Here is a 57,671-nt window from a genome sequence, read left to right on the forward strand (position 1 = left end):
GATGCCCTTCAAGTATCTCTACTCCTTTGTAGCTACATAATTGTATCAAAATTTCTCTGATACTCTGTTTGTATTGATTATATATCGCCTTTCGTCTATACTTTGGAGTGAACACTATATGATATTTACACATCCATTTTGTGTGAGCTAAGCTGTGTTCCTTATTTGCCATTAAAATCACCTTTCCTCTCGTTAATTTAGTAGCTTGAACAACTCTATTTTAACGAAAAGGTGATTTTTTTGTATAACTTCTGTCGCGCACCCGCATAGCGGGTGGTTTATTGTTTCGCATGGCTCATTTCTCTGCCGAGAAACTTGCCTTATGCTCAACAGGCTAAAGCCCATAAATAAAAAGAGGGCAATAAGATCGCCCTCTAAGCCGTCTGAATTTTACTTTTTGTAAATCTGATCAAAGATGGCACCATCCTCAAAGAACTTGCTATTGGCAGCATTCCATCCTCCAAAATCATCATCGATGTTGACCAGCTTGACATTCAGATTAAACGTGCCCGAAAACTCCTTCAGGAGGTCTTGGTTTGACGGGCGATAGAACCAAGCTCCCTCAATGCGCTGAGCTTCATCAGTATAGAGATATTCAAGGTAGGCTTCAGAAACCTCACGCGTGCCATGCTTATCAACATTTTCGTCAACTACCGCAACAGAGGGCTGTGCCAGAATGCTTATTGACGGAGTTACAATTTCGAATTCGTCCGGATGCTCCTTTTGAGAAAGGAAGGCCTCGTTTTCCCATGCGAGGAGAACATCACCCTGCTTATTTTCAACAAAGGTTGTTGTCGCACCGCGTGCGCCGGAATCCAAAACAGTTACATTAGCATACAAATCCTTTACAAACTGGGTTGTTTTCGTCTCATCACCATTATAAAGCCTGAGTGCAAAGGCCCATGCCGCAAGGAAATTCCATTTTGCACCGCCGGATGTTTTTGGAGAAGGGGTAATCACTTCCACACCCGGCTTAACGATATCGTCCCAATCCTTAATATTCCTTGGATTGCCCTTGCGGACAAGAAAAACTATTGTGGAGGTGTACGGGGAACTTTTCAGAGACAACCGGTCAACCCAGCCATCGTTAATTAATCCCGCCTTATGTATTTCATCAATGTCGCCCTCAAGTGCAAGAGTAACCACGTCTGCTTCGTTGCCTTCAATAACTGCGTTTGCCTGTTTACCTGACCCTGCATGTGACTGAGTGATAATTACTTCCTGTCCGGTTTTATTCTTCCAGTATTCTGCAAAGGCTTCATTGAACTCAACATAGAGTTCACGGGTAGGATCATAGGAAATATTCAGAATTTCGACCTTAGCCAGACGGTTTGCGGCTTTGTCATTGTTTATGCCTGTGTCAGAATTGGCAGTACTGCCGCTGTTTGAAGAGCAACCTGCCAGAATGCCGAGCATAAGCGTAAGGGCTAGCATAAGTGCAAATAATCTTTTCATGAAAAACCCTCTCTCATATAATAATTTTGTTTTTTGCAGATATAATATTCTTTTCTTATCATATTAAACATATAGGTTTAATATGATATAAGTATAATGGCAGATTTTCCATTTTTCAATACAGATTTACGCAATCGGTTGCGTAAGCCTGCAGCAAAAAGCAAAAAAAGCGTTTAGGCTTCATACTCCTCTGAGTATGTGCTTCTAAACGCTTTTAGCTTTGAATTTCTTAGATATATTCTACTTCCCTTAAAAGTCCTGAAACTTAATATTTTCATTTATTTCACTGAAAATGACTCCCAATGCGTGAGCTCCCGCATCAGGATATCCCAGGCTTCTTTCCCCTACTGTTCCTGCACGTCCCATCCTTGCTACAATGCCTTTTGTTTTCTCAGCTCCTTCAACAGCAGCCTGTGCGCCCTTCATAAAGGCCTCCTTAATAGTTTCCTTATTCCCGGCACATTTTGACATTGCTTCCGCACATGGTATCAATGCATCCATTAATGTTTTGTCTCCAATACCCGCACCCCTGCCAAAGGTTCTTTCTCCTGTTGCTTGTATTCCGGAAACTGCTGCCTGAAGCATCTCTGCCAGATCATCAATCGATGCCTCTTTCTTTTTGCCGATACTCCTGCCGGCAGCCCTGAAGGCAGAGCCCCATATAGGACCTGAAGCACCTCCGCAGTACTCCATTATGACCATTGAGCATGCCTCCAGAAAGCTTCCCATATCTTCGCATTTATTCTCCAGTATTTCCTTCCATTCGTTTCTTAACTGCTTAAAGCCTTTTGAAATACTCATGCCAAAATCACCGTCTCCGGCATATGAATCTAATTCGCAGAAGGGCACCTCATTTTTTATGACAATCTCACCCATCTTTTTTATTATGAATGTAAGATTATCCAAGGTAAGCTTATTATCAGCAATGCTGTCCGATGACGTATCAAAAATTGTGCCTCTTTCCGATTGTGTCTTTTCTTCCTGTTTCATCAATTCATCACCGCTGTTTGAAGGCTGTGCCGTTCCTGAAACTATAAATGCAGGAGCCTCACTCTTCTTGAAAAGCAGCTCTTCCAGCTCATCATCCAATTTCATAATTGAAACGGAGGCTCCGGCCATATCAATGCTGGTCATATAATTACCCACAAAGATTTTCACAGGTGTAATTCCCTCTTCTGCAAGTATTTTATTTACAGAATTATTTAAAAGATAGAGTTCTTGCAAAGGCGAGCCTCCAAAACCATTAATCAGCAATGCAAGCCTCGGAGAAGCACCGCTTTCTTTAAGCCTTAAATCTTTTAAAAGGGCCTTGACCATCTTTTCAGCCAAAGCATCGGCAGAAGTAATTTTTTCTCTTTTTATACCGGGTTCGCCATGTATACCAACACCGTATTCTATTTCGTCAGCTCCCAATTCAAATGTCGGTGTTCCTTTTGCAGGCACTGTGCATGAAGTAAGTGCAAAGCCTATACTGCGCACATTTGAAGCAGCCTTTTGTGCTATCCGTTTGACATCCTCAAGCTCCAAGCCCGATTCAGCGGCAGCTCCGGCAATTTTATGCACCAGCACTGTTCCTGCAACGCCTCGTCTTCCAACCGTATATAGGCTGTCCTCAACAGCGATATCGTCATCAACCCTTATATAGTCAACCTTTATACCATCTTCACCTGCTAAAAAAGCGGCATTTTTAAAATTCATCATATCTCCGCTATAGTTTTTAATTATCAGCAAGGTTCCCTTTTTGCCTGCTGTAGCCTTAATTGCCTGATATACCTGAATTTGCGACGGTGATGCAAAAACATCTCCACAAACTGCCGCATCCAGCATTCCCTTTCCCACAAATCCTGCATGTGAAGGTTCGTGTCCACTGCCGCCTCCGCTGATTAATGTAACCTTGCTGTCATTGATTTCTCTTTTTTTAATAATTTTATATTTGCCTAAAAATTCAAGCTCGGGATGTGCAAGTACAATCCCCTTGCACATTTCCTGTACAACTGTGTCCGGTGAGTTTATAATCTTTTTCATAGCTAAGCTCCTTTACTGCTTTTGAAGTCACTTCCAATTCTATCTGCAGTTTTTATAGCCGCGGCTACAGCCTCTGCTGAAACAAAAAACGGCATTGAATGTATTGATTCTTCAGGAATACAAGCCTTTTCGGCAACAAGCATCAGCTCTTCATCGGATATCTGTGAAACACCTATATCAGCCAGACATACCGGAAGCCCTACTTTTGAACAAAAGGTCAGTACTTCTTCTATTTCATTCTCCGGTGCATTTTCGAGTACCAATTGTGCCAATGTCCCAAATGCCACCTTCTCACCATGATAATACCTGTGTGTGCCTTCCAGTATGGTAAGTCCGTCATGAATCGCATGTGCCGCCGCCAAGCCGCCGCTTTCAAAGCCAAGACCTGAAAGCAGTATATTAGCCTCGACTATATTTTCCAGTGCCTGTGTAACGCACCTGTTTTCGCATGACAGCTTTGCCTTTAACCCGTCTTTCATTAAAGTCTGATAGCATAAAGCAGCCAATGCCATTGCAGTATTAGTCCCCTTTGCTTCCTTGCAGGCTTTTTCCCTGTATCCGCAGGGCAAGCCTGCATTGACATTTGAAAAGGAGCTTGCTGTCGCCCTTGCTTCAAAATAGGTTGAAAGTGCATCCCCCATGCCTGATACCAAAAATCTGACAGGTGCTTTTGCAATTACAGAAGTGTCCACCAGTACCACACTGGGACTTTGCTTGAAATAAGCATAATCATCAAATTTTCCCTCTTCTGTATACAAAACGGCGGAATGGCTTGTAGGTGCATCTGTGGCGGCGATTGTAGGCACAATTATCAGCGCTTCGCCTTCTGCTACACACTTTGCCGTATCAATTGCCTTTCCTCCTCCCAATCCAATCGTACAAGCGCAGGATTTTTCCTTTGCAAGCTCCTTCAAACGGCCAACCTCACGGCGTGAGCATTCGCCTCCGAAATCGCTTTCAACAAAATCAATTCCAAATTTCTCTTTTGTAATATCCAGCTTTTCTTTTATTCTGGAGATATCGTCCTTGTGTGCAATCAGCAGTGCCGATTTCCCGAAGGAGCTTACAAAGTACCCCAGATTTAAAAGCTCATCCTCTCCCTGAACATACTTGCATGGACTGATAAATGCTTTTCTCATTGTTAATCCTCCAATCGCTAATTTATTTAATTACTCAGCTCTCCCAGTTAAAAATTGCAGCTTTTAAGCTTATTGCCGCAAAAGTCAATTACTATCGCCAGAAAAACGATATTCTATCGTTGCGAAGGCTTGAACCGTAATTGACTTTAGTAAGGATATAAATAATTCAAGCAATTATTTCATCAACAAACCATTAATAAGCTTAAGCGCTGTAAACCTTTTTATGTGAAAACGCTGAATTAATTATTATTTAAGATATTTATGAGCTCTTCAATCTTTTGCTCGCTTATAAGACCCTTGCTGAAATACACCAGAGATCTAAGAACTGTATAATGAATCATTTTATCCCTGAAATCGCTTCCGTCATCCTCCATGCCGTTAAATATCATTTCAAAGGCTTCGGGATATTGTTCCTCCAGTTCCTTGAACAGTATTTTTCCGGCAGGATTTTCTTTTATATCCCCAATGGTGGAATTTTTATGATAAACCTTTTTTACCTTGTCTGCGGAATTTATTTTGACCCCGGCAGTCAGTCTTATATCTTCTGAAGAAGCACCAATCAGTATCTCAAATTCTCCCTCTTCAACTATAAATGCCTGTTCCCTTGTACAGAAATGTGAAAACGCGGAGCCTTCAATCTTTACGGTTACTTCCTTTTCCTCACCGGCTGCCAATTCCAGCTTTCCAAACTGCTTCAGCTCGCTTGCCTGTTTATTGAGTTCTCCTTCGGCGTTTCTTATATATATCTGATATATTTCTTTTCCTTGCCTGTCTCCGGAATTCTTTACCTTAAAATTAAGAAGGATATCCTCACCGGCATCAAAGACCTTTGCCTCCAGCCTTAAAGCGCTGTACTCAAAGCTTGTATATGACAAGCCGTGCCCAAAGCAGAATAAGGGGTTTATTTTTTTCCTTCCATAATATCTGTAGCCTGTAAAGACTGATTCCCTGTAATATACCTCGTCATCCTCACCGGGGAAATTCAGATATGACGGATTGTGCTCCAAAGCAACAGGAAAAGATTCCGCAAGCTTTCCGCACGGATTTGATATCCCCAGTAAAAGCTCACAAACAGCACCTGCCCCTGCCTGTCCCCATAAATAGCCTTCCATTACGGCTCCGGCATTGTCTATCCACGGCATGGCAACCGGAGCACCATTAGACAAGACCACAATTACATTCCGGTTAACCTTGCAAATTTCGTTTATCAAGCATATATGAGAAGCCGGCATATCCATATGCTTCCTGTCATACCCTTCTGATTCATAGTTTTCCGGAAGTCCGGCAAATATTACTGTCTTCTGTGCACCGGAAGCTATTTTTATGGCCTCCTTTATTAATTCCTCATCAGGAATATCACTATTCAAGCTATAGCCCGGGGCAAAAGGAATTTCACGGTTTAAAAGCTTACACATCTCATCATAAGCCGATTCCAACCGGGTAGGAATTACATGTGAGCTTCCTCCTCCTTCAAACCTTGACTGCTTTGCAAACATCCCGATAAAGGCTATGTCCTCGCTTTTTGATAATGGAAGCATATTCTGCTCATTTTTCAGCAATACTATACATTCTCCGGCTATTTTCCGCGCCCTTTTATGGTTTATATCCTTGATATCCGCGGATATCTTTTCAGCTTTATTTTCAACAGCCTTAAAAATCAATTCCAGCAATCTTCCTACCGATTTATCAACTGTTTCAATATCAAGCTCTGCTTCATTTACGGCATTTATAATCTTTTGAGTATTAACCATTCCGGAAGAAGGCATTTCAAGATCCAGTCCGGCCTTCAGGCATTCTACCCTGTCATTTACCGCACCCCAGTCGGAAACAACAATTCCGTCAAAGCCCCATTCATTTCTCAGAATATCTGTAAGAAGCCTCCTGCTTTCACAAACATATCCGCTGTTAACCCTATTGTAGGAACACATCACAGTCCATGGCTTCCCGATTTTTACCGCATACTCAAAGCTTTTCAGATATATTTCCCTGAGGGCACGTTCATCAATGACCGCATTGACAGAGAGCCTTCTATGCTCCTGATTATTGGCAATATAATGCTTCAAAGAGGTACCCACACCCTCCGCTTGTACTCCTTTAATTATATGACCTGCCATAACTCCGGACAGATAAGGATCCTCCGACAGATATTCAAAATTCCTGCCGCATACGGGAGATCTTTTAATATTGCAGCCCGGTCCCAAAACTATATTTACGCCTTCAAAGCCCGCTTCCTCCCCCATAGCCTTGCCAAAACTCTCCATCAGGTCTGTATCCCATGAGCAGGCAAGCAAGGATTCTGACGGAAAGCAGGTGCATGGCACAGTAGTGAGAGCTCCCTTGACCTCCTCCTGCTTGCGAAGGCCTGCAGGTCCGTCAGCCACCATGATTTCAGGTATTCCAAGCCTCTTTACCGGCTCAGTATGCCAAAAATCCTTCCCTGATAAAATATTTGCTTTTTCTTCCAATGTCATTTCAGATATTAAAGCGTTTATTTTTTCATTCATAATTCAGCAACCATTCCTTTTCAAACAAACCATGTTAATAGTATTAGCATTGTTAATAGTATTAACATTGTTAATATTGTATTGTTATCCTGCTTCCTGATTTTGACGCTTCCAATGCCGCAAATATGACCTTTAACGTTTTAACCGCATCACCCGCTGATATTGGTGATTTCATTCCATTTTCCACAGCATCCGAAAATGCATCGACTATCCCTGAACGTGTTTGCTCAGGCAGCTTGTATAATATTTTTTCCCCGTTTTTCTTAGTTACTTCAACTCCATATTCAGGCGTTGCTCCAATCTTGATTACTCCGTTCTCACAATAAATTACATTTGAATTGTCAACCGCTCCGTAATTAGACCATGAGGCAGTAACCGTGCCCACAATTCCGCGGCTTGTTTCCATCAGACATATTGCATTGTCATCCACACTTATAGGTTCACCGTCGGAAGTTTTCTTATCAAGTGCTCCCACAATTGCTGAAATTTTAACAAACTCATCCTCAAGCATCCATCTCATGAGGTCAATCTTATGAACTCCCAAGTCTCCCATTGCTCCTAAAATAGCCGCATTTTTATTAAAAAACCATGTGTTTTTTGTTTTATCTATTCCCCAATTTTCGGGACCGCTATGAGAAAATTCTGTTTTAAAAAAAATAACCTTGCCCAATTCTCCCGAGCTGATAATCTCTTTTGCTTTTTTATGTGCTAGGTCCATTCTCTGGTTCTGCGCTATCATTAACAGCTTGCCGGCCTCCGCAGCCGCCTTGTCCATTGCAATACCATCCTCGACAGTGGTAGCCAGCGGCTTCTCACACAGCACATGCTTACCCGCCTTGAGAGATTTTACAGTTACCTCGGCATGAGTGGCATTTGATGTGCATACTATAACTCCGTCAACATCATCATCCTTAAGCATATCCTCATAATTTTTATATACTTTTCCTCCGTATCTGCCTGCCAATTCCGCAGCTCTGTCCTCAAACAAGTCAAAAAATCCGGATATCTCTATATTAGGATTACTTTCACATTCAGGTGCATGACGGAAGCGTGTAATAGCCCCGCAGCCTATTATTCCTATTCTCATTTTCTTCGCCTCCATTTTAAGCAAATTTGTTTACATAACAACTACGCCTTTAATATAATCCCTTGGTTTATTGTTGAGTGTATTAAAGGCTTTTTGAATATCATCCAGCTTGTACTGATGGGTAACAATTTCAGACAGGTCAAATACTCCGGAATTCAGCATTTCAACAGCACGTCTTTCGTCCTCCGCCTGATTTAAGGAATAGCCCGGATGTGCAGCTATTAACTCACCTGACACTTTTATTAATTTTCTGAAATCAAAGCTTTCCGACCGTTCCTCATGTGAGCTCATAAGAATCAGCCTGCCTCTTCCTGAAGGCCTTAAAAGTTCCAATGCATTGTTTAATACTTCTGTACTCCCTGTTCCCTCAATAACAAAATCTGCCATATGTCCGCTTGTAATTTCTGAAATCCTTTTAACAGCATCCTCTTTTAAGGGATTTATTACATGTGTTGCTCCGAATTTTTTTGCCAGTGCAAGTTTACTGTCATCTATATCAATCGCTGCAAGACATTTCAAGAATCTGCTTCTCATTCCCTGCAGACACCAAAGTCCCATCGGCCCGCAGCCCATAATAATACCGGTATCACCGACCCGGATATTTGCAGCTGAAAGAACAGTTACTATGCATTTGAGGGGTTCACCCAGGGCATATCTTATATCAATATCAGGATCAACCTTATAGCAATTCTTATAATTTATTGCCGCATATTCCGCAAAGCCTTCGAGCCTTTCCGGCAGTACAGTCACTATATCTCCTATACAGAAGCCGTTTGTCCCCCTGCCGGTTTCAACTACGATACCTGCCCATTCATGACCCAATGTCTGAGGGCAATTTCCGAGAATACCTCTGAAATGATTCAGCTCCCAATTGCATAGCCCGCAGACCTGAACCTTTACAAGCAATTCCCCGTATCCAAGGCTTACTTCTCTCTGCTGTATCTCGATTTTATACGGCTCAACCAATATAGCTGTTTTGACTTTCATAATATCAGCTCCCCGGCCTACCGTTCAATTTCAGCCTTAGTTCTCATTAAGCCCTCGGTTACAGGCTCCTTTGGAAAATACTCATACCCTGCATACCCGCTGAAGCTTGTCTCGTCTATCTCTTCAAATATTCTTCTATAGTCCAGCTCTCCATAATAAAGCTCATTTCTTCCCGGGTTGCCTGCTGCATGGAAGTGACCTATTTTAGATATATTCGGTATTATCCTCCTCAGTAAATCACCCTCCATTATTTGCTGATGATATATATCATAAAGAAGCTTTACATTAGGGCTGTCAACTTCGTCAATAATCTGGAAGCCTTCATCTGAACTCCATAAATAGTAGCCCTGATGATCTACTCTTGTATTAAGCGGCTCCATAATAAGTGTCATATCACTCTCTTCAAGTATAGGCACACATGCCTTCAAGCCTTCAACTAATGCTTTATGCTGCTCCTCACGGCTTTTCCCGGTATCGTTCCCGACTTGAGTAATAAGCATTTTACAGCCGAGTTTCTTTGCTGCCGCTATTGATTCTCTTAGCCCTTGTATATATTCCTCTCTCTGACCGGGATCAACAAGGCTGATAAATTTTGTACAGCATGCCGTAAGCTCCATTCCAAGTCTGTCCTTCAGCTCTGCCAATCTGTCAATATCCTTATCCCACCAGCACCAAATTTCAAACTTATTATAACCGCAGCTCTTTATTTCCTCTAATCCGCTGTATATGTCCTTTCCAAAATATAGCGCATCAACACAAACCGAAATCTTCATTTTTAAAGCACCTCACTTTATATTTTTCCCGCTCTGCTCAGGATGCCAAACCGCCAAGCATGCTCTCTTTGTGTATTTAATATGTTATCAGAACCTGAATTGCCTTCTCAGGATGCTTGTCCACTATTTCATAAGCTGATGCCACTTCATCATAGGGTATTTTATGTGTAATCAGATTATCCAGCTTCAGACTTTCAAGAATTTTAAGGCAGGACTCGGTTCTTCTCTTATCGTCCCAAAGGTTTTTTATTGCAGGGTCTATATTGTTTGTCTGAGATTGCTTGATTCCAATCCTGTTATGATGAAATTCCTCGGACAAGTCCAATCCTTTTATCATTCCCTGATACCAGCTGAGTGCAACAACGCTGGTTTCAGGTGCGGCAATTCTGACGGCTTCATTCAGTGCCGCGGAATTCCCTGTAACCTCTATTACTACATCAGCACCCTTATTGCTGGTCAGCTTACGGATTTCTTTAGCTATATCAGAATGCTCCTTAGGGTTAAAAACCTTGTCACAGCAATTTTCAAGAGCTGCATTCAGTCTGGTTTCAAACATATCTATACCATATACCTTAAATGCGCCGCTCATTTTTGCCATTTGTGCCACAAGCTGTCCCAGCACTCCAAGTCCCATTACTACAACAGTATCTCCAAGCTTTATATGACTGTCCAGAATTCCGTTAAAGGTTGTCACCAGATTTGTAAAGAACACTCCATATTCAGGCTTAACACCTGCCGGTAATACTATCACATCTGTTTCCGCCTTAACCACTTCAGACTGGTGAGGTGCAGAGGAGCAAACTATATCTCCTGCCTTTACATTTTTAACACCTGAGCCAACCTCTATTACCTCTCCTACATTTGCATACCCCATGTACCATACTCCGGGATCACAGCTTCTTATAGGATACTGCCATATTTCGGTATTATCGGCATCTTCAAACAATCTTGTGTCCGGATCATACTTTCTTCTGAAAAATGGTGCCAACCCTCTGTATACACTCATTTCAGTTCCATGACTCAGTCCGGAGCAAATAGTCTTAATCCTGACTTCATTCTCTTTCATTTCAAGCTCCGGTGCACTTTGTACTGTTAGCTGTCTTGGCCCGCTATAAACCATAATTTTCATATATAATTCCCCATTTCTGTAACGATATCAATTTTTTAGCCTTCCAGTTTTATATCAACGTCTTATATTCACACAAAATCAAAATTATTCTGTTCCTGTAAGCCTCCCTGCTATAGTCGATAGGAGGCTTACACAGAACATTAATAGTTATCTTTCTTCAATAAACCTATTTCATAAGATTTTCAAATTCCTTAATTGACTTGTCAATCGATTGCTGTATATCCTTGCCAGCTATGACCTCAGTACACAATGTAGGCAATGGTCCGTTAGGCCATGCATCAATCTGGCTCCACTGTGCAATAGGCATATCTCCGGCAACCGCTCTGTCAGACTGATTGACAAATGCGCTGAGCCATGCATCCTGTGAGAAATAGCTGTCACTCATAACAGCCTTGCTTGAGTTTAGAAGCGACAGAGTTTTTGATGCTTTAAGCTGATTTTCAGTATTACAGAAGTATTTAACCCATTGCTTTGATGCATCCGCATCCTTTGTTGTCTTGAAAACAGCTATAGGAGCTGAAAATGCTATTGAAGATGCTCCTTCACCGCTCTTGCTCGGCATAACTGCTGATGCAAACTTGTCCTTGAGCTGTGGTGCCTGCTGCTCTATGTTATTTTTTGTTTCTGCGGTAACACCGAATACCATTGCCACCTTTCCTGCCATAAATTCTGCAACAGGGTCATATGAAGGGTCAACCATATTAGGCACTGCAATTTTGTATTTTTCATTTACATCTCTCAAGAAGGTCAAAGAATCTATACCTGCCTGTGTGTTAAATGTCGGGCTCTTAAATTCCGCATCCATAAGGCTGCCGCCTGCCCCGCCAAGGAGTGAAAACCATGTCTGGTCAAATCTGGCCATCATATTGAACCATGCCAGTCCTGCTCTTGTAATATTACCCTTTGCATCTGTCTTTGTAAGCTTTTTGCCTACACTTACCAATTCATCCCATGTCTTTGGAGCAGAAGTAATTCCTGCTTCTTTGAAATATTCGGTATTATAAAGAAGTACTCTTGTGTCAAAACGCCACGGAATACCATACCAGTGTCCATTTTGATAAGCTTCATCCTTACCTGCCTGGAACCATGAATCTTCTCCCATTTCTTTAGCCACATCATCAATTTCCATCGGGCCATATTTATCTCCGCCCATCTGTATCAGAGATGCAGTAAAGAAAATATCTGCAACATCCGGTGCCTCACCGCCTGTGCATGCCAGAGTAAGCTTGTTTAATGCCTGTCCCCAGTCAACAATTGAGTATTTTACCTTAATGCCTGTTTTGGATTCGAAGTCTGCTGTCATTTCCTTGAGCAGTGTCTCCTGTGCTGCAGGATCAGAGCCGTATTTCTGTATCCAGAAAGAAATCTCTCTTGGCTCATTTGAGTTAGTGCTTCCGGCTGAAGAAGTATTCTGTGCCTGAGTGCTGTCGGATGATTGCTGTCCCGAGCCACATGCGGTGAAAACAGCCACCATCATTGTAACTGCAAGTATTACTCCAATTAGTCTGACTACTTTTTTCATTTTTTCTTCCTCCTCAAACTTATATTATTTTATCCCTTAACCGCACCGGCGGTTAATCCACTTATTAAGTACTTCTGCAAAAATGCAAACAGTATTATTGCAGGCAGGGTTATCAATACTGATGTAGTCATTGTAAGAGCCATATTTGAATTTCCTCCGAATTGGCCGATATAGTCATATATTCCTATTGATGCCGGTTTCAAGTCATTATTTGATAATATTACGCTTGCCCACATGAACTCATTCCATGCCAGTATAAATGAAAATATAGCTGTGGCAACTATTCCCGGTAAGGAAATAGGAAGTGCAATTCTGAAAAATATCCCGAATCTTGTACAGCCGTCAATAGTAGCACTTTCTTCCAACGACACAGGTATCGCCGATGTAAAATAGCTTTTTATCATCAAGGTGCAAAACGGTATCCCCCACATTGAATATGCAATTATCAGTCCTGCATAGGTATTTGTCAGATTTAAATTGAACATAATAAAATAAAAGGATATAAAAGGCAGTACTCCCGGTATCAGCTGCGACAAAAGCATAAGCACAACCGACGATTTCTGGAGCCTTCGGTTTGAAAACCTGCTTATACTGTATCCGCATAGGGTGGCCAGCGCTACACATATTATCGTTGTCATTACAGAGACAAACAACGAATTTGACATATATTTAAGCAAAGGAAGTGTTGACCATACGTCAATATAATTCTGAATATTAAGTACTTTAGGAAAATATGTCGGCGGTGACAGCATAACCTCATTGCTTGGCTTTATTGATGTGATAACCATCCAATAAAACGGAAGCAAGACAAAAACAGAGGTAACTGCCATTACGGCATAATGCTTCAATGCGGGCTTGATTTTTTTAGATGACATTTTTTATTCACACACTCCTCTCGTTAAGCGCTATAATCTGCTCTTATAGAGCGCTTTATATAGTAAAGTGACGGTATTAATACAATAACAAGCATTATTACACTAAAGGCTGCGGCATATCCATATTTGAAGTTAGTAAAGGCCTCACTGTATACCCGCACCGCCAGAACCTCCGTAAGATTCAAGGGACCGCCTTTTGTTACCAGATAGCTGATATTGAAATTATTAAACTGCCAGATACCTTCCAAAAGAATTGAAGTCTCAACTACAGGCAGCAGCGAAGGAAGCGTAATTTTGGTAAATTGCTGCCATTTGCTTGCACCATCGACATTTGCCGCTTCATACAGCTCAGAGGGTATAGTTTGCAAGCCGGCTAAAAACATTACCATCATAAACGGAAATATACTCCATATATTGATAATAATCACCATAATCATAGGCAGTGAGATAAACCCAAAATAAACCTCGGTCTGTCCCAAAAAATTTATCGGCTTGTCAATAAGGTTAATGTCCATAAGAAATCTGTTTATCGGACTGAAGGACTCACTCAGCAATAGCCTCCACACCGTTGCGGTCACAAGCGGAGGGGTAACCCATGGTGCTAAAAATATTGCACGGAAAAAGGTTTTTCCCCTGTAGCCCTTATTAAGCTCAATTGCCACAATAATTGCCAATATTGCACCAAAAATCAAAGAAAATACCGTAAAGAAAAGTGTGTTAATTATGATTTTAATTGTTGCAGGATCACTAAGTGCCTTTACATAATTGCCAAGACCTATGAAAGGTCTGTCAGGCTTCAGCAATTGAATGTCGAAAAAAGACATTCTTATAGAATCCAGACTTGGGTATATGTGGACAAATGCTATTCCTAACAATGCCGGAAGCAGCATTATCAGAGGAGTATATTTGTCCAGTTGACGAGACAGCTTCATACTGATACCTCCATTATAGAAAAATATTAAATTTGTATCTGCGATATCTATTTTAAAGATTTTTAACAGAATTTCTTTCAATTATTCTGGGGCTAATTGAAATGCATCTTGCATTATGATATGTGCTGTTTTTCTTGCCGATAAGCATTTCTACGGCTTCCGCAGCCATATCCTCTATGGGAAGGCGTATGGAAGTCAATGCCGGTGACAAATATTCTGAAATAGTGTCATCATGTCCGACTATAGAAACATCCTCAGGAATACGTATACCCTTTTCATACATATACTGCAGAACTCCGACTGCAAGTATATCAGCCGCAACCATTAGCGCAGACGGGTATTCCTTCTCTTCAAATATTTTTTGTGCAATCTGATATCCATAATCAGAAATATATTCTTCAACAAAAAATGTGTGCTCTCTTGCATATGCTTCAAGCCGGTTTTTTTCCATGGCCATGAGATAACCGGAATATCTTTCCTTTTCAACATTAAAAACCTGTTTCTTGCCTATATATGCAATCTCCGTATGTCCCTTTCCTATTAAATAACTTGTACCATTGAAGGTTCCTTCAGTATTATTTACAAGAACCTTATCAACTCCGAAATATTCTGCCGGCCTTTCTATCATAACAACAGGCTTCTCCAAATTATCCATATATTCTTTAATATCAGCCGGAACATCATCTTGTATAAAGGAACTGAAAATTATGCCATCAACATTTCTTTTTATAAGACTATCCACTAAATACGGTATCTCTGAAAGATCTTCTCCCGAATTCAACGTAAGTACTTGAAAGCCCTTATTTCGTGCAGCTTCATTCACATTTCTTGACAGCAGCTGAAAAAACATATTGGAAGAGCTGTGTGGTACTACAAGGCCAATTACACCTTCCTTAAAATTTTTTCTGGAATATAGATTTTTCTGTGCAATGTAGCCCAGCTGGTCTATCACTTCCTGCACACTTTTTCTCACACTTTCCGATACATAACCGTTTCCTCTGACAACTCTGGCCACTGTAGTTATAGATACATTTGCTTTTTGTGCCACATTCATCATTGTAACTTTCATGTTTCACCTCTGCCTTTACTTGTTTTTTACCACATTTTAGTCTAATCAAGTGAGTTTCAAGTAAATCAACCAACAACTTTACGTCCAAAAAATAACATGCAATTTTTTATTTTTTTAACACACTTCTTATGTGATTATTATATATATTTCATAAATTAATGTCAATAAATATACACTATTTATATATAAAATGTCGAAAAAAGAATATTTTTATGGTTTTCATATGGTTTTTCCGTATGTTAATTTTATTATTTTTTCATACATTTTTCATATGTTTGTTAAATATTTCTCACACTTTTTTACCATTAAGACAAAAAGCAAAGCACCTGTAAAACCCCCAGCTATGCTAAAGCAGTCATGTTTATGCCTTATTAATTAATATCCGGATAATAAAAAAAACAGACCTAAGCCTGTTTTTCTTATCTGAATATTTCACATCTTATTGAACAGCCTTCGAACCTCAAAATTCTCAAGCCATCCTTTTTTGTACTTAATAGATATATAACCCAGAACACTTGTAGCCAAAGCTCCCAGCGCATCAACTATCAAGTCCTTCATTGTGTCTGCCAGAGCCATTCTTCCCGCCATAGGTGTTCCGTCTTCAAAAGCAGATTTCTGCATATTCAGCCCCAGAAGCTTGTCAAAGGAAAATTCGTATATCTCCCATAAAGCTCCTATAGCCAAAGCAAATGAAAAAGCGAAAACAGCAACAAAAACAGGAGAGAGATTTATTTTTACTTTTTCGGAATCATTCAGAAGCTTTACAATTGAAAAACCCAGAGCACCTATCATCGCGCCGCTGAAAGTATGCAAAACAGTATCCCAGTGCGGCACCTTATAATAAAAGCTCCTTACCTCTCCAAGATAAATTGCAGCATATAAAAAAATCACAAATAAAATATGCATAAACCCCGGAACATATATTTTCAATTTCCGTTCTATCATTGATGGCAGAAACATTATGACTATTCCCATAATACATTGAATCAGCATCAATACATAATCACTTCTGAGCTTTTCATGTGCAACTGCCGTAACCGCTCCTGACGGAGCTAATATTACATTCACCAGCGAAAAGACCGTTGACCCAACCAATGTAATAAACACAAACCAAAATAATACCTTTTCCCAACTAAATTTTTTTCCGATAGCTTTCATTTTTATCCACATCGGCATATTCCCCTTTATATAAAGCTAACTATATATTATTTTAAAAATAGTATATAAATTACACATTAACAGCGCCCTCTGACAACGATTTAAAAAATAGTATATACGAAACCGCCAAGCTATGCAAATTAAAAACAGATTAAAAGCAACCCGTTGTTTTAGTCAATTTTATAATTTATTGTTAATAAGCAGCGGCACGCACTGGTATACCTGTGAAAATTCGCTTGTCCCAGCTCTTTAGGGCAAGCCGGCTCTTCATGTAAATAACTCCTATATCCCAAGAAATCGCCTATTCAGTGAATAAGCGATTTCTTGATTAAAGAACATATAATATATTTTAGAGAGAGGCTAATTTAACTAACCTGCCAGCTCACCGGCAGAAACATTTTCCTTTCCGTAATATACCTTCATATACATTTCCTTCATTTCACTCATTAAAGGATATCTGGGATTTGCACCGGTGCACTGGTCATCAAAGGCCTGCTCAACCATTTCATCCAGTGTTGCAAGGAACTTTTCCTCATCTATGCCCGCATCCTTAATGGTCTTTGGAATCCCTATCTTAGCCTTTAGCTCGTCAATCTTTACAAGTAATTTATTAAATTTGTCCTCATCATTAATACCGTTGATGCCTACAAAAGAAGCAATTTCTGCATATCTCTTCAGCACCTCCGGATACTTGTACTGTGAGAAGGTACCCATTTTAGCAGGAGCCTCGGCAACATTAAACTTCATAACCTCATTTATAAGAAGTGCATTGGCAACTCCATGAGGAAGGTGATGGAAAGCACCTAGCTTATGTGCCATTGAATGGCAAATACCCAAAAACGCATTTGCAAATGCCATACCGGCTATTGTAGAAGCATTAGCCATCTTTTCTCTTGCGGCAGGATCCTTTGCACCGTTTTCATACGCCGAAGGAAGATAATCAAATATACTCTTTGCGGCTTGCAATGCAAGGCCATTTGTATAATCCGAGGAAAGCATGGAACCATAAGCTTCAATAGCATGTGTCAACGCATCTATTCCTGAAGCCGATGTCAGACTCTTAGGCATATGCATCATCAGGTCTACATCAACAATTGCCATATTCGGCATAAGTGCATAATCAGCAAGAGGATACTTAACTCCTGTATTTTCATCTGTAATAACCGCAAACGGTGTTACCTCAGAGCCTGTGCCTGCTGATGTTGGAACAGCAGCAAAGTATGCCTTTTCACCCATCTTGGGGAATGTATAAACTCTTTTTCTTATATCCATAAATCTCATGGCAAGATCCTGGAAATCAACCTCAGGATGTTCATACAAGGTCCACATAATTTTCCCTGCATCCATTGCGGAACCGCCGCCGACAGCTATAATAACATCAGGCTTGAATTCCATCATTGCCTGTGCTCCAAGCTTTGCACAAGCCAGTGTCGGATCGGGAGCCACATCAAAGAATGTGAAATGGCTGATATTCATTTCATCCAACAGGTTTGTAACCGCCTTTGTATAACCGTTACTGTACAGGAAGGAATCCGTTACGATAAAGGCTCTCTTTTTATTCATTACATCCCTAAGCTCTCTCAATGCAACGCCCAAGCATCCCTTTTTGAAATAGACCTTTTCCGGTGCTCTGAACCATAACATATTTTCACGCCTCTCTGCAACAGTCTTAATATTTATCAGGTGCTTAACTCCTACATTTTCCGAAACAGAATTGCCTCCCCATGAACCGCATCCCAATGTCAGTGACGGCGCCAATTTAAAGTTGTAAAGATCGCCTATTCCTCCTTGTGCAGATGGAGTATTAATAAGAATTCTGCAGGTTTTCATAGCAGCAGTAAATTTATTGACCTTTTCCTTGCCGCTTACAACATTTACATATAAAGAGGAGGTGTGTCCGAAGCCGCCGTCCGCAACAAGTCTCTCAGCCTTTGAAATTGCTTCGTCAAAGGTTTTTGCCCTGTACATTGCGAGAACAGGAGAGAGCTTTTCATGAGCAAATGCCTCTGACAGTTCAACAGATTCAACTTCTCCGACTAATACCTTTGTATCCTCCGGGACATCGAAGCCTGCCAGCTTGGCAATAGTATGAGCTGACTGGCCTACTATTTTTGCATTTAAAGCACCGTTTATAAGAATGACCTCTCTTACCTTCTGAGTCTCATCCTTATTCAGCATATATGCTCCGCGATGAATAAATTCTTTCTTTGCCTCGTTATAAACCTTGTCTAACACAATAACGGACTGTTCTGATGCACAAATCATACCGTTATCAAAGGTTTTAGAAATAATAATTGAGCTTACTGCTGTTTTTATATCTGCGCTGTCATCTATAATAGCAGGTGTATTACCGGGGCCTACTCCAATTGCAGGCTTTCCTGATGAATAAGCTGCTTTTACCATTCCGGGTCCGCCTGTTGCAAGAATTATGTCTGCTTCCTTCATGACAATTCCGGAAAGCTCTATTGAAGGCTCATCAATCCAGCCTATAATTCCTTTAGGTGCTCCTGCTTCCACTGCCGCATCAAGGATAATTTTTGCAGCTTCTATGGTTGATTTCTTTGCTCTTGGATGTGGCGAGAAAATAATACCGTTTCTTGTTTTCAAAGCTAGCAATGCCTTAAAAATCGCGGTAGAGGTCGGGTTTGTTGTAGGTACTACAGCTGCTACGACACCTAAAGGCTCGGCAATTTTAGTTATCCCGAAGGCTTCATCCTTTTCAAGAACACCGCAGGTTTGAGTATCCTTGTAAGCATTATATATATACTCCGATGCATAATGGTTTTTTATCACCTTATCTTCTATAATTCCCATTCCGGTTTCTTCATATGCCATTTTAGCAAGTGGGATTCTCTTTTTATTGGCAGCCAATGCAGCAGCAAGAAATATTTTATCTACCTGCTCCTGTGTATATTCTGCAAATACTTTTTGCGCCTGCTTTATCTCAGTTAGTTTTTCTTGCAAACTCTCTACATTATTTACCACTAAATTTTTCTTTGACATAGTAATCGCCCTCCGTTTTGGATTCTAAAATTCATGTAGCTAACCATCTATACAGATATCGTTATTTTTTTAACAATATCGTTTAAAAATATAAGCCTTGCAAAAAATGAGTCTACAAATAGCTTATTTTTCATTTTTCTGTTGTGTTAATTATTTAACAACTATCACAAATATATTTTACATCCTTGTTAAATAATTGTCAATACATATGCTAAAATTTATTTTTCTCTCCTATTATAGATATGGTATTTTTATACAAGTCAATTACTATCGGCTAAATAAGCATTGCAGCTCTTCTGCTTACATCGCCTCTATTATTTTATGGCGCGAAGGTTTCAACCTCGATAGAGCTTATGACAGCTTTAAAAAACAAAAGAACTGCAATACGGCACAAATTATGCCTGCTGATGCAGTTCTTCCGGTCTGTATTTGTTATTGTCTCATTGCTGCCGGTCTCAAATCTTATAATTTATTTTCACGAATATCAGTATATTTCCAGATATGGCTCCAGCTCCTTGAATAGCTTGCCGTAATCCACATCGTCAGGAACTACCAACGTTAACGGTTCATTCAGCTTAAGAATAAACATTCCTAAAATAGATTTTGCATCCGCCATTCCACTTTTTCCATGTATCCATATGTCAAAAGCATATTTTGTCACAATTGCATTGACCTTCTCAATGTCCTCGATATTTTTGATTTTAATCGGTTTAACCATAATTCAGCATTCTCCTTTTGCATTAGCTTACCAAACCTACGTTCAAGACCTGCTTAAAAGCTTAATTTTCCTGAAAAGACGATATAAATATCGTCACAAGGCTTGACCCGCAATTGACTTCAATTTTCCATCGATACACCGAACACCTGCTATTTTTAAATGGAAAATTTGAATTCGTCTAAAATAATTTAAATATAGCTGTACTATTAGGATTATGCTCTTTTTTTATAAAATTATGTACTTTCATTGCACTAAATTTATAATGCGGGCATCTGTGTAAACCGGCCAAACAAACACTATCCTAAAAATGCACATGAAAAGATAAGAAATATGCACTGATTAAGTTCACAAACCGCACCGAGCATATCTCCTGTTGCTCCGCCAATTTTCCTGCTGAATGCTTTTATAAGCAAGAAAGCACTTACAGGAGGCAGCGCTAATGCAATCCACATTTTGAAGTCAAGGGTCAATAAGCTAATAATAACATATATCAGTAAGCCAAAAATTAATTCTTTTATGCCGCAAAAGTCAATAAATGACTTTCCCAGACCTTCCTCCTTACGTGCATAGGTAGAAACCGCAGAACTTACAAGCGACCCTGCTCTTCCTGTCATCGGCATTAATATTATTATCCGGAAAAAATATGTATCGCTTACCTGAGACAGCGCAGCATAATCTAAAAGCAGAACACTGACTATCACAAGCACCGCATTTGTTCCGACTCTGCTGTCTCTCATTATCTCCAGAATACGTTCCCTGGTTCTGTTAGAAAAAAGTCCGTCAAAGGTATCTCCCAAGCCATCCAGATGAAGTCCCCCCGTAATTGCAATATAAAGAACCAAAATGACAGCAGCAGTCATAGACCTTGAAAATATATGCAGCAATACGAAGGAAGCGGTCCCTAATAAAGCCCCTATAACTAACCCGACTAACGGAGCAAAAACCAATCCCTTTCCGTAATCCTCAGCACTTGCCCCAAGCCTTAAATTAATTGGTATTCTTGTGAAAAACTGCAGCATAAGTACAATTCTTTTAATTGCTGCTTTCAAAACTTTGTTCCACCTCTCTGTATATTCTGGGCCTTTCTCGCAAATATTCATGTTTTTCTGCCAAAAGCGGGCTAAAGCCGTTTGGCTTCCACAGTCAAACGGCAATTCATAAAACTATTTTATTTTCATAGGTATTCCGGAAACACAAAAGTAAACCTCGTCAGCCGCTCTTGCAAGCATCTGATTCACTCTGCCTGAAATATCCCTGAAATCCCTTCCCATAACAGCTGCAGGCACAACGCCAAGTCCCGTTTCATTAGTTACAAGAATAAACAAGGCTTCTGTCATTTTTGACAGGCTTATAATTCTTTCAATCTGATGCTGAATCAAATCCTCGATTTCCTCAACCTTATCTCTTGTCAGACTGTCCCAATCACAGGCCTCTTCCAGCATAAGATTTGTAATCATTATAGTAATGCAGTCCAAAAGTACTGTATCCTTATCCTGCAAAACATTTAAGATTGCCGTATCCAAATTCTTATATTCCTCAAGAGTATCCCACTCAGAAGGTCTTCGTGCCTTATGCTTGGCTATTCTCTGCTTCATTTCTTCATCAATGGGCTTTGAGGTTGCCACATAAAGCACCTTCCGACCCCATTCTTTTGCTTTTTCTTCCGCAAATGTGCTCTTGCCGCTGCGGGCACCGCCAGTTATCAATATCAGCTTTGACATTCTATACTTCTAAACCTCATCCTTTATAATATTTTAATTAAATAGAGCCCTCATGTGGAACCCCTGATAAAATATGAACTATACCTTGCTTAAAATAATTTTTTGATAGAAGCTCTCTCCATCAAAATCATTTTCAATTCCAAATATATCAGCTATAGTACTGGCAATATCGGAAAAGGTCTTTCTTGTCCCTAAGTCTATATCCTGCTTAATGCTGTGTCCGAAAAGCAAAACCGGAACATGTTCTCTTGAATGGTCTGTACTGTCAGTAGTGGGATCGCAGCCGTGGTCAGCTGTAATAATCAATAAATCGTCCTCTCTCATTGAGGAAATAATCTCAGGAAGGCGTTTGTCAAACTCCTCAAGAGCCTGCTTATAGCCTTCGGCATTATTTCTGTGTCCATAAAGCATATCGAAATCCACCAGATTAGTAAAAATAATGCCTTTATTTTGTTTTTTCATATATTTCAGTGTAACGTCCACGCCATTCATATTATTTTTGGTATGCTCTGCTTCAGTAATTCCTTTTTTAGAAAATATGTCTTCAATTTTTCCTACAGCTATGACATCCAACCCCTTTTGCTTAACCTTGTCTAAAATAGTATCAGCTATAGGTTCAGCGGCAAAATCCCGTCTGTTGGCAGTACGTGTGAAATTACCGGGTTGCCCTATAAATGGTCTGGCTATTACCCGTCCAACCATATTCTCCCCTTGAAGCATATCTCTGGCAATCTGGCATATTCTGTACAGCTCTTCAATAGGAACAACCTCTTCATGTGCAGCTATCTGAAAAACACTGTCAGCAGAGGTGTAAACTATAAGCTTGCCTGTTTTCACATGCTCCTCGCCAAATTCCTTTATTATCTCTGTTCCCGACGCAGCACAATTGGCAAGCACTCCCCGTCCTGTCAGCTTCTCAAATCTATCCAGTATATCATTAGAAAAACCGTCAGGGTATGTGGGAAACGGATAATCAAGATGTAATCCTGCTATTTCCCAATGTCCTGTTATTGTATCCTTTCCTTTGGATACCTCTGCCATTCTTCCATAGCAGCCTTCAACCTTTTCGGGCACAGACAGGTAGTTGATACCTTCTATCTTTCCAATTCCGAGTCTGCTCATATTGGGTATATTAATGGCTCCGCATGCCTTTACAATGTTTCCGACAGTATTGCTTCCAATATCTCCATATTCACCTGCATCGGGAAGCTCGCCTACGCCTACGCTATCCAACACTATTAAAATAACTCTATTTATGGTTTCCATAATTTTGCTTCTCCTTATCTTTATTTATAATTAAAATGTATTTAAATTAAAATACATTACATATTACAATTTAACACAATTACTAATCAAATAAAAGGGACAGTTATTTTGTAAATGTACTTGCATACATAAACAAAAACTGTCCCCTGTATTATAATTTAGAAAAATACTATCTGCTCTCTTCCAGCCACTTTTGTATTTGTTCCAATATAGAGCCGCCATAGTCAAGGCCTTGATTTCCATTGTTTTTCCCGTTGTTGTTCCATTTTGGCGGATTTCCTCCATTTCCGCTGCTGCCATTTCCGCTGTTATTCCAGCTTGGCGGATTTCCCGAATTGCCTGCACTGTCATTGGCATTACCATTGCTGCCGGAATTAGTATTATTGTTACTTCCGCTGTCATTCCCGTTTTGCGTATTTCCTGAATTCTCTGTATTGCCATTAGCGTTACCGCTGCTGCTGCCGGAATTCGTATTATTGGTATTTCCGCTGTCATTCCCATTTTGTGTATTCTCCGAATTTTCTGTATTGCCACCGGCATTGCCGCTGCCGTCAGAATTTGTATTATTTGAACTTCCGCTTGGCGTATTCCCCGAATTTCCTGCATTGCCATTAGCGTTACCGCTGCTGCCGGAATTTATATCGTCTTTGCCATTCTCATTATTGCTGGCCTCTGCGGAGTCATAACTGTTTAAAGCCTCTTTCTCCTTAAGCTCTTTCTCTCGCTTTTCTGATTTTTCAACAACCTCTTCGAGAGTTGTGCCCTCTCTTTTCAACACCTCACTTATATTCTCTTTCAGCTGGGCATTGTTTACTATTTCTGCCAATTCAAACGGACTTAAATCCTTAGTGTCCAATTCCCCCACAACAGGTAAATTTTCTTCTGTATATTCGGCGGTACTTGCCTTATGGTTCATTTCAACATATACCTTTAAAGTCTCATCTTTTGATGTTGCAAAAGCCACAGTCCCACCTAAAACAGTTAATTCTGTCTCATTGGTTCTGTTTTCGGACGCCGCAATACCGACAACAAAGGTAGTCCCTCTTACACCCATTACGGCATTTGGCGTCCTGACATTATATGTGGAATTCTGAGTTAATTTTTTCTTTATATCATTGTATATTTTGCCGCTTGTAAGGCTGATATTTATGTTTCCGTTTGTGTCAGTACCATTTATATTGCTTATAGTAATAATGGTAGATGAATCCATCTTAACCACCTTATCGCTGTCAATTTCGATATATGCAATGGAATCTGCGCCCGTTTTGACAGTATCTCCCTCTTTAAGCCTCATTCCTTTATATACTTTTATACTTGTCCTTCCCCTTGTTACGGTAACTGTGCCGGTATAATCATAAATCTTTGCAGTCCTTCCCTCCGCCGCCAATGCAGGTACCAGCTGAATTGAAGTTACAATAAAAAGTATCGCCATAATCATGGATACCAGCTTTATAGAATGACTTCTCATAATCCGCCCCCTTGATGAACAAAGTTAACGTAAAGTATATTACCGAATAGTTAATTTTTAACAGATCTCTTTGCACTATTCTGAACTTAAAGCAACACTATATATATAATTTGTTTTTACGATAGTAACCGATAGCGCTCGACAAAGCACGTGTACATATATTGACATAATTTGCATTTATAATTACAGTTTAATCCCATTTCCAACTTGTGTCAATATTTATCAGTCTTATTTTTGAATTAAAGGTATCACTTACATAAACCTTATCACCATTTACCAGAACGTCCGACGGCTCATTAAAGGATGAAGCCCTCGAAATGCCTGAAAAGTACGCTGCCTCACCATTGCCTGCCAAGGTAATGACAGAAGTGCTTGTTATTGCTCTTATCCTATGATTTCCGGTATCCGCAACAAAAATTATCCCATTATCATTAACATCAATTCCTCCCGGAAAATTGAATCTTGCCTGTGTCCTTATTCCATCCGCATACCCGCCTTCTATGCAGTCAGTCCCTTCCAGCAAGCTGTCTCCTGCTCCCGCTATTGTTGACACAATCCCCTTTTCAATTTTTCTGATTCTCTGATTGCCGCTGTCAGATACATACAGGACTCCATTTTTATCCAAGGCCAACCCCACAGGCTTGTTAAACAACGCATTTTCCGCCGGTCCATCCTTTAACCCGGATTTTGACTGCATCCCGGCAAACGTGGTTACCTCGCTTTTTTGCATGTCAATATATCTTATACAATTGTTTTGAGTATCCGCGACATAAATATTCCATGCTTCATCAAAAACAAGGTCTGACGGCTTATTAAACATTGCTGCTTCAAGCTTTCCATCCCTGTATCCCGCTAATATCCCATTATTTAATGCTGCAACCTTTCCATTTGAAATAAGTCTGATAGAATTATTCTCAGTATCGGACACAAGGACCTCTCCCTTGGCATTCACAGCTGCAAACAAGGGTTTGTTAAAAAGCGCCTCATCCTTCCTTCCGTTAATATATCCGCCTATTGGTATCCCGTACAGGTCAATGCTGCTTGTCTGCTTCCCAGCAATTGTTTCAACCTTTTGATCTGAAATTCTTCGTATCAAATTATTATAGGAGTCCACAACGATTATCCCCTTATTTTTGTCTCTGCATAAGCCTACGGGTCTGAAAAAGTCAGTCTTTAAAACCTCCCCTTCTATATATCCGCTTTTAGCTGCCGCTAAATCAGTAACACTGTTTGAGGAAATAAAGCCTTTTTGAATCAGCTTACACACTATGACAATAGCTTCAGCAGCTGTAATCTCATTTTTGGGCATAAATTTTTTGTTTTTATAGCCAACCACAATACCCTGCTCCTGAAATGCCGATATATATGTATATGCATCAGAGGCTATATCCTGCCCGTCAATAAAGGAAACCTTACTGTAGGATTTGAGCCTGCATATTTTTCCGGCTGCAGTTACCGCTTCCTCACGTGTTATGCTGTTTTTTACGCCAGTATTATTAAAGGCCATCTGCCGGTAAAGCATATCTGCAGTTTCCTCGCTGACAGAACATGTTAAAAGTCTAAAATAATCTTCCTCGGAAATAGGCTTATCAAGAGCATTTAAGATTGAGCCCTGCTTTATGTAATCATTCAGCCTTTGTTCCTGTTTAGCTTCACTGATAAATTCTCTTGCCCACTGCTGAGCTTCCTTTGTCCCTGAAGCAATTCCCGTTTGGCATACCATAATTCCTGCAACAGCCAGTGAAATAATTCTACTCCTTTTATGTCCCCTCATATTCGTTGCCCTCCTTTTGAAAAATATTATACTAATCTCCACTTCGCCGATACAGCAGGCAAAATAAACAGTAATGAACCCTGCCGTTAATAATTCGTAAGAAATCTGAATACACAGGCAAAAGCTATATATATAACAGCCTTGAGCACAGCCTGCCTTGGAGAATACTTGAAATATTTAGTTTCAGCCAGATAAAAGGCGGTGGCAGCTATAGCAGATACTGCTGCTCCCGTTAATACATTAAAAAATGAAAGCACAGCAATTAGAACTATGAAAAAATCAAAAATCCGTTCATATTTAAGAAAAAAATTACATTGCGGCCTTTTTTCACATATATCACACAATATATTTTTTGTTATAACTGTAGATACATAAGTAATAATTATCAGATAATTACACATTCCAATATATTTTAATTTTATTACAGGCTCTTCAAGCATGTCTTTAAAGAATAGGTAGCAAATGATTATTACCAACAGATGAAGCATCTGATCTGCTATATTATGTATTGATTCATGCTTGCAGTACTTTTTAGTTTTCATTTTGGCATAATCAATGGCAAAATGGATTATCGAAATTGTTATTGCAGCCATCTCCCCAATCAGTCCATAATTGCCAAGAAATACAGCACTCGCAAAAAAAACTATAATCCCATGAGTAACAATTCCCCTTGCGGATTTTGCCTTTTTCTTTGCAATATTTGAGGTCTGCAATACATAGTCACCCATAAGGTGTGCAAAAATTAACAACATTAAAAAGTCTGTATTCTGCATTTGATTACCGCCTAAATATGTATTTTTAAGCCTTATTCACCAGCTTTAATTCCTTTTCCGCCTCTTCATCTTCCAGCCCGTCAAGCTGGTATACAGATACCGCCTCTCTTTTCCCTTTCAGAGGTATTACTCCTATGGAAGTAACCTTTGCATGGGTTTTCACTGCCTCATACACGCTTTCACTTATCAATATTTGTCCCGGCTCAGCATTACTTTCAAGTCTTTGAGCCGTATTTACCGTATCTCCAATGGCTGTATACTCCATTCTGAAGGAAGCTCCTATATTTCCCACAACTGCGGTACCATAATTAATACCGATACCGAAGGTTACCGCTGTTCCATATTGGGCTAAGCTTTCCTCGCTGAGAGCCTTGGCTCCCTTCATCATCTCCAGTGCTGCGCAGACAGCACTTAACACAGGATGCTCAATGTCAAGAGGCGCATTAAATACCGCCATAGTTGCATCTCCGATAAACTTATCCACTGTGCCTCCGAATTTAAAAATGGCAGTGGCGGTTAAATTTAAGTAATCATTAAGGACTTCCACAACCTGCTCCGGTTTTAACCGTTCCGACATAGTTGAAAACCCTCGGATATCTACAAAAAGAACTGCTATATCCCGTCTGACACCTCCCAGCTTGAGCTCATCTAAACCATCCTTCACAAGCGTTTCAACGACCTGAGGCGCGACATATTTTTTGAAGCTGTCAGTTATTCTTTTGCGTCTTGATATTTCAAGTATATAATTCCAAATCAAGCAAACAGAATATAGTAAAATCACTGCAAATAAATTGTAAATTATACTGATAATAATTCCATTTTTATAAAACAAAAGCGGTACAACGGCTCCCGAAAACAATGCTGCTAAAAATACCAGCGTTGCCAATTTTATATTTATTCTTCTGAAGCATATATACAGCAAAATTATCAAAGCAAGCAGAGCGGCAGTCTGTACAGCTCTGCCTGCTTCATGCTTAAATCTGTTATCTATCAGGCATTGAACGATATTCGCATGGATATCGGCTCCAAATAATTGATTATTATCAATCGGTGTAAAATAACCATCCTGCATCCCTGTACTATATGGGCCGACGATAACGATACCATCCTTAAATTCACTTGGCGGTATCTCTCCTGACAGCACCCGGGATAATGAATACCCTCCGAAATCCCCCGACGCATATTCAATATTCCACTGATTCCTGTAATCAAGCCTCGGCTCAGTTTTTAATGATATGTTATTTTTTCCGGCATACAGCTTATATATCTCATATGCAAAGCTGAAGTAATCCTTACCTTCATAGGATACTTCATGCAGGGATTTTCGTACCTTATTGTCCGACAGATCAGGAATGGTGTTAATAAAACCCTGTTTCGTGACATCCTTAAGCTCATCATAAGGCTGCTCTATTTTATCAACCACAAAAAAATCAAAGGAACCCGAATCGTTAATTTCCTTTCCAAAAACAACCTCGCTGGCGGCAACAACATTCCCGGCATCCTTTGCCGCCTGTGCCAGATATTGATCTCCCTGCCTGTCATCTTCCTTGTTTCCGAAGTACATAATGTCTATGCCTATGACAGCAGGTGCATTTTCAGGATCTGCATTAAGTGTATTTATCAAGTCCCCCATAATGCCTCTTGACCATGTTCCCCATGGTCCGATCTCATCAAGGGTCTCATTGTCAATGCCAATCACATATATATCCTGACTCCGCGCAGGGGAATGTACAGTGTACAAATAATCCTGCAAAGCTCTGTCTATAGCCCTTGCGCTATCAAAAAAGGATAAAAAGCCTATGATTATTATCAACGCAAACAATATCCACGTACGTTTTAAAAAGCCGAAAAGTCTATTCATTTTAACCCCTTGTATATTTGCTGTATTCAGTTCTGACCTTCAAAACACCTTACAAATGCATCAACAACTCTTTTATCATATTGAGTACCGGCACCTCTTATCAATTCGGCGACAGCCGCCTCCTCCGGGAACTCTTTCCTGTATGGCCTGTTGCTTGTCATTGCGTCAAAGGTATCAGCAACAGCAATTATTCTTGCAAACAATGGAATTTCCTCCCCCTTCAGGCTTTCACAATAGCCCTTTCCGTCATACCTTTCATGATGATACTTAACACCGTAAACTATATCCGGATTGGTTTTGCTTATTTGTTCCAGAATCTTTGCCCCCTTAATAACATGCGTTTTCATTTCTTCAAACTCTTCCTTTGTTAATTTCTGCTTACTGTTTAATATACTGTCCCTTATCCCTATTTTTCCAACATCATGCAGTACTGCGGCATAACGAAGGCTTACCAGCTCCTCAAATTCCAGTCCAAGCTCCTTCCCAATCATTACAGAATACTCCGCCACCCTCGTGCAATGTCCCTGTGTATATTCATCCCGCGCATCTATGGCATTTGCGATAGTTTGTATGGAATCATTAAACAGCTCCTGCATATAGCTGTAAACCCTTGCTTTTTCAAGATTTGGAGCAATCTGCTTATCAATGAGCATCTCCATGGTTTCCTCATCGGCTTTGCTGAAATATCTTCCGTTTTGTTTATTTATCATCTGCAAAACTGCAACCAATTTGCCGTCAAATATTATTGGCATCGTCAGAAAAGATTTCTCATTAAGACCGAAATTCTTTGCAACCTCTCGATTTCTGAAACGCTTATCCTTATCCACATCCCTTATATTCAAGGTTTTTTTGTATGTAGCAACCCAACCTGCAATAAAGCTGTCATCTATTTTAAACCTCAGTTCTTTTAGCAAAGAACCCTTTTCTCCAAGAGCAACACCGAAATATAATTCTTTTGTTTCATCATTAACAAAGTAAAGTGAACAAGCTTCTGCCTGCACCTGCTGCTTTGCAACCTCCATAATTCTTTGAATAAGCTTTTGTTGAGCTCCCGATGACATATTTATGCCTGCCAGGCTTACAAGCTCCATTTTATTTAATTTTTTCCTGTACCTCCAGATTACAGCTAGTAAAATTATAATAATTATTGCAAAGAAAGCATATATTAAATTTCCGGCATTATTTCCAGTAAATATGTCCATATTTATACCTCTTCCCTGCAGAATTTGCCCAATCCAAACTGCGGAAAACAGCCCGCTTAAAAGCTTAATTCACCCGAAAAGCGACCCATATTGCTTTCGATATTTTATCGCATAAAGGCTTGAACAGTAATTAACTTTATTTAACCGCCGTATATGTCGAATTATACTTATATATATCTTCGTCTTTAGTAATTATATATATTATAATATAAATTCTACCATATTCTGATATTCCTATACAATATTCTTAATATTATCATCACTAATTATAATATTTCAGAAATATTAATTTTTAAGTATATTTATACCAGTAATATCCTAATTTATGATATAGTATTAGTGGTCTTTAGTTTAAATCTGCTTCTATTTTAATTATAAAGGATTTTGTGCTGAGATTAAGTTTTGATAAAAATCAAATACTATTCCAAAAGCAATTTTTTTAGCTTTGAATTATGCGCGCACCCCTGCGAAGCAGAGGTTCTCCACTGAGTTCCTTAATAAAATTTTGTGCCGATACTCGGCGTGGAGGTTAAAATGAAATCTAACAAAAGTATTTTCAAGCATACATTGATAGTATTAAGCATCATTTGCTGCTTATTGATTGCAGCAGTTTCCATAATGTATGCTTTCAGTAATCCTGACTTAGCGACTTCCTACAGGACGGATACTGCTGAAAATTATGCAGGCAAAGATGTAGGCACTCCTTCTTCAAATACTTCTGCCGCCGATTCCTCCTATGCCTGTGACTCAAGCGGCAATTCACCCGACTCATCAGGACAAGCGGCAAATACAGCTGTCAATGACACGGCATCCCCCTCAAGGGAGGTTCCGGCTGCATCTGTTACAATATCAGCAGTAGGAGATATAATGGCTCACCAATCAAACCTGAATAATGCCTATAATCCCAAGACAGGAACTTATGATTTTAACGGCTTTTTGGAGTATGTAACTCCTTACCTGAAAAATTCAGATTTAACAATAGGTAATTTTGAAACTGTAACCGCAGGAGCTGAGTCAGGGTACACAAGCTTTCCCAAATTCAACACCCCTGATGCTATATTGACTGCTTTGTCAAATTCAGGCTTTGACGTTTTATCTACTGCAAATAATCATTGCCTTGACAGAGGTATAAACGGCTTAACCAGAACTATTAAAAAAATCAGCGGAAACAAAATGATAAATGTAGGCAGCTCTGCTGACGGAAAGAATAAGTATATAACAAAGGAAATAAACGGAATAAAAGTCAGTATTCTTGCTTATACCTATGGCTTTAACGGTAATGATGCAAAGCTCAGTTCAAAACAAAAAAGTACATATTTATGCCCATTAAACGAAGTCCACATTAAAAATGATATAGCTGCTGTAAAAGCCAAGGGAACTGATGCCGTAATTGTTGTTATTCATTGGGGTACTGAATACCAAAGAAAGCCCAGCACCTCTCAAACCTCACTTTCCAGAAAAATGTTGTCTTGGGGCGCCGATATAATACTGGGTTCCCATCCTCATGTTATTCAGAAATCAGAAATAGTAAGGGTAAATGATAAAAATAAATTCGTAATATATTCAACAGGTAATTTCATTTCAGGCTACAGGCGAACAGACAGAAATGACAGACCAAATAAAATATACACCGAAGACGGTGTTATTGTCAGCCTTAAAATCGAAAAAGATCCAAAGGGAGGCATAATATTAAAAAACGCAGATTATATACCGACCTGGGTTGAAAAAAACTACATAAACAACAGGCCTGTATTCAAAATAATCCCAATACCTGATGCAAATATTGACGAACCTTATATTACCGATAAGAACAGAGAGCTTGTAAAACAGTCCTATAAAAACACCATGGGTATAATGGCAGAATTGAAATAATCCTTTGACTATGGCAAGCCCTGTTAAGGAACCCTTCCTTTGCAGGACTTGCTTAAAGTCAATTACTATCGGCTAAAAAACCGATTCCATCGGCCGATAGTTTGGGTTCAACCGTAATTGACTTTATAAGCCTTGTCAAAAACCTACTGTTTATTTGTAATTTTGCTTACATTCTTTATGATTATGGATATGGAACCATCCGGATTATTTGTAAACTCAATCATATCACTATTATCATAATAACTGAGCGGAAAATTTATTTCTATTCCCGTATCTGTTTTTATTTTGTGCGTTTTAAATTTTCTCTCAGCTATTTTTTGAGGAATCTGAATTGCCTCTTCTGTGAGGCCTGCTTTCTGTATCTCCTGAATATATTCCTTACGGACCTCCAGATTTGTTTCAAACATATCCTCTGCAATCTTTTCAACACTTACCTTATTATTGTCCTCAATATTTTGAGAAACAACATTTTTAAGCTTTGCAACCTTATCGAAGTCCTCATCATAGTATTTTTTATTTATTTTCTTCGTAACCTTGTCAATAATTTTCATTTTTTCATTATCAGATAAATCAGTTGTACAATCCAAAAAATACTTTGACAGATAATATTCCTTAACGCCGTTAATTTCATATGCTTTCTCTATAAGCTTTATCCCGCCGGTTTCCAGATTTATGAGGACTGCTTCATCCAGCTTTTGCCCCTCTGCCGGAAGTAAAGTCTTATGCCTGATAATAGAATTTGTATTTCCCTCTTCCATTTTATTTACCAGGTGCGTAAAACCTGTCTTGTAATTTAACTTTAATATGCCATAGTATTTTTCATCATTTATAGTGAGCAAGCAGCATATTAAATCTCCTGAAATAATATCCACATTTTTAAGCATTATATCAAAAATCATATTGGCAATTTCCTTGCTTGCCGATGCAAAATTATTTTTATCAGTGCCCACTGCCTGACACAAATCTCTCGCAGTATTCATGTCCCCGGTAAACATCGCCTTCTTCAAATTCGGGTCATCCAATATTTTATTAATATGCTTCTCTAAAAACTCTGAAATATCTCCATCTATATAAAGTCCATTATTTGACAGCACCGGAAAACTTATGGAGGTGTCTAAAATATGTAAAACAGCAGTTTTAATTTGAATGTCGTATTCCATCTGAAAGGCTCTCCTCTTTTTTAGAAATTTGTAGGAAAGTCAATTACTATCGTCGCGAAGGCTTTGACCTTAATTGACTTTAGTACTATTATAGCAAAATAATCTGATAAATATATATATTATTATATGATTTACCCGGTGCTCAAACCTATTCTTAAAACTAAATTTAATTTTTTCCGGCTCAATCAAATAAAATAAGCAGGGCATGGACATAAGCTGTGAATACAAGTATACTTATAAATTGAATAATATTATGTGAAATTCAATTTAATCATTATTGATTTGGGAGGGAAGAACAATGATGTTCGGTAGGTTTTCATCACAAATTTTTTCACTAAAGGCCAGCCTTGCATTCCAAAAGGGCAATATTCAGGAAACAATTGATTTGCTGGGCAAGGCATACAAAACAGGCAAGGCTAAAGCATCCGTGGTTTCAACCTATGGATATATGCTTTTAAAATACGGAAAGCTTGAAGAAGCCATAAAAATATTTACAGAGCAGCTCTCTTCTTCAACTCTTTCAGATACAGACAGATTTAATGTCCAGTCAAATTATGCTCTTGCGCTATGGAAAAACGGGCAGCTTGACGATGCGATTTCCTTGCTTGAAAAAGTAATAGCCAAATTTAAAAACACAAATATTTACGGCAGTCTGGGATACCTATACAACCTCAAAGGAAATCTTGAGAAAGCGTTAAGCTTCAACCTTGAGGCATATGACTACAACAGCACCAACGGAATAATACTGGACAACTTAGGTGAAACCTATTATCTTCTTGATGATTTTGAAAATGCTCAAAGGGTATTTAAGGAGCTCATGACTCTGAACCCAAAATTCCCCGAAGCCTATTATGATTATGCTCTTGTATATGAGAAAACCGGAGACAAGGAAAAATGTATAGAATATCTGAAAAAAGCCATGCAGTACAAGCCAAATTACCTGTCTGCCATTACTGCGGAGGATATAGAAGATAGGCTGAAAAAAATGGAGTAGGCCATGCCTTCTCCATTTTGATTACACTAAAATGAAAACGCCAAAAATGACTCAAGTATTTTTCTTTGTCCTTTTTCATTAGGATGAATTCCATCTGCACAAAAATGAGAACTGTAGTTATTGCTGATTAGAAAGCTCTCTCTTACATTTAAAAGCCTGCAGTTATTCTGGCGTGCTATCCACTCCGCAGCATTGTTATAGGCTTCCTGCCAGCGATATATTTTTGCCACATCACCAAGCCAATGCAGTATATTTTCTTTGTTGAGTCCTCTGGAAATCCAGTTAAAATAACGTTCAGGCTCCAATGGAGGCAGATTCATCATTATAGGCGTAATACCTTTTTTCTTGAACATATCTATCATATTTTGCAGGGAACACTTAAAATTGTCTATTGTGGTTTTTGGCTGATGCAAGGCATCCGGCTTTTTTGCTATCTCACACCAATTAAAATCGCAATCATTTCCTCCAAATTCAATAATAACTATATCATTTTTACTCAACTGCTGCCTGTCAATGGATGCTGTTATCCTGTCAAGTGCCCGTGTGGAGGTCATTCCGAAATGAGCATTATTTCTTACAGTACACCCTGTTATCTCGGCAAAGCTATTTATACAATTATTTTCCATAACCTTATACTTTCCTTTTTGCTCGTCTAAAATAACTCCTTTTAATATGGAGTCACCCCATATTGTAATGTTTTTATCGGCTAACTGCATTATATCACCTTCCGTATAATCTATTTTTTACAGTATCTATTGTTATATACACTATTTAAAATCAATTGCTCCACAAATCAAACCGAGCCATGTCACCAGTTCTTTAGCCAATAATAATTGACTCCTGAACCTGCACTTATTTTCCTGCCTCTTAAAGCTTATTATTGCCATATCTGCTTTTCATTATTATTTAATATGTAATTATTCTATCAATTACAACATAGCATCATCTAGTTTCTATAACTATATTATATATTGTAGCTGTATTTGTCAAGTAGTTTAGCTAATTATATTGTAATTGGAATTGATTATGTTATAATTTATGTAAAAGCAGGTTTCACGGCTTTGTTTACAGGTGTACTTTTTAATTTTATATATAACACCTTGTCCAAAGTATCAATCAGGAGGTATTAATTGAGTACTGATAATTTGAATTCTACAAAACAGGAGCTAAATGATTTTTCCGGTATTCTGAGTTCTTATAAGACAGAAGTCTGGTCAAGCTTTCCCGGCATAGATTTATATATGGATCAGGTCGTTACCTATCTGGAGAAGCTTCTGAATACTTTTAATGATGATGATAAAAACAAGGTTATTACATCCAGCATGGTAAATAACTACGTAAAAGAAGGCTATCTTAAACGGCCGGTAAATAAAAAATATGACAGGGTTCATTTAGTTTCACTTTATATTATGTCAATGCTGAAGCCTATTTTGCCTATCTCTCTTATTGCCGGTTCTCTTCAGAATTTTGAAAATGAGCAAAAATATCGGATATTTTTTGAAGAATTCACCACAATGCAGGATGAAGCCTTCAACAACGTATCCCATAAGCTTGCGGCTGCCTTGAACCAGATAACTGATGATAAGGATTATGAAACAGCTCTTAGACTTTTTGCATTACAGCTTACCAGTGAGGCAAATGCACACAGAATAGCCGCAGAAAAAATTCTTGAGACACTGAATAAAAATAATAATTCTGCAAAAATATCCGATAAGGAGAAAAATAAATAACAGGCTAAGCACTTAAAATTTTGATTAAAGACATGCACTAATGACCTTTCAGGTAAATATACTGCCTAGTGAGGTGATTCATTGGTGCATTTTCTTTCATTGCTTTTACTATGTTTAGCTCCGAATCTCGACAACATGGCAATAGGTCTGGCTTACGGCGCCAGAAAAATAAGTGTCCCACCAAAATCAAATCTTGCTATAGCACTATTTTCAGGGTTTGCTATTTTTATTTCCAGTCTTTGCGGGAGTCTGCTTGCCAATTATATTCCCAGTTATCTGGGCAATATTATTGGAGGCTCTATTGTGAGTATCATGGGTATTTATACAATACTCAGCTATTTGCATACCGAAATAAAAAAAAAGAGGGTTCTTGAAAACAGCCATATATATATGGGCAGCATAAGAGCAGTAATGAGCGATCCGGTTATTGCAGATAAGGACTACTCCGGGGATATTTCACTGAAAGAATCTATTTTGCTGGGCATCGCACTCGCTCTGAATTGTTTGGGAACAGGCTTCGGAGCCGGCATGGCAGGAGTAAATATATATATTCTGACAGCGGCTGTAATAGTTTTCAGCTTTTTTACAATTTCCTTCGGTGCCTTTATAGGCAGACGTTATGCCGCGCAGCTGCTTGGTGACAGGGCAACACTCCTCTCAGGCTTAATACTGCTATCTGTAGGCACTTACCAAATTTTTCTTTAATACTCCGAGCTATTTTTAGTTTTTCGTAGCAAATTACAGGCTATAAAATAAAAATTGCATTACTGGTTATAAATGTATATAAATTTTATTGACAACAGCTGAATATAATGTTACCATTTATTTAATTAAATATCTGCCCTTTAAACCGTTGAAGTGGAGATAACGATGCAACGTGCACTTACAGAGAGCGAGTAAAGCTGAGAGTCTCGCAGAACGCAGTACATCAAATGGACCACTGAGGGCGCAGTCAAATGAAGGTTTACTTTCAAAGTATTCTGCGACGTAGCACATACGTTACATGTGGGAAATATGTTGGTATTTCTTTAAGAGTGTAAGTTTTTTTCTTACAAAGCAAGGTGGCACCGCGGGTGAAATATATGCACTCGTCCTTGACAATATATAGTCAATGGGCGGGTTTTTTATTTTTCCGAGCTATGTGCGGCCATATTTTTGCTTAGCCCGGCGTGAGTTAAAAGTTATAAAAGCGATGAATAAGAAAGCATTTATTTTATGACCTCACGCTAAAGGAAACAAATCTTATACTTTTAAAGGAGTGGTAATCATGTACAAACCAAGCTTCAGTGAAGCAAAAAAAATATCAGAAGGCTATACAATTATACCGGTAAGCTGCGAAATATTTGCCGATACAAAAACCCCTATAGCTGTATTGCAAAGCATCAAGGCAATAAGTTCACAATATTACCTGCTGGAAAGCGTTGAAAACGGTGAAAAATGGGGACGCTATTCATTTTTAGGCTTCAATCCGATTGTTGAGCTCAAGTGCAAAGATGGCGTGCTTGATATCAAAGGCACCTCCCATGTTTCTCATATGAATACCGATGACCCCGGCAGCCAGATCAGATCGGTCCTCAGTCAGTACAAAAGTCCCCGGCTTGAATATTTGCCCCCCTTCACAGGAGGCTTTGCAGGCTATTTTGCATACGACTATATCAAATACAGCGAAGAAACCTTAAAGCTTAGTGCAGTGGACGACACCCAATTTTATGATGTGGACCTGATGTTATTTGACAAGGTTATAGCTTTTGACCATTTTAAGCAAAAAATAATTGTAATTATAAATATAAGGACTGATAATCTTGAGGAAAACTATGAAAAAGGCATCCTTGAGCTTGAAAATATTATTAATTTAATTAATAGTTATGTACCTGCCACCTCCTCTCCTTCCAGACTTTTATCTCCCTTTACCCCTGCTTTCAGCAAGGAGGAGTACTGCGAAATAGTAAAAAAAGTTAAGCATTATATTTATGAGGGAGATATTTTCCAAGCAGTTCCATCAAATCGCAGGGCTGCCGACTTTGAAGGCAGTCTCTTCGATACTTACAGAACCCTGAGGACCACAAATCCCTCTCCCTACATGTTTTTTCTTAAGTTTGATGATGTTGAAATCACCGGAACTTCTCCCGAAACACTTATCAAGCTTGAAGACGGAAACCTGTCCACCTTTCCTATAGCCGGAACAAGGCCACGTGGGAATTCCGAAGAGGCTGATTCCCGTCTGATCGAACAGCTTCTCAGCGACGAAAAGGAGCTTTCCGAGCATAATATGCTGGTAGATTTGGGACGCAACGACCTTGGCAAAATAAGTGAATTTGGTTCTGTAGAAGTTAAGGACTACTTAAGTATCCGAAAGTATTCTCACGTAATTCATATTGAATCAAAGGTTACAGGAAAGCTTCGTAAAGGGCTGGATCAGCTTGATGCCATATCTGCCCTGCTGCCGGCGGGAACTCTGTCCGGTGCTCCTAAAATACGCGCCTGCCAGATAATTAACGAGGTAGAAGGCCATAAAAGGGGAATTTACGGCGGTGCTATAGGATATATAGATTTTACGGGAAATATGGATACCTGCATAGCAATCAGAATGGCTGTTCTGAAGAATAACAAGGTATACGTCCAATCCGGCGGAGGTATCGTTGCAGACAGTGTACCTGAAACCGAATATGCAGAGACTGCGCATAAAGCACAGGCAATTATTAATGCCATAGAAGCATCTGTAAGGGGGATAAAATAATGATATTACTTATTGATAATTACGACAGCTTTTCATACAATCTTTTTCAGCTTGTGGGTGTAATAAACAGCAATATTAAAGTCATAAGGAATGACCAAATGACACTTGCAGAAATTGAGGCTTTGCAGCCATCCTATATCATCCTGTCCCCCGGACCGGGACGTCCAAAGGATGCAGGCATCTGCGAAGAAGTAATCTCTTATTTTTGCGGCAAGGTTCCCATTCTGGGAGTATGTCTCGGCCATCAGGCTATTTGTGAGGTTTTTGGCGGAACAATCACTTATGCAAAGGTGCTTATGCATGGCAGAGTATCTTCTGTGCATATAGCTAACGGAAGCGCTCTTTTCAAAGGTCTTCCTCCCATTATTGACGGTGCCAGATACCACTCCCTTGCAGTGTCCCGTTCCTCATTGCCGGATGAACTGCTGGTTATCGCAGAGGACAGCAATGGTGAAGTTATGGGAGTCAAGCATAAAGATTATGAATTGTATGGGGTTCAATTTCACCCTGAATCTATTTTAACTCCAAACGGCAAATGCATTTTAGAGAATTTTCTTAAAACAGGAGGTAATGAGCAATGATACAGGAAGCCATTTATGATGTGATAAACAAAAAAAATCTTTCTATTGACGTGACAAAATCTGTAATGCAAGAAATTATGGAAGGCCGTGCCACCAATGCACAGATTGCCTCCTTCCTTACTGCCATGCGCATGAAGGGTGAAACAATCAACGAAATAACCGGCTGTGCAAGTGTTATGAGAGAAAAAAGCCTTCGAATAAATCCAAATAAAGACGTTCTTGATATTGTAGGCACAGGAGGAGATGAAGCCTTCACATTTAACATTTCAACAGTTTCATCATTTATAATATCAGCAGGCGGAGTGCCTGTCGCAAAGCACGGCAACCGCTCTGTTTCGAGTAAGTGCGGAAGTGCCGATGTTCTGGAGGCTCTTGGAATAAATATATCCCTCAACGCTGAGCAAAGCTCAAAAATTCTTGATGAAATAGGTATATGCTTTATGTTTGCACCAACCTATCATGCTTCTATGAAGTATGCCGCACCCGTCCGCAAGGAAATGTCTGTAAGAACTATTTTTAACATACTCGGCCCCCTTTCCAATCCCGCCGGAGCAAATATGCAGCTGTTGGGAGTATATGATGAGAATCTGGTTGAACCTCTTGCACAAGTGCTTCTGAACCTTGGAATTAAACGGGCAATGGTAGTGCATGGTCATGACGGCCTCGATGAAGTTACTCTTTGTGACGTTACAACAGTATGCGAGGTTAATAACGGAAAGCTCAACAGCTTCTTTATGGCACCCGAGCAGCTTGGTCTGGAAAGATGTATCCCGGAAGATTTGGTGGGAGGCACTCCTAAGGAAAATGCCAATATTGCCATAGACATATTATCCGGCAGAAAAGGACCCAAACGGGACATCGTTGTTTTAAACTCTGCACTGTGCTTGTATATGGCACATAATGAGGTTACTCTCCGCGAATGTTTAAAAACAGCTGAAAATCTAATTGACAGCGGTGCCGCCATAGCTAAGCTCAACAAATTCATTCAGCTGTCAAATTCTCAAAATTAACCGGTGAAAGGAAGGCTTATCAGAATGATACTTAATAAAATAGTTGAATATACAAAAATAAGACTTGAAACAGCAAAAGCCATTAACTCACTCGAAAACCTAAAGGCTAACTCAAAAAAATTCCAAACCTTTTTACCTTTTACTTTCGAAAATGCTCTGAAAACAAAAGATATTGCATTCATATGTGAAGTAAAAAAAGCTTCCCCGTCAAAGGGTATAATTGCAGAGCATTTCCCATATATTCAGATTGCCAAGGAATATGAAAAGGCAGGTGCCAATGCGGTATCCGTTCTTACAGAGCCTCATTATTTTATGGGAAGCAACGAATACTTAAGGGAAATAAAGAAGCAGATATCTGTTCCTGTTCTCAGAAAGGACTTTATTATCGACCCTTATCAGATATATGAGGCGCAGCTTATTGGCGCTGATGCGGTTCTCCTGATATGCTCCCTTCTGGATACAAATCAGCTGAAGGAATACATTAAAATCGCCGATAGTCTTGGACTTTCCTGCCTCGTAGAAGCCCATGACGAAGCAGAGCTTTATAGTGCATTAGAAGCAGATGCCAGAATAATAGGCGTTAACAATCGGGATTTAAAAACCTTTGAGGTTGATATCGGCATCAGCGCAAAACTCAGGAAGCTTGTGCCCGGCAATAAAACATTTGTATCTGAAAGCGGAATTAAAACGCCGTCCGACATTTCCGTTCTTCGCCAAAACGGTACAAATGCAGTGCTTATAGGAGAAACCCTTATGAAAAGCGGGAATATTACCTGTGAGCTGGAAAAACTGAAAGCCGGCTGAAAATTTTTACCTATAGATTTAAAAAGGAGGCAATCCCATGAGTGCATGGCATGAATGTTTATGACTAAAATAAAAATTTGCGGTCTGACCAGAATGCAGGATATTGAGTTTGCAAATGAGGCTATGCCTGATTACATCGGCTTTGTTTTTGCAAAAAGCCGAAGGCAGGTAGATTATAATAATGCCTTGCTTCTCAGAAAGGCATTAGACAACAGAATAAAAGCGGTAGGAGTTTTCGTAAACGAAAAAATAAGCACTGTCAAGCAGCTGTGCAGCTCCGGTATTATAGACTATGTCCAGCTTCATGGTGATGAAAATCAGGAATATATAAATCTGCTCAGGCAGGAAGTGCAGAAACCGGTAATAAAGGCTGTCAGAGTCAAGGATTCTTCCTCACTGGAATGGGCAGGGCAGCTGTCCTGCGACTTTCTGCTGCTGGACACCTACTCGGATAAGGAATACGGCGGAACAGGCAAAAGCTTTGACTGGGAATTATCAAATTTAATAACGAAGCCTTTCTTTCTTGCAGGAGGTATAAGCGCCGTCAATGTAAAATCAGCAATTGAAAGCTCAAAGCCATACTGTCTGGATGTCAGCAGCGGTGTGGAAACAAACGGCATCAAAGACAGAGAAAAGATTTTAGAGCTGGTAGGTCTTATAAGAAATTCTTTATAAATAAAAAATAAACATCCTATAAGGAGGGTGAAAAAAATGACTGATGGAAGATACGGCAAGCACGGCGGTCAATATATTCCCGAAATTCTTATGAATGCAATAATTGAGTTGGAAAAAAGCTATAATTACTACAAAAACGATCCCGGCTTTAATAATGAACTGACCGCACTGCTGAAGGACTACGCCGGCAGACCTTCCCTTCTGTATTACGCCAAAAATATGACAGAGGATCTGGGAGGTGCTAAAATTTATCTAAAAAGAGAAGACTTGAATCACACCGGTTCACATAAAATTAACAATGTATTGGGGCAGATATTACTTGCCAAAAAAATGGGCAAAAAGCGGGTAATCGCCGAAACAGGTGCTGGGCAGCATGGCGTGGCTACTGCTACCGTAGCTGCCTTAATGGGTTTGGAGTGTGAAATATTTATGGGGCTTGAGGATACTGGACGCCAAGCCCTTAATGTTTTCAGAATGGAGCTTTTAGGTGCAAAGGTTCATGCTGTAACCAGCGGAACCCAAACATTAAAGGATGCGGTAAATGAAACCCTGCGAGAGTGGGCAACACGCGTTGATGACACACATTATGTCATGGGCTCGGTTATGGGGCCTCATCCCTTCCCAATGATAGTACGCGATTTCCAGAGCATAATAGGCAAGGAAGTAAAAGAACAAATACTTGAGCTTGAGGGCAGGCTGCCTGATGCAGCAATTGCATGTGTTGGAGGCGGAAGCAATGCCATGGGCCTTTTCTATGATTTTATCAAGGAGCCGTCTGTCGAGCTGATTGGCTGTGAAGCGGCAGGAAGCGGTATTGATACCGGCTATCATGCGGCGACAATTGCGAAAGGACAGCTGGGAATATTCCACGGTATGAAGTCATATTTCTGTCAGGATGAGCATGGCCAGATTGCGCCTGTATATTCTATATCCGCAGGTCTTGACTATCCGGGTATCGGCCCGGAGCATGCTTACCTGCATGATACTCACCGTGCAAAATATGTGCCTGTGACAGATGCCGAGGCTATTCACGCCTTTGAATATCTGTCCAAAACCGAAGGTATTATTCCTGCTATAGAAAGCTCACATGCCGTTGCTTATGCCCTGAAGCTGGCACCTGAGCTGTCCTCGGAGAAAATCATAGTCATATGTCTTTCAGGCCGCGGAGATAAAGATGTCGCAGCAATAGCAAAATATATGGGGGTGAACATAAATGAGTAAAATTGAAGCTGCATTTGCAAAAGGCAAGGCTTTTATAGGTTTTTTAACAGCCGGAGACCCAACTCTTGAAAAAACCGAGGAATTCATATTGTCAATGACAGAAGCGGGAGCTGACCTGATAGAAATAGGCATTCCCTTCTCAGACCCTATTGCAGAGGGTGAAGTTATTCAAAGAGCCAATGTCCGGGCTCTATCCGTCAATACAACTCTTGACCGGATTTTCGGCATGGTTAAAGGTATCCGCTTAAAAACCCAGATTCCAATTGTCTTCTTAACTTATTTGAATCCCGTATTCACATACGGCTATGATCACTTTTTCAGAGAATGCGGCAGCAGCGGTGTGGATGGCGTAATAATACCGGACATTCCATATGAGGAAAAAGGAGAGCTCACCCCTTTCAGTGAAAAATACGGCATTGATATGATTTCATTAATCGCGCCAACCTCAAGGGAAAGAATTGAAAAAATAGCCGGCAGTGCACAGGGTTATATTTATTGTGTTTCTTCAATGGGGGTGACCGGAGTTCGAAATGAAATTAAAACAGACCTTTCTTCCATCTTGTCTGATATCAGAGCTGCAACTAATGTGCCGACAGCTGTAGGCTTTGGTATATCAACACCTGAGCAGGCTGCCCAAATAAGCACATATGCCGACGGAATTATTGTCGGCAGCGCAATAGTTAAAATAATCGAAAAATACGGTAACGATGCGGCAAAGCACTTGTATGAATATGTATTCTCCATGAAAAAGGCAATGGCATAATTTGCCTCATTGTATAAGCTTTCCCCATTAACATTCCAATAAATAACAAGGAGTATACTGCTTGAGTGTGAATATGCAGGTATACTCCTTTATTTATTCTTAAACGGCAGCTATTGACTTCAAAAGCCTGCAGCTGAATAAGAACTCCTTATCTCTGGGTTACAGCCACAGCCGCCGCTATAGCAGCGCCTAAACCGGAGCCGTCCTTAACAAGCTTTATATCAATATTTGCAGCATCTTCTCCCAATGCGTCCTTAAAGGCATCTTCCATAAGCTTTGGTGCCTTTGGCATTTTTTCGTAAATGGTTCCGTCAATTGCAATAACATGCTTGCTCTTTACTTCCGTCCCTTTATTCTCTTGATGGAAAAGCACCCCTAAGTATGAGCTTGCCACTATTCTGACTGCTCTTTTCAAAACTGCCTCAGAAACAGCTTTTATTATCTGTGCATCCTCCGATGAGCAATTATACTGAACTTCACTTTTTGTAGGATAAAGTATGAAGTTTTCCACTGTAAGCGCATTAAAGCCCTGAGCAAAAAAATCATTTGAATCAACATCATCTCCGGCAAATAATTCTTTGCTGTTAAATAAATCAAGGCATATTTCTTTCACAAGGCTTCCCATATAGTACCCGGAAACCATCTTCTCCAAAAGCTGTGAACCCGGAATCTGGCTGTTTTCATCTATTTTTCTGTCATATTTGGTAACAGGCAGCCCTATATTGTAATTGCCCGATTCAAGGTTTACTATCATCTTCCCGCCGTTAAGCGGGTGATTGTTTTCAAGATAGCAGGTATTATGCCCGGTTCCCATGATAGCGCCTATATCAGCAGCCTGATAGCTGTACATTGCAACCAATAATGTACCCACTGTATCATTTATCAGTGCAACAGGCTCAATATTTACATTTCTTTCTTCAAGAGCCTCCGCCAGAAGCTTGTTTATGTTTTGTCCGACTACTCCCTCAGTGGCAATTTCCTTTGTCCAATTTATAAGATATGCTTCATTAATAGCTTCCTGCCTGCAAGGGAAAGAAAATGTATTCCCAAGATACATATGCCCGTCTTGCTCCGTTATGCTTGCCATACATTCGGCAATAAAACCGAAAAGCTGCTTCGCACTGACACTGGACTTGGTAAGGTCATAGTTTTTCTCCTTGCTTATAAGCTTTTCTTTTTTTTCAGCAAGTGTCTCAAAGCTGCCATTGTCTATTTTAAACTTCGTGCACCTCAAATTGGTTCCGCCCATATCCATTGTCATGAAAGTACCTTTTTCTTTTCCGGTAGGCTTTCCAACATATGACGGTATCATTTTAAGGCACGTTTTTTCACCCCTCAGGCCCTCTTCCATGGTCTTCTTAAACAGCATTGCCATACTAAGCATACTTTCCCTATCAATCTCAAATGAACTTAAAACCTCATTTACAGCCTCACTATACAAACCCATTGCGGCACCTCTTATATTATAATTTAAGTATTCTATTCTCTGTAAAAACAGCTATTATTTTGATTGTAATTTATCTTTGGCTATAAATCAAGTAAGATTGTATTTTTTTCTAATCTCAATTCATATTGTATGACCAACTTTCAAATCCCTGCAGCAGTTTCGGAGAATCAATTGTCATTGGCTGAAGCTTCAGCTATTATACTGCTTTTATATTTCTCAAGGCCTTCTGCTATTCCGGATACAATTTTATTTTGATATTCTTCCGTATTTAACAGCTTATCCTCCTCGGGATTTGTCATAAAGCCCATTTCAAGGAGAGCAACAGGTATCTCTGACCAATTAAAGCCTGTGATATCATTGCTTTTAACTGTTCCTCGGGATTTTGCCTTTGTGTACTTGAGCACTCCGCTTAAAACACATTGCCCGATTAAAGCACTTTTATCAAGCATATCCCTGTCTTTAATATATTTATTGCCAGGCACCATCATCAGCACTCCTGAAACCTTGCTGTCATTTATGCCGTTTGCATGTATTCTGATTGCAAGGTCAGCACCTGAAGAATTCCAAAGCTTTGCCCTGTCAACATTTGTCAAGTCACACCTTTCATCTTCTCTTATCATAATTATATCTGCGCCCTTATCAGTTAACACCTTTTTTAGTTTTTTTGAAACAATAAGATTTAAGCTTGCTTCTGAAATTTTGGTTGAAACACCCGAGGTTCCGCTTGCAAAAGCTGCTTTCATTATATCCGAGCCCGGCGCCACAGGCTCTTTTTTATCGGCTGCATTTGAATTCCTTCCATGTCCTGCATCAATACATACGGTTAGACCGTCAAGAGGCTGTTTCTCTTCCTTTTTGACAGCCTTGGAGGAAACCGAAGGCTGCGATATGTTTGCTTCTGAGGATACTTGGGATGGTTTCAAGGATGCTTCCGGTGATAACGGTTCACGCCTTACTGAAGCCGGCTGAGAAGCCTCCTCATTCCCATCAGCTTCTGATGTCAGCCTTTGGCTTTGAAGCGTACAAGCTGTACATACTAACCCAATAGCCAGAAACAACATACTTAATATTAATAATTTCTTTTTATATTTTTTCATTTTATTATGTCTCCTGATTCTTTAATATGCGATGCCCTATCATTCAATCTTCATAGCTTATTATGGTCTTTGCAGTAATCTTTCATGTACACCAAGTCTTTATATCTTATTCCTTGGTCAGCCGTACAGCTTTTGCTGCCTGCCTAAAATTATATCATACCGGGATGTACGATATAAATATCGTAGTGAAGGCTTGAACCGTAATTGACTTCAGTCAATTACTATCGGCTGAATAAACGATGTAACCGTCCTATAGCTTAGTTTTCTCCTCATCTAGCAAAAATTCACAATTAGGTAATACTTTAATCACACAATCTACTTATAAGCAGAGTAACATATTTATCAAAATACTATAAAAGTTTTGTTAACAGTTAAAACAGTCAGATAAGGCATATTTTTATTTTTGTATACACTTCTGAAGGCTTAATTGACTTTTATAAAAACAGCTCAAAAGGAGGAATACTTTTGTTTAAAAAAATTAGTATTGCGGCTTTATGCCTGCTTATGCTTTCAACTGCGGCATGCGGCTCCGACAACACAGCTCCGGGCAATAATTCAGTGCAATCAAACGCTTCTGATAATTCAGGCAGCAAGCGAAACACAGCCGGTGAAGGCTTTAATGATGAAATGCGCAGCAACCCTGCCGATCTATCAGGAGAGGTGACTTCTGTCTCAGGGAATGAAATAACACTGAAGGTTATTGATATGCCATCCTTTGGCGGCGGTCAGAAGCCCTCCAAGCGTGACGGCGAAAATTCAAAAAATACCGGTGACACAAAAGCTGCGGGAAATAGCAATGCGGCCTCTGATAAAGACAATTCTCAGGGCAATGGAAAAGCACCTCAAAATGACAGCCGGCAGCCTCAAATGTCTTTTAAATATACAGGCGAAAATAAGACAATTACAATTCCGGACGGCATGGCTATTTCATCTGACAGAAGGGACAGTCAGGGAAAAGAGCTAAGTGTGTCAGATATAAAAGAAGGGAATATCCTTCGCATCTGGTACTCCGATGACGAAAAAGAAGCCATTTCGAAAGTCAGTGTAATGCAGTCAGTTCCTCAACAAAGCCGAGATACGCAAGAGGAGGGCGATAAATAGTCTTGCCCCTGCATAAAGGTGAACTGATAAATTTTACATATAAAATAAGCTTTCAATTTCTTCCTGTGTAAATCAGATTAATTTTATTTGCCGGTTAAATCCCGTATTCTGGATTCAACCGGTTTTTTTTGCAGGCAAAAGCTATTATATCGTTTGGTCTTTCGAAATTCCGTTTAAAAAAATATCCCGAACTTAGCTACATCCTAAGCTCGAGACATCTATTGCAATATATGCCCTTTAACTTCTTGAGATTTAAACCAAATCCAAATCTAAATCTGAATCGCAATCATATTTCATTAATGTTTTATAAATTTCCTGCATTTTTAAATCTGTATATGCAATCTTTTCGGCACATTCCTGAAGCTCCTTGGAAACGGATAAAGGCACCTCTTCTAATGTTTTATATCTCAGCTGGTGCTCAAGGCTTGCCCAAAAGTCCATTGCCAGAGTTCTTATCTGTATCTCAACCGGTACAATTTCCTTTCTGTCCGAAAAGAACACAGGTACCTTTAAAACAAGGTGCAGACTTCGGTACCCATTAGGTTTAGGAGCCTTGATATAATCAGTTTCACGAATCAGCAGGATATCGTCCTGACTTTTTAACATTTCTGCAATTTTATAGATATCATCAATATAATAGCATACCACTCTTATTCCGGCTATATCCGTCAAATTCTCCTTGGCTGCCTCTATACTGATTTCCAGCCCCTTCCTGTTAAGCTTTTCAAATATACTTTCTATTGATTTTATTCGGCTTTGCATATTATGAATAGGATTTCGCCTATGTATGAACTTGAATTCATCATCCAATATTTCCAGCTTAGTGCTTATTTCTCTGGTTGCAGACTGAAATAAATGCTGCATTTCAAAAAAGCTTACCTTGATACTTTCAATTTCTTCACTGGATAACAGAGTATCTAAACCATGTAAAGACTTAATTGGCGCAACTTTTTTCATAATCATTGTGCTCGACTCTTCCTTCCACAATTATTTGTTGTATTCCAAGTATAAACCAAGCTTTGCAGACCTTCTTCATTAATTATATCATAGCATAACCATAAAGTGTATTTGCATGTAGAAATAATGAAGAAGCCATTACTATCGGATAAAAAATCGGATTTTATCAGCCAATAGCAGCTTTTTTTAACTATACCCTTATTATATTTATAAAATATTAACTAAATATAAACAATCAATTAACTTCGCCATACCAGCTCCATAAATAAATACTTTTTTTGACATGCTAAGACAAAATTGGTATACTTTAATTGATTTCAAGTCGTTTAGGAGGGATTTTGCAATGGGTAATAAATTTGTATTCAGCATCTTAGCTTTGTTTATAACCTTTTCATTAATGTTTACAGGCTGCGCAAGCAGCACAGATTCCGATAACGGAACCCTTGTCCGGTTGGAGGAAGTTATGAGCGTATATCCGGATTTTACCGGCTCTGTTCTCGTTGCAAAGGATGACGAGATTTTATTAAGCAAGGGCTACGGCAAGGCAGACTACGACAAAAAAATAGATAATACGCCTCAATCCATTTTCGGAATAGCATCTATAACATCACAGTTTACAGCTGCTGCTGTCATGATGCTTCAGGAAAAGAAACTTCTAAACCTTCAGGACACAGTAAACAAGTTTATTGAGGATTACCCCGACGGAGACAAAATCAAAATCTGCCACCTTTTGACTCACACCTCTGGTATTCCTGAATATTATTCATTTGTCGATTCAATAGAAAAAGGAAAGCATACATATACTCCCTCAGAACTTATTGACATATTTAAAAGCAAGCCTCTTAATTTTGATGCGGGCACAAGCTTTGAGTTCAGCAATTCAAATTATGCACTGCTTGGATACATAATAGAAAAAGTATCTGGCATGAAGTATGAAGACTATATAAAACAAAATATATTTGAACCTTTAGGTATGGATAATTCAAGCTTTTCAGGGGATGTAAGCAGCAAGGACAGCAACGTTACAAAGGCCTTGGGTTATGAGGAGCCTGAAACAAATACCAATGAATATTCCGAGGAAACAACTGCCGAAACTGAGGCTGCTTATAAAAAAGCAATAGAGGCAGAGCCTACCCTTACATATTCCTCCGGAGGCATTTATTCGACTGTTGAGGACTTATACAAATGGAGCAATGCTTTTAAGACCGAAATTTTGCTTTCAAAAGCATCCATTAAGGAAATGTTTACTCCTCATTCGGAAAGCTATGGCTATGGATGGTTTATCGACACAAACGATGAACAGAGCTCTGCAAGCACCACAGGCAATAATCCGGGCAATACGGAAGCCGGTGCAGTAAGTACCGATGCCGCCGGAGGCTCAAGTCAGATAGTACATCATGGCGGATATCTCCCCGGCTACAGCTCATTTATAATCAGAGATAACACAAAAAATTATGTAGCTGTTATCCTGAGCAATAAACAGCATGAAGAAAGTGTAATGGATCTGGGTTATGATTTATTGGATGTATTGGAAAACTGATATAGAAAGCCTCTGAGGAATGATGCCTCCCCCCTTACAGCAGGACAGGGGCAGCTCAAATCCTTCAGAGGCTTTAAGAATATTATAACGGCAATAAGCATTCATAATTTATAAGCTTCACAGTTATTCCGGCTGTCGCTAATTTAATTACCATATAGCTGTTATCCCCTTTCTATCCGTTGGCAAGCCCTATTTGCGCCAGGGTCTTTTCTTCCGGGTCCATCCTTGTTCCTCCCAATATATTGCATCAGAAGGATTGAGCTTAAACCTCCTCTGCATAATACGGCTCACAAAGAACCACTTGCGCACTCTGAAGCAGGGCTTTACCTTTCCGTTATTCTTAATAATTTCCCTTGCAGCAGCTTCTGCCTTTACGGAAATTTTAGCCTTTATTTTAGGAGATACTTTACTCCATTCAACATTCATTATGGCAAAACCCAGCTTGTATGTTTTAGCAACTCCCCAGAAATCCAGACTGTCTTTCATTTCCTTAAGTGTTTTTGAATAAACAGGTCCGCTTGCCGTTGCTATAACCAGACCTTGCTTATGAAACATCTCTTTTTGAGGGCGGTGAACAATCCACATGTTTGCAAAATGGTCTAAAAAAACCTTCATTTGTCCCGAAACATGATATGAATAAACAGGTGATGTAAGTATAATTAAGTCTGCCCAAAGGAGCTTCTCACGTATAGGGGCAGTATATTGACTATGGGCGCAGGTTCCTTGTTCCCCGTCAAAACATCTGAAGCATGAAATACAAAATTCCGGTAAATCTCTCGGCAAAAAAATTTCAGACGTTTCTGAATTTTCAATATTCCTGATAACCTCCTGTGCAATATTATAAGTTACACCCTTGCGTTCCGTACCGTAAACTATTGTTATCTTCATTGTTCACCTTTCTTCCTTCAAGCATCAAATCAAGCCGTATTCAAAACCGGCTTGAAATCAGCCGGCTATCCCTCGCTTATAAAAAGCCATCAAGCTTATATAACATTATTATGCTGTTTTACAGCTATAATATCAGTATTTTAGGATATATTCAATAAAGCCTTGTTATATCTTAAAAATTTTAACCTCCTTGTTCAGTTCCTCTGCCAGTATTGAAAGCTCTTTTGCAGATTGGGCAATTATTTCAATAGATGCCAGCTGCTCCTGTCCCGTAGAAGAAATTTGTTCCATGCTTGCCGCAGACTCCTCTGCTGTTGCCGCCATATCATGTGTCTGCTCAGAAATGGATTTTGTTTTTATATTGAAATTCTCGACTTGTGCGGCTGTATTCTGCAAATTGCCAACTATATTTTCATATGAGCTCTGAATTTTTCCAAAAGCAGTCTGAGTAATTGCTAATGCTTTTTGCTGTTCTTCTATTAATAAATTGGCAGTCCCAATATTTGAAACAACACAGGTAGTCTTTTCTTTTGTCTTATTGGTAAGATCGATAATTATTTTTGCCGCTTTTGATGACTCTTCCGCGAGCTTTCTTATTTCATCTGATACCACAGAGAAGCCTTTTCCGGCCTCACCGGCTCTGGCAGCCTCTATTGCGGCATTAAGCGCCAGCAGATTAGTCTGCTCAGCTATGGAAGTAATAACCTGTATGGTGCCGGATACCTGCTCTATCATATCACTCAATTCCGATATGGATTTACCTGTCTCATATGTAACTTCAACATTCTCCTTCATTCTTAATGCTTGTATATTCACTGCCTCCTGCCCTTCTTCAACGGTTTTAAGCGATCCCACAGCGTTTTCGGCAGCCACTCTTGCTTCACCTGCTATACTATCGATAACCTTTGCCGAGTCAACCAAGGTAAGGTTTATATCGTTTATTGTCTGGGCCTGCGAGCTATTGCCTTCAGCCAGCTCTGACATCGTTGAAACCACCTGCGTTATGCTTTGAACATTATCATCTGTTGTCTTGCTCAAGCTTTGAGAATGTAAATCCAATTTGTCAGATATCCTACGAACCTTTACTGCCATGCCTTTCAATGCTGTTCTGGTATCCAGCAAGGCTTCAGCCATCTCTCTGCTTTCATCCATTGATTTAAATTCCTTATTAAGGTCATACTCATCAGCAAAGTCAAAATCCGCAGTTCTTTTAGTAATCCCAGTGACCTTTAAAATTGGTTTTGAAACTATTTTACCGAATATGTACGATATGACGATTCCCAATAGCATTGAGATTACAAGCCCTAGCAAAACAGATGTGGGCGGCATAAATGAAATTCCATTTTGAGGTGCCGGAATTGCAGCATTTGCGTCAGGCATATTACCTGCCGCTGAAACAGCCGATGAGCCGGTGAAATCCAAATTGTTGGTGTTAAACATAGCCGCAATTACATTTGTTATTGCAACTATTAAGGAATTGATAATAGATAAAAATACAATTTTGGTTGAAATTTTAATTTTCTTCATAGGTATGCTCCTTTACCTTCGTAATTGTTTATTTACTATCTTCAGACTATTATGAAATAACTTTACTAAGAATATACTAATTATTTTATGTGTAAAAACTTTGTCTTGAATGTGACCGTATTGTGAAGGATTGTGTCTTATTTATGAATTATGCCAAAGTAAATTACCATCGGCTAAAAAACCGATTCCATAGGCCGATAGTTTGGGTTTGAGGCTAAAGCCTCCTGAAGTGCAAACCCTGAAACCCAAACCGTTGAAACCTTCAAAGAAATGCTTGAAAGCATATGTTCGCCTAAAAAGACGATATATCGTCGCGAAGGTTTCAACCGTAATTGACTTTATGAAGCCAATTTTATATATGGCTTCATCTCATTGCTCCTGAACAATAAAATGATATAGTTAGTATTTGAGTACTTTTATTTGGAGGGGAAAAATGGGGCTAAAAAATAGCACTGAAGGTTTTAGATGTGTAAATGCGGAAATTTACCCTGAACTGAAAGAATATAAAGCTGACGAAAAATATTATAAGTTTATTGGAGCTTGATGACGGAGCAATTTTATGGGAGGACTTGGCTCTCAACTACTATAGCTTAAAAAATGATAGAATACCATCCCGATATTCTATCATAGATATGTTCCAGCTTATGGCCTGCCTATTCATAGCAGCAGTACAGGGCAAGCAAGAAATTTTCACCATGTAATGGTATCCGGATCGGCAGAAAAACCGACACAGCCTTTCAAATCAGCTATTAACTGCATATCCGCCAATTCCAGTTCAAAATCAAACACCTCTGTGTTTTCCTTGATACGTTCCGGCGTTACTGACTTCGGCAACGGAAGATATCCTCTTTGCAGGCTCCAGCGGATGCAAATCTGAGCGATGGATTTTTCGTACTTCTCCGCAAGCGCCTTCATTTCGGCCACCTCAAAGATTCTGCCGACACCCAATGGGCTGTACGCTTCCAGAAGAATATCACGGGAGCGGCAGTAATCAACCACCTCGTCCTGCGTATCCCCGGGACACAGCCGGATTTGATTTACCATTGGAGCAATCACAGCAGTTTTAATTAATTCTTCGATATGATGCGGCAGGAAATTGCTAATGCCGATGCTGCGGATACGCCCCTCTCTGTACAGCTCCTCAAAAGCCCTCCAAGTTCCGGCATTTGATTCCTGCCAGTGATTTCGGAACGCTATGGGATTCGGCCAGTGGATTAGAAAAAGGTCTATATAATCCATATCCAGCTTTTTCATCGTTTTCTCAAAGGCCTTTAGAGTTCTATCATAACCGTGCTCCTTATTGTCCAGCTTTGAGGTAATGAAAATCTTTTCCCTGTCAATACCGCTTTTCTTTACAGCGATGCCCACGCTTTCCTCATTGCCGTATCCCTGCGCCGTGTCAATATGGCGGAACCCCGCTTTAAGGGCACTGAGAACCGAGGAAACGGCAGTATCGCCATCCGGCGTCTGCCATGTGCCAAAGCCTATACAGGGTATTTCCACACCATTGGACAGCTTGTAACAATCAGTTAATAATTTCATTATTATACCTCCTTGTAGTCTTATTGACATTCATCGGATAATGCCATATGATTATCATAAACCTTAGCGTTAACTTTAAGTCAATAGCATATTATTTATTTCATTAAACTTTTTTCCGGAGGTTCTCCTATGTGGTATACAATTAAACTGGCAGCGCAAAAAGCGAATCTGAGTCCTAATGTTCTGAGATACTATGAAAAGGAAGGCCTTTTGCTGAATATAAAAAGAAGTGAAAGCGGAATACGGCAGTATTCTGAGGAGGATATGGAGTGGCTTGGCTTGATCTGCTGCCTCAAAAACACAGGTATGTCCATAAAGCAAATACGGGATTTTGTCAATTTGAGCATTCAAGGGCCTGAAACACTGAAAGAAAGATGTGAAATGCTGATTGCCCATAAACAGGATGTCGAAGAGCGCATTAAAGAAATGAATTGGCATCTTGAGAAGGTTTCTCATAAAATCGCATACTTTACCATGCAATATAAGGAATATTCAGATGAAGAAGACAGCAGATAAGCTATCACCTTTGACATATCTGCAATTGCAGTCCCATCCATTGTAATAATAAGCCAATTTCTATCGGCTGACTATCCGGCTCCACCGGCGCGGGGTAGTCTAAGCTTGAGGCTAGCCTCAGCAAGCCTGCTTGAAAGTATTATCCCTCCGATATTTTATCACGCAGAGGTTTCAACCGCAATTGATCTTATCAACCATTTCTATCGGCTTTAAAGCTCTCATAATTTGCTTAAAAAATTTTGTAAGCTTTTCAAGCTCACACTCTCAAATTTAATTTATAATACCCTTATCATAAATATTTATTTTATTGAGAACCAAACTGAATATATTTGAATCTAATTAGTGAATGACACAATTCAGCTGAAGCAGTCGGAAGGGAGAAAAACACAAATGGATAAGGATACCTTTGCAGAAGAAGTAAGGAAGGCGGAGGCAACACTATTCCGCATATCCAAAGCTATTCTGCAAAATGAAAAGGATTGCGAGGACGCAGTACAGGAAGCTATTCTGAAAGCCTATCATAAATTAGCCTCTTTAAAGAAAGAAGCTTTTTTTAAGACATGGCTGGTAAGAATTTTAATTAATGAATGCTATAAAGTCAGCCGTTTACATAAGAAAGATGCAGGCTATAAAGAATACATAAATTCTGAAGCAGCAGCTGAGCCTGATAATTATTCAGATTTGTATTCGAGTATTATGAAGCTTGATGAGGATTTAAGGACTGTAGTAATTCTATATTATATTGAAGGCTTCAGTATCGCGGAAACAGCAAGTATCTCAAAAATACCAGAGGGTACGGCAAAAAGCAGGCTTTCAAGAGCAAGAACTACTTTAAAAAAATGGTTAGAGGAGGATAATTAACTATGCATAAAAATAATTGGTCGCAAGAATTCCCAGCTGTTCCAGAAAGTTTTCATAATATGGTGGAAAAAACGCTGGCAGAAATCTCCGTTGAAAAAAACAGACGGTTATCAAGAAAAGGCTTCGCTGCGGTTCTGTTGGCAGCTGTACTGACTCTCGGAAGTATAACAGCCTTTGCCGCAGGATATTTTAATTGGAATCAGAAATTAGCAGAAATATTCGGTGCTGATAATATTCAGCAAAATAGCTTAATTGAAAAAGGGGTGACACAACAGGCCAAATCCTCATCAACAGATAACGGGCTTACAATAGATCTTGTACAAACCCTGCAGGACAAAGACTACTTTTATGCTTTACTGGAGGTTACCGCACCAAAAGATATAAAATTAACCGATACAAATTTATTTGAAAACTGGCGTTTTGATGTTTCCGGTCAAGAAGAGTATTCTTACAGCACCTCCCACGGGTTTATGGATGTTATTCAAGAGCCTGAAATAACAAATAAAAGATATTATGAAATCTGGATTAAAAAAAGCATAGACTTCAACGAAAAGGACTTCACTCTTCACTTTAAAAACCTGCAGGCTGACGCAGGAAAGCTTGATATGTATACTATCCTTGAGGGTGATTGGACACTGTCCTGGAAAATGTCATACAAGGACTCAACAAAATATTTTGATGTAAACAAAAAATATAACTTATCCGGCTATGATATATTGGTAAAAAGGGTTGAAATCACACCTTTGTCAATGACAATTTACTTTGACGGAGGAGATGTCAAAGCCATGGAAAAGGCTGAAAAAGTTGACTTAGATAAATTAGAGTTTCTGAAACCGCTATCTTTTAAAGGAGTCAGATATAATGACGGAAAAGTTGTATCTATATCAGGTGGAGGCGGCGAAGGTTTTGACAATACTACCGGTGAATACAAACTAAGCACCTGCTTTGACAAAGTAATTCAAATTGAAAACGTAAATAGCCTTTTATTTGGAACAGAAAAATCTGAAATAGGATTAGCTAATTAAAGACTGCCTGCCAAAGTACAGGTAAGGTTTCAAGGTTTGTATGGACAGTAAAAATCGATACTGAATATCTAATATTTTGTCAGGGACAGGCGCCTGCTTTTATCGCATCTGTCCCTGCTTTTTTGCATAACCTGGGAAAATTTATAAATTGAATAAGAATGCTGTTTCGTATAGTTTATCGCAAAAATACTTTAATATCAAGGATTTAAAGGCATTCCCCAACAATGAAGCTATTTTAGCACCCTCTTAATGCAGTAATAGCAATAGTTTCTGTCTAAGCAAAATACAGAACTAACGTTCGATATGTGTTAAGATGTGATATATTCACGTAATATTATAGTAATACTTATGTAACAAAAGCAAAAAATAAAGCTGCCAGTCTGATAGCCCTATATTTCAATTTTAAACCGCTTTATTTTCTAATTTTTCGATTCTCATTTTATGTTCTGTTTCATTTTCCATAATAGTATAGGTTATTTCTGTTAAACTATCAAGTTTACTATTTATTAGTTTGTTATTTGATTTTAATGCGGTAATATCACTTTGTATTTTATCAATTTTAGATTCTAGAATATCAATCTTTTCCAGCTTTTCAAGTATTAAATCCAGTTTATCCATATGTACATCCCTCCAAAAATAATTATAGCATGGGTTAATACTATATATCTATACTTTTTCAGAAAACTATATGCTATTATCTACTTAAAACCTTCTAACACTTTTTGAAATTTTCTAACCATTATGACATAAATGTTTGAAAAGAAATACATAAATGAAGGTTTTGAATAATGAAAGCTATAGTAAAATAATCTTAAATAATAAATGAAGTGTAACTCTGGAAATCGATACAATATCCAAGAATAGGCTTATTAAAAAATGAAAATACTAGTCGTGATATTATTTTGATAAAAAAGGTGGTGATGCCCATGACAACTAAAATGCCCAATAAATTGATTAATGAAAAGTCTCCTTACCTATTGCAACATGCGTATAATCCTGTTGATTGGTATCCTTGGGGTTCTGAAGCCTTTGCAAGAGCTGCCGGTGAGGACAAACCGGTATTTCTTAGCACAGGATATTCTACCTGCCACTGGTGCCATGTAATGGAGCGTGAATCCTTCGAGGATGAAGAGGTGGCTCTGCTGCTGAATAAGAATTTCATATGTATTAAGGTGGACCGGG

The 57,671-nt window shown here is 39.3% G+C and carries 50 protein-coding genes (1 of these 50 running past the window's edge); 17 read left to right on the forward strand and 33 right to left on the reverse strand.

Annotated elements, in window-relative coordinates:
* From LY28_RS15325 to LY28_RS15440, 24 genes are all read right to left on the reverse strand, one after another.
* Positions 1-172: transposase (locus tag LY28_RS15325; RefSeq protein WP_207658094.1), on the reverse strand; the 172-nt coding region annotated here is incomplete at its 3' end.
* A 218-nt stretch (positions 173-390) separates the two neighbouring features.
* Positions 391-1,455: a sulfate ABC transporter substrate-binding protein gene (locus LY28_RS15330; RefSeq protein WP_110463060.1), complete on the reverse strand. Its 1,065-nt coding sequence runs from the start codon at positions 1,453-1,455 to the stop codon at positions 391-393.
* A 249-nt stretch (positions 1,456-1,704) separates the two neighbouring features.
* Positions 1,705-3,480 (reverse strand): dihydroxyacetone kinase subunit DhaK, encoded by a 1,776-nt coding sequence (gene dhaK, locus LY28_RS15335; RefSeq protein WP_110463061.1) that lies wholly within the window; start codon positions 3,478-3,480, stop codon positions 1,705-1,707.
* Positions 3,481-3,482: 2 nt separating this feature from the next.
* Positions 3,483-4,619, reverse strand: a complete 1,137-nt coding sequence (locus LY28_RS15340) for a glycerol dehydrogenase (protein ID WP_110463062.1) — start codon at positions 4,617-4,619, stop codon at positions 3,483-3,485.
* Positions 4,620-4,858: 239 nt separating this feature from the next.
* Positions 4,859-7,123 (reverse strand): glycoside hydrolase family 3 C-terminal domain-containing protein, encoded by a 2,265-nt coding sequence (locus LY28_RS15345; protein WP_110463063.1) that lies wholly within the window; start codon positions 7,121-7,123, stop codon positions 4,859-4,861.
* A gap of 70 nt (positions 7,124-7,193) precedes the next feature.
* Positions 7,194-8,210 carry a Gfo/Idh/MocA family protein gene (locus LY28_RS15350; protein ID WP_242981347.1) on the reverse strand — a complete coding sequence of 339 codons (1,017 nt, stop codon included), beginning with the start codon at positions 8,208-8,210 and terminating at the stop codon, positions 7,194-7,196.
* A gap of 30 nt (positions 8,211-8,240) precedes the next feature.
* Complete coding sequence (locus LY28_RS15355; RefSeq protein WP_110463065.1) at positions 8,241-9,197, reverse strand: zinc-dependent alcohol dehydrogenase; 957 nt, start codon at positions 9,195-9,197, stop codon at positions 8,241-8,243.
* 17 nt (positions 9,198-9,214) lie between these two features.
* Positions 9,215-9,970, reverse strand: coding sequence for a hydroxypyruvate isomerase family protein (locus LY28_RS15360; protein WP_110463066.1), 756 nt, complete (start codon positions 9,968-9,970; stop codon positions 9,215-9,217).
* Between the two features lie 76 nt (positions 9,971-10,046).
* Positions 10,047-11,099, reverse strand: coding sequence for a zinc-binding dehydrogenase (locus LY28_RS15365; protein ID WP_110463067.1), 1,053 nt, complete (start codon positions 11,097-11,099; stop codon positions 10,047-10,049).
* 166 nt (positions 11,100-11,265) lie between these two features.
* A complete protein-coding gene (locus tag LY28_RS15370; RefSeq protein ID WP_110463068.1) occupies positions 11,266-12,621 on the reverse strand; it encodes an extracellular solute-binding protein in 1,356 nt (451 codons plus the stop codon).
* Positions 12,622-12,650: 29 nt separating this feature from the next.
* Complete coding sequence (locus tag LY28_RS15375; protein ID WP_110463069.1) at positions 12,651-13,496, reverse strand: carbohydrate ABC transporter permease; 846 nt, start codon at positions 13,494-13,496, stop codon at positions 12,651-12,653.
* A gap of 23 nt (positions 13,497-13,519) precedes the next feature.
* A complete protein-coding gene (locus LY28_RS15380) occupies positions 13,520-14,428 on the reverse strand; it encodes a carbohydrate ABC transporter permease (RefSeq protein ID WP_110463070.1) in 909 nt (302 codons plus the stop codon).
* Positions 14,429-14,480: 52 nt separating this feature from the next.
* A complete protein-coding gene (locus tag LY28_RS15385; protein WP_110463071.1) occupies positions 14,481-15,497 on the reverse strand; it encodes a LacI family DNA-binding transcriptional regulator in 1,017 nt (338 codons plus the stop codon).
* A 432-nt stretch (positions 15,498-15,929) separates the two neighbouring features.
* On the reverse strand, positions 15,930-16,667 hold the full coding sequence (locus tag LY28_RS15390) for a DUF2238 domain-containing protein (protein WP_110463072.1): 738 nt from the start codon (positions 16,665-16,667) through the stop codon (positions 15,930-15,932).
* Positions 16,668-17,024: 357 nt separating this feature from the next.
* Positions 17,025-19,658: a bifunctional acetaldehyde-CoA/alcohol dehydrogenase gene (adhE, locus tag LY28_RS15395; protein ID WP_110463073.1), complete on the reverse strand. Its 2,634-nt coding sequence runs from the start codon at positions 19,656-19,658 to the stop codon at positions 17,025-17,027.
* A 484-nt stretch (positions 19,659-20,142) separates the two neighbouring features.
* Positions 20,143-20,376, reverse strand: coding sequence for an HPr family phosphocarrier protein (locus LY28_RS15400; protein WP_110463074.1), 234 nt, complete (start codon positions 20,374-20,376; stop codon positions 20,143-20,145).
* A gap of 296 nt (positions 20,377-20,672) precedes the next feature.
* Positions 20,673-21,425 (reverse strand): adenosylcobinamide-GDP ribazoletransferase, encoded by a 753-nt coding sequence (cobS, locus tag LY28_RS15405; protein WP_278303784.1) that lies wholly within the window; start codon positions 21,423-21,425, stop codon positions 20,673-20,675.
* Positions 21,426-21,539: 114 nt separating this feature from the next.
* On the reverse strand, positions 21,540-22,097 hold the full coding sequence (cobU, locus tag LY28_RS15410) for a bifunctional adenosylcobinamide kinase/adenosylcobinamide-phosphate guanylyltransferase (RefSeq protein ID WP_110463076.1): 558 nt from the start codon (positions 22,095-22,097) through the stop codon (positions 21,540-21,542).
* Between the two features lie 78 nt (positions 22,098-22,175).
* Complete coding sequence (locus tag LY28_RS15415) at positions 22,176-23,363, reverse strand: phosphopentomutase (protein ID WP_110463077.1); 1,188 nt, start codon at positions 23,361-23,363, stop codon at positions 22,176-22,178.
* Positions 23,364-23,532: 169 nt separating this feature from the next.
* Positions 23,533-24,831: a FecR family protein gene (locus LY28_RS15420; RefSeq protein WP_110463078.1), complete on the reverse strand. Its 1,299-nt coding sequence runs from the start codon at positions 24,829-24,831 to the stop codon at positions 23,533-23,535.
* Between the two features lie 190 nt (positions 24,832-25,021).
* Positions 25,022-26,605, reverse strand: coding sequence for an S-layer homology domain-containing protein (locus tag LY28_RS15425; RefSeq protein WP_110463079.1), 1,584 nt, complete (start codon positions 26,603-26,605; stop codon positions 25,022-25,024).
* Positions 26,606-26,691: 86 nt separating this feature from the next.
* Entirely contained in the window at positions 26,692-27,378 is a 687-nt protein-coding gene (locus tag LY28_RS15430) for a DUF3307 domain-containing protein (protein WP_110463080.1), read from the reverse strand.
* 25 nt (positions 27,379-27,403) lie between these two features.
* Positions 27,404-29,239, reverse strand: coding sequence for an adenylate/guanylate cyclase domain-containing protein (locus LY28_RS15435; protein ID WP_110463081.1), 1,836 nt, complete (start codon positions 29,237-29,239; stop codon positions 27,404-27,406).
* A gap of 26 nt (positions 29,240-29,265) precedes the next feature.
* Positions 29,266-30,441, reverse strand: a complete 1,176-nt coding sequence (locus LY28_RS15440) for a GAF and HD-GYP domain-containing protein (RefSeq protein WP_110463082.1) — start codon at positions 30,439-30,441, stop codon at positions 29,266-29,268.
* 534 nt (positions 30,442-30,975) lie between these two features.
* On the opposite strand from LY28_RS15440, the gene LY28_RS15445 reads away from it, so the two are divergent.
* Positions 30,976-32,313, forward strand: coding sequence for a CapA family protein (locus LY28_RS15445; RefSeq protein ID WP_110463083.1), 1,338 nt, complete (start codon positions 30,976-30,978; stop codon positions 32,311-32,313).
* Positions 32,314-32,456: 143 nt separating this feature from the next.
* Here LY28_RS15445 and LY28_RS15450 read toward each other — a convergent pair whose 3' ends face one another.
* Positions 32,457-33,473: a nucleoid-associated protein gene (locus LY28_RS15450; protein WP_110463084.1), complete on the reverse strand. Its 1,017-nt coding sequence runs from the start codon at positions 33,471-33,473 to the stop codon at positions 32,457-32,459.
* 298 nt (positions 33,474-33,771) lie between these two features.
* Between LY28_RS15450 and LY28_RS15455 the strand changes: the two genes are divergently transcribed.
* On the forward strand, positions 33,772-34,467 hold the full coding sequence (locus LY28_RS15455) for a tetratricopeptide repeat protein (RefSeq protein WP_242981349.1): 696 nt from the start codon (positions 33,772-33,774) through the stop codon (positions 34,465-34,467).
* Positions 34,468-34,493: 26 nt separating this feature from the next.
* Here the strand turns inward: LY28_RS15455 and LY28_RS15460 are convergent, their stop codons facing one another.
* Positions 34,494-35,183, reverse strand: coding sequence for an SGNH/GDSL hydrolase family protein (locus LY28_RS15460; protein WP_242981350.1), 690 nt, complete (start codon positions 35,181-35,183; stop codon positions 34,494-34,496).
* A gap of 414 nt (positions 35,184-35,597) precedes the next feature.
* Here LY28_RS15460 and LY28_RS15465 point away from each other — a divergent pair, with 414 nt between their 5' ends.
* From LY28_RS15465 to trpA, 9 genes are all read left to right on the forward strand, one after another.
* Positions 35,598-36,197 (forward strand): DUF1836 domain-containing protein, encoded by a 600-nt coding sequence (locus tag LY28_RS15465; protein ID WP_110463086.1) that lies wholly within the window; start codon positions 35,598-35,600, stop codon positions 36,195-36,197.
* Between the two features lie 84 nt (positions 36,198-36,281).
* Positions 36,282-36,902, forward strand: coding sequence for a sporulation membrane protein YtaF (gene ytaF, locus LY28_RS15470; protein ID WP_242981365.1), 621 nt, complete (start codon positions 36,282-36,284; stop codon positions 36,900-36,902).
* A 562-nt stretch (positions 36,903-37,464) separates the two neighbouring features.
* Positions 37,465-38,934, forward strand: a complete 1,470-nt coding sequence (gene trpE, locus LY28_RS15475) for an anthranilate synthase component I (RefSeq protein WP_110463088.1) — start codon at positions 37,465-37,467, stop codon at positions 38,932-38,934.
* Positions 38,934-39,515, forward strand: a complete 582-nt coding sequence (locus LY28_RS15480) for an anthranilate synthase component II (RefSeq protein ID WP_110463089.1) — start codon at positions 38,934-38,936, stop codon at positions 39,513-39,515. Before trpE ends, LY28_RS15480 begins: the two co-directional genes overlap by 1 nt.
* Positions 39,512-40,525 (forward strand): anthranilate phosphoribosyltransferase, encoded by a 1,014-nt coding sequence (gene trpD, locus LY28_RS15485; RefSeq protein ID WP_110463090.1) that lies wholly within the window; start codon positions 39,512-39,514, stop codon positions 40,523-40,525. The genes LY28_RS15480 and trpD overlap by 4 nt, the downstream gene beginning before the upstream one ends.
* A gap of 24 nt (positions 40,526-40,549) precedes the next feature.
* Positions 40,550-41,329 (forward strand): indole-3-glycerol phosphate synthase TrpC, encoded by a 780-nt coding sequence (gene trpC / locus LY28_RS15490; RefSeq protein ID WP_110463091.1) that lies wholly within the window; start codon positions 40,550-40,552, stop codon positions 41,327-41,329.
* Positions 41,330-41,389: 60 nt separating this feature from the next.
* Positions 41,390-42,004 (forward strand): phosphoribosylanthranilate isomerase, encoded by a 615-nt coding sequence (locus LY28_RS15495; protein WP_110463119.1) that lies wholly within the window; start codon positions 41,390-41,392, stop codon positions 42,002-42,004.
* A 36-nt stretch (positions 42,005-42,040) separates the two neighbouring features.
* Positions 42,041-43,225, forward strand: coding sequence for a tryptophan synthase subunit beta (gene trpB / locus LY28_RS15500; RefSeq protein ID WP_110463092.1), 1,185 nt, complete (start codon positions 42,041-42,043; stop codon positions 43,223-43,225).
* Positions 43,218-43,988 carry a tryptophan synthase subunit alpha gene (gene trpA / locus LY28_RS15505; RefSeq protein WP_110463093.1) on the forward strand — a complete coding sequence of 257 codons (771 nt, stop codon included), beginning with the start codon at positions 43,218-43,220 and terminating at the stop codon, positions 43,986-43,988. Before trpB ends, trpA begins: the two co-directional genes overlap by 8 nt.
* A 148-nt stretch (positions 43,989-44,136) precedes the next feature.
* Here the strand turns inward: trpA and LY28_RS15510 are convergent, their stop codons facing one another.
* Together LY28_RS15510 and LY28_RS15515 are read right to left on the reverse strand one after the other, a co-directional pair.
* On the reverse strand, positions 44,137-45,435 hold the full coding sequence (locus LY28_RS15510; RefSeq protein WP_110463094.1) for a hexokinase family protein: 1,299 nt from the start codon (positions 45,433-45,435) through the stop codon (positions 44,137-44,139).
* Between the two features lie 167 nt (positions 45,436-45,602).
* Positions 45,603-46,532 carry an N-acetylmuramoyl-L-alanine amidase family protein gene (locus LY28_RS15515; protein WP_242981352.1) on the reverse strand — a complete coding sequence of 310 codons (930 nt, stop codon included), beginning with the start codon at positions 46,530-46,532 and terminating at the stop codon, positions 45,603-45,605.
* 465 nt (positions 46,533-46,997) lie between these two features.
* Between LY28_RS15515 and LY28_RS15520 the strand changes: the two genes are divergently transcribed.
* Positions 46,998-47,633 (forward strand): hypothetical protein, encoded by a 636-nt coding sequence (locus tag LY28_RS15520; protein WP_110463095.1) that lies wholly within the window; start codon positions 46,998-47,000, stop codon positions 47,631-47,633.
* Between the two features lie 252 nt (positions 47,634-47,885).
* Here LY28_RS15520 and LY28_RS15525 read toward each other — a convergent pair whose 3' ends face one another.
* Complete coding sequence (locus LY28_RS15525) at positions 47,886-48,596, reverse strand: GTP pyrophosphokinase (RefSeq protein WP_110463096.1); 711 nt, start codon at positions 48,594-48,596, stop codon at positions 47,886-47,888.
* Positions 48,597-48,933: 337 nt separating this feature from the next.
* On the opposite strand from LY28_RS15525, the gene LY28_RS15530 reads away from it, so the two are divergent.
* Complete coding sequence (locus LY28_RS15530) at positions 48,934-50,130, forward strand: serine hydrolase domain-containing protein (RefSeq protein WP_165835600.1); 1,197 nt, start codon at positions 48,934-48,936, stop codon at positions 50,128-50,130.
* A 189-nt stretch (positions 50,131-50,319) separates the two neighbouring features.
* Here the strand turns inward: LY28_RS15530 and LY28_RS15535 are convergent, their stop codons facing one another.
* The 3 genes from LY28_RS15535 to LY28_RS15545 all read right to left on the reverse strand — a co-directional run bounded on the left by LY28_RS15535 (position 50,320) and on the right by LY28_RS15545 (position 54,087).
* A complete protein-coding gene (locus tag LY28_RS15535; RefSeq protein ID WP_110463098.1) occupies positions 50,320-51,018 on the reverse strand; it encodes a flavodoxin family protein in 699 nt (232 codons plus the stop codon).
* A gap of 165 nt (positions 51,019-51,183) precedes the next feature.
* Positions 51,184-52,545, reverse strand: a complete 1,362-nt coding sequence (locus LY28_RS15540; RefSeq protein ID WP_242981354.1) for a methyl-accepting chemotaxis protein — start codon at positions 52,543-52,545, stop codon at positions 51,184-51,186.
* Positions 52,546-53,235: 690 nt separating this feature from the next.
* Positions 53,236-54,087: an aldo/keto reductase gene (locus LY28_RS15545; RefSeq protein WP_110463099.1), complete on the reverse strand. Its 852-nt coding sequence runs from the start codon at positions 54,085-54,087 to the stop codon at positions 53,236-53,238.
* 129 nt (positions 54,088-54,216) lie between these two features.
* Between LY28_RS15545 and LY28_RS15550 the strand changes: the two genes are divergently transcribed.
* The 3 genes from LY28_RS15550 (at position 54,217) to LY28_RS15560 (ending at position 56,489) form a co-directional block, all read left to right on the forward strand.
* Positions 54,217-54,603, forward strand: coding sequence for a MerR family transcriptional regulator (locus LY28_RS15550; protein ID WP_110463100.1), 387 nt, complete (start codon positions 54,217-54,219; stop codon positions 54,601-54,603).
* Positions 54,604-54,993: 390 nt separating this feature from the next.
* A complete protein-coding gene (locus LY28_RS15555) occupies positions 54,994-55,464 on the forward strand; it encodes an RNA polymerase sigma factor (protein WP_110463101.1) in 471 nt (156 codons plus the stop codon).
* A gap of 2 nt (positions 55,465-55,466) precedes the next feature.
* Entirely contained in the window at positions 55,467-56,489 is a 1,023-nt protein-coding gene (locus LY28_RS15560) for a DUF4179 domain-containing protein (protein WP_110463102.1), read from the forward strand.
* Between the two features lie 402 nt (positions 56,490-56,891).
* On the opposite strand, the gene LY28_RS15565 is transcribed toward LY28_RS15560, so the two are convergent.
* Positions 56,892-57,107 carry a hypothetical protein gene (locus tag LY28_RS15565; RefSeq protein WP_110463103.1) on the reverse strand — a complete coding sequence of 72 codons (216 nt, stop codon included), beginning with the start codon at positions 57,105-57,107 and terminating at the stop codon, positions 56,892-56,894.
* A gap of 302 nt (positions 57,108-57,409) precedes the next feature.
* On the opposite strand from LY28_RS15565, the gene LY28_RS15570 reads away from it, so the two are divergent.
* Positions 57,410-57,671 carry the 5' end (the start) of a thioredoxin domain-containing protein gene (locus tag LY28_RS15570; protein ID WP_110463104.1) on the forward strand. Its footprint extends 1,763 nt past the window's final position, so 262 of the gene's 2,025 nt are visible here — the first part of the coding sequence; its start codon is at positions 57,410-57,412; its stop codon lies beyond the right edge, outside the window.

This window comes from Ruminiclostridium sufflavum DSM 19573 (assembly GCF_003208175.1).
Lineage (GTDB): Bacteria > Bacillota > Clostridia > Acetivibrionales > DSM-1351 > Ruminiclostridium > Ruminiclostridium sufflavum.

What these genes read in the sequence shown, in the direction of transcription:
- LY28_RS15330 (WP_110463060.1), bottom strand. Translation starts at nt 1,455, where the DNA reads ATGAAAAGATTATTTGCACTTATGCTAGCCCTTACGCTTATGCTCGGC.
- dhaK (WP_110463061.1), bottom strand. Translation starts at nt 3,480, where the DNA reads ATGAAAAAGATTATAAACTCACCGGACACAGTTGTACAGGAAATGTGC.
- LY28_RS15340 (WP_110463062.1), bottom strand. Translation starts at nt 4,619, where the DNA reads ATGAGAAAAGCATTTATCAGTCCATGCAAGTATGTTCAGGGAGAGGAT.
- LY28_RS15345 (WP_110463063.1), bottom strand. Translation starts at nt 7,123, where the DNA reads ATGAATGAAAAAATAAACGCTTTAATATCTGAAATGACATTGGAAGAA.
- LY28_RS15350 (WP_242981347.1), bottom strand. Translation starts at nt 8,210, where the DNA reads ATGAGAATAGGAATAATAGGCTGCGGGGCTATTACACGCTTCCGTCAT.
- LY28_RS15355 (WP_110463065.1), bottom strand. Translation starts at nt 9,197, where the DNA reads ATGAAAGTCAAAACAGCTATATTGGTTGAGCCGTATAAAATCGAGATA.
- LY28_RS15360 (WP_110463066.1), bottom strand. Translation starts at nt 9,970, where the DNA reads ATGAAGATTTCGGTTTGTGTTGATGCGCTATATTTTGGAAAGGACATA.
- LY28_RS15365 (WP_110463067.1), bottom strand. Translation starts at nt 11,099, where the DNA reads ATGAAAATTATGGTTTATAGCGGGCCAAGACAGCTAACAGTACAAAGT.
- LY28_RS15370 (WP_110463068.1), bottom strand. Translation starts at nt 12,621, where the DNA reads ATGAAAAAAGTAGTCAGACTAATTGGAGTAATACTTGCAGTTACAATG.
- LY28_RS15375 (WP_110463069.1), bottom strand. Translation starts at nt 13,496, where the DNA reads ATGTCATCTAAAAAAATCAAGCCCGCATTGAAGCATTATGCCGTAATG.
- LY28_RS15380 (WP_110463070.1), bottom strand. Translation starts at nt 14,428, where the DNA reads ATGAAGCTGTCTCGTCAACTGGACAAATATACTCCTCTGATAATGCTG.
- LY28_RS15385 (WP_110463071.1), bottom strand. Translation starts at nt 15,497, where the DNA reads ATGAAAGTTACAATGATGAATGTGGCACAAAAAGCAAATGTATCTATA.
- LY28_RS15390 (WP_110463072.1), bottom strand. Translation starts at nt 16,667, where the DNA reads ATGTGGATAAAAATGAAAGCTATCGGAAAAAAATTTAGTTGGGAAAAG.
- adhE (WP_110463073.1), bottom strand. Translation starts at nt 19,658, where the DNA reads ATGTCAAAGAAAAATTTAGTGGTAAATAATGTAGAGAGTTTGCAAGAA.
- LY28_RS15400 (WP_110463074.1), bottom strand. Translation starts at nt 20,376, where the DNA reads ATGGTTAAACCGATTAAAATCAAAAATATCGAGGACATTGAGAAGGTC.
- cobU (WP_110463076.1), bottom strand. Translation starts at nt 22,097, where the DNA reads ATGTCAAAGCTGATATTGATAACTGGCGGTGCCCGCAGCGGCAAGAGC.
- LY28_RS15415 (WP_110463077.1), bottom strand. Translation starts at nt 23,363, where the DNA reads ATGGAAACCATAAATAGAGTTATTTTAATAGTGTTGGATAGCGTAGGC.
- LY28_RS15420 (WP_110463078.1), bottom strand. Translation starts at nt 24,831, where the DNA reads ATGAGAAGTCATTCTATAAAGCTGGTATCCATGATTATGGCGATACTT.
- LY28_RS15425 (WP_110463079.1), bottom strand. Translation starts at nt 26,605, where the DNA reads ATGAGGGGACATAAAAGGAGTAGAATTATTTCACTGGCTGTTGCAGGA.
- LY28_RS15430 (WP_110463080.1), bottom strand. Translation starts at nt 27,378, where the DNA reads ATGCAGAATACAGACTTTTTAATGTTGTTAATTTTTGCACACCTTATG.
- LY28_RS15435 (WP_110463081.1), bottom strand. Translation starts at nt 29,239, where the DNA reads ATGAATAGACTTTTCGGCTTTTTAAAACGTACGTGGATATTGTTTGCG.
- LY28_RS15440 (WP_110463082.1), bottom strand. Translation starts at nt 30,441, where the DNA reads ATGGACATATTTACTGGAAATAATGCCGGAAATTTAATATATGCTTTC.
- LY28_RS15445 (WP_110463083.1), top strand. Translation starts at nt 30,976, where the DNA reads ATGAAATCTAACAAAAGTATTTTCAAGCATACATTGATAGTATTAAGC.
- LY28_RS15450 (WP_110463084.1), bottom strand. Translation starts at nt 33,473, where the DNA reads ATGGAATACGACATTCAAATTAAAACTGCTGTTTTACATATTTTAGAC.
- LY28_RS15455 (WP_242981349.1), top strand. Translation starts at nt 33,772, where the DNA reads ATGATGTTCGGTAGGTTTTCATCACAAATTTTTTCACTAAAGGCCAGC.
- LY28_RS15460 (WP_242981350.1), bottom strand. Translation starts at nt 35,183, where the DNA reads ATGCAGTTAGCCGATAAAAACATTACAATATGGGGTGACTCCATATTA.
- trpE (WP_110463088.1), top strand. Translation starts at nt 37,465, where the DNA reads ATGTACAAACCAAGCTTCAGTGAAGCAAAAAAAATATCAGAAGGCTAT.
- LY28_RS15480 (WP_110463089.1), top strand. Translation starts at nt 38,934, where the DNA reads ATGATATTACTTATTGATAATTACGACAGCTTTTCATACAATCTTTTT.
- trpD (WP_110463090.1), top strand. Translation starts at nt 39,512, where the DNA reads ATGATACAGGAAGCCATTTATGATGTGATAAACAAAAAAAATCTTTCT.
- trpC (WP_110463091.1), top strand. Translation starts at nt 40,550, where the DNA reads ATGATACTTAATAAAATAGTTGAATATACAAAAATAAGACTTGAAACA.
- LY28_RS15495 (WP_110463119.1), top strand. Translation starts at nt 41,390, where the DNA reads ATGACTAAAATAAAAATTTGCGGTCTGACCAGAATGCAGGATATTGAG.
- trpB (WP_110463092.1), top strand. Translation starts at nt 42,041, where the DNA reads ATGACTGATGGAAGATACGGCAAGCACGGCGGTCAATATATTCCCGAA.
- trpA (WP_110463093.1), top strand. Translation starts at nt 43,218, where the DNA reads ATGAGTAAAATTGAAGCTGCATTTGCAAAAGGCAAGGCTTTTATAGGT.
- LY28_RS15510 (WP_110463094.1), bottom strand. Translation starts at nt 45,435, where the DNA reads ATGGGTTTGTATAGTGAGGCTGTAAATGAGGTTTTAAGTTCATTTGAG.
- LY28_RS15515 (WP_242981352.1), bottom strand. Translation starts at nt 46,532, where the DNA reads ATGAAAAAATATAAAAAGAAATTATTAATATTAAGTATGTTGTTTCTG.
- LY28_RS15525 (WP_110463096.1), bottom strand. Translation starts at nt 48,596, where the DNA reads ATGATTATGAAAAAAGTTGCGCCAATTAAGTCTTTACATGGTTTAGAT.
- LY28_RS15530 (WP_165835600.1), top strand. Translation starts at nt 48,934, where the DNA reads ATGGGTAATAAATTTGTATTCAGCATCTTAGCTTTGTTTATAACCTTT.
- LY28_RS15535 (WP_110463098.1), bottom strand. Translation starts at nt 51,018, where the DNA reads ATGAAGATAACAATAGTTTACGGTACGGAACGCAAGGGTGTAACTTAT.
- LY28_RS15540 (WP_242981354.1), bottom strand. Translation starts at nt 52,545, where the DNA reads ATGAAGAAAATTAAAATTTCAACCAAAATTGTATTTTTATCTATTATC.
- LY28_RS15545 (WP_110463099.1), bottom strand. Translation starts at nt 54,087, where the DNA reads ATGAAATTATTAACTGATTGTTACAAGCTGTCCAATGGTGTGGAAATA.
- LY28_RS15550 (WP_110463100.1), top strand. Translation starts at nt 54,217, where the DNA reads ATGTGGTATACAATTAAACTGGCAGCGCAAAAAGCGAATCTGAGTCCT.
- LY28_RS15555 (WP_110463101.1), top strand. Translation starts at nt 54,994, where the DNA reads ATGGATAAGGATACCTTTGCAGAAGAAGTAAGGAAGGCGGAGGCAACA.
- LY28_RS15560 (WP_110463102.1), top strand. Translation starts at nt 55,467, where the DNA reads ATGCATAAAAATAATTGGTCGCAAGAATTCCCAGCTGTTCCAGAAAGT.
- LY28_RS15565 (WP_110463103.1), bottom strand. Translation starts at nt 57,107, where the DNA reads ATGGATAAACTGGATTTAATACTTGAAAAGCTGGAAAAGATTGATATT.